This window comes from Polaromonas sp. 39-63-25, from assembly GCF_002278925.1.
Classification (GTDB): domain Bacteria; phylum Pseudomonadota; class Gammaproteobacteria; order Burkholderiales; family Burkholderiaceae_C; genus Polaromonas.
On record NZ_NCJH01000008.1, the window covers coordinates 1 to 55,416 of the forward strand.

The window sequence follows — 55,416 nt, forward strand, 5'->3', positions numbered from 1 at the left end:
GCTGGCCGCCGTGATCTCGGCCATGATGTCGGTCACACGTTTGACGCTGTCGACAATCTCGTCCATGGTCTTGCCGGCCTCGGCCACCTGGCTGCTGCCTTCTTCGACCTTGCTCACCGAGTCATCGATCAGAGTCTTGATCTCTTTGGCCGCTGCCGCACTTCTCTGGGCCAGGTTTCTGACTTCAGCAGCCACCACCGCAAAGCCTCTGCCCTGTTCCCCGGCCCGGGCCGCTTCGACGGCGGCATTGAGGGCCAGGATATTGGTCTGGAAGGCGATGCCGTCGATCACGCCGATGATGTCGACGATCTTGCGGGAGGAGGCGTTGATGGCGCCCATGGTGCCCACCACTTCGGCGACCACGCTGCCGCCCTTGACGGCCACGCTGGAGGCGGTCACCGCCAGCTGGTTGGCCTGGCGGGCGTTGTCGGCGTTCTGTTTGACGGTGGACGTCAGCTCTTCCATGGACGCTGCGGTTTCTTCGAGCGAGCTGGCCTGCTCTTCGGTGCGGGACGACAGGTCGTGGTTGCCGGCGGCGATCTGGCTGGATGCTGTGGCGATGGTGTCGGTGCCGCTGCGGACTTCGCCGACCACCCGGGCCAGGCTGTTGCACATCTGTTTCATGGCAAACAACAGGCTGGATTCGTCACCTGCGCGGGTCTGCACATCCATGGTCAGGTCGCCGGCAGCGATGCTGCTTGCAATCGCCACCGCGTAGTCGGGTTCACCACCGAGTTGTTTCATCACATCGCGGATCAGCCAGAAGGTGATGCCGACACCCAGCAGAATGGCCACGCCCGCCATGACCACACTGATGAGCAGCATCTGCTGTGTGAACCGGCGCAGTTCTGCTTCGGTGCTTTTGGCGGCCTCGGTTTTGGCCTTGATGAACTCCTGCAGACGCGCGCGCATGTCCCGCCAGACGGGTGTTTCTGCGGTGTTCAGCAGGCTCCTGGCAGCATTCGTATCACTCTGGGCGAGCTCGGCAATCTGCTTCTGGAGCAGCGCCTGCTTGTCACGCAGTTCGCCAACCTTCTGCAGAGTTTTCAATGTACCGCCATCCCCTTTTGAAAGGGATATCGCCGCCTCGTAAGAGGTTTTGAATTCGTCGCTGGCCGCGTCCAGATTTGCCTGGGCCTTTTTATTCGCCGGGTCGAGCACGATATTGCGCAAGGCCTGCCCCATCTGCAAGCCCTGGGCGTACAGATTGCCCCCGGCTTGAAGCAAGGCCTGGTCTTGCTGGAGAAAATTCTCGAACTGGCTTTTCGCGTTCTGCATGCCCACCAGCGCCACACCAATGGCCAAAGTGAAACAGGCGCAAACCAGCGCCATCACGGAAATCATCTTGGTTCGGAGTTTCATGGTGCACTTCCCTTTTTTCTAATTTCACAGAAAGAGCTGTGGCGGTTCGGCGGTGGCCGATGCCGTTTAAATGGTTCAATCCATCCAGGCGGGATGCGCAGGACTTCAAACACTTCGCATTCACCGGCCCCCGCGGCTGGGCGCGAAAACCAGCCGATGCGCTGGAAGCTCCTGCTGAGGCCTTGTCGGAGCCTCTTATTGAATAACGGCAAGTCGCACCAAAAACTTGAGGTCCAGCCTAGGAGGGGCTGATTTGTGGGAAGGCTGGACGGGGGCGGAGGGCGACGTGATCGTCAGCTACACCTGCTCACGGTGAACGCCAACAGCCACGCCCTGATGAGCCGAGGCCAGCAGCCCGGCAACGAAAAACGCATGGTGGCGATATTGAACGAGGGCGCGTCTGATGCCTGGCTCAGCGCCCGGCCCGAGAAGGCCCGGGAGTTCATGCGGGCTTATCCGGCGAATTGGTTGACGGCCAACCCGGTTGAAAAAAGTCGCTGATTGGCGGTTCGGGCCCGAATTACCCGGTTGCAGGTGCTCGTTCAGTCTTGAAGAAGTGCTGTCCCTGAAACTCGGCATTGTCAGCCACGCCCGTATCGCGCGCTTTAGCCTTGCATATTTCAACCAGCATCGGTTTGATAGCGGACGACATCATGTCGTTGAAATTAGCCAGTCACTTTATTCTTGAGCTGAAAGAATTGACTGCAGTTCAAGCCCAGCCTGTCCTTCTGTCGACAGAAAACGAGATATAGACTCAATATTTAAGAACTGTAAGGCAGGCAAAGAATGAGCGATTCTTCTGGTTCTAATTTCACGACTTGTCTGGATGATCTGCTTGAATGGAATTGCTAACCAAGCGTGTTCAGGCTGGAATGTAAATGCGTTCGTAGCATCCGTGAGATACACATCAAGCTGTGTAGATATTTCAGAAAGGTTGGAAAGCTTAAATGTTGGCTTTATGTGACTTGGGAAATCGGGGTCCGAAAAAAGCGCAAGTCTGTAGTGCACCAAATTTCTTGTCTCCATCATCCATTCGTATGGAGTCTTGTTATCGACTGAGTTGCTAAGCAACGGGTCCCCGCCACGGTATAGATCTTCATATAAATGTAATGTAGCGTCGTGATCATTTCTGTAGCGGTTACCAGCGAGTCGGATTGCGGTTCTATTGGCACTAGTTAGATCAATCCGGTACCAGCTCTGATTACGAACCATACCTTGACGTTTGGCGCATAAGTTGGCTCTCGAACTGTAAAAAAGACTGTAGTAAAGCTTAACTAGTCCCCAATTAATATGACCATTGGCGATGTCATGAACGCCGCCGCAGAATGACACCAAGGCCTTCGTGAAAAGACTAATTGCATCAACAGCTATTGCGGCTTGAGCTTCTGCTAACTGTGGGGTCCCTAGTGTGAATGCGTTCAGTTGAGTTTTGAAATTCGTCCACTGAGTAAGATTTGTACAGCCCAGCTCCTTCTCAACCCATGTCTGGAATTGCAGGCGATCAGAACTCATATTCCTCTTGTGAAGGCGTCTTATCTTTCAAGTAACTTTCCAAATGGTCTTTTGCAACTCTGCGGGCTGATTTTCCATCTAGCTGTTTGACATCTTCCATCAACAAGAGACCTGTGACGTCAAGTCGAATCGATTCACGCATTTTTTCCGTTGAGAAATTTTTCGAACTTGCACACGCAGGCAACAGCGTTCCTGTTAAGAAGTCTATTGCGCCGGAAAAGGCCGAAGCTCGCAGGAAGGGATTCTTTCCCTTGTTTTCCCACAAACCTTCGTCGTCGTAAAAAGACTTTATCGCGATAAAAAAATTGAGTAACGTAGATTTTTGGTACTGAAGACTTTTGAGGTTGACTTTGGTAAATGCTCCGTCCGGACCTAAATGTGGCTTGAGCGCGGACACAATAGTCGATAGATCGATTGCCGCGGCGCCTTTTGATAGGCCGGGAAATTTAATTAATTGGTAGTACGGAGATTCGGGGTTCTCATGAAGCTCCGTTGCCAGATCACTTGCTCGATTAATTAAGTGATTCGGATCTGTGTCTACTTCTCCAAATAGGTCATAAATCAGACTTTTCGGAACAGGCTTTTGTTCGGTGTTGATGTTTAAAAATATGGAGGCGGCTTCAGCGGTTGTCAGGCCAAGCGCTAACGAAACCAAGATTTCTCTCTCACCAACCGTGGGGTCCTGCATCATTGCGCGCTCCAGTCCAGCAAGCCTGTGCTGACCGTCTATAACTTGGGCAGATCGGGCAATAAGCGGCAATTCGATTTGGCGTTGAGCCTTTTGAATTTTTGGCTTGTCCGTGCTATTGGTCCAATTAAGAATAAAGGTGTTGAAAAAGCCATTGTTTTTAAGCACGAAATCGCGAATTGCGTTGACACGCCGAGTTACCAGTAACCTTTGTACCGCACCCTCTTCCTCCTGAACCCCTCGGGCTGCGACGTAGTGCATGAAGACCGCATCTTTGACCTTCATGGCAAATGTGTAGACCACAATTCCTTGAAATTTTGAAATGAGGCATGGGTACTGTCGCGTCTTCACGGCCATTTTTAGTCCTATGTTTTTAACTGCGTCGCTGTTTGCGTGCATTGCGCATTTTATTTACCCCAAGAGTCTTTCATACCCGCCACCCGATTAAATACGGCTTTACCCGCAGCGTGATCCTTCAAGTCAGTGACAAAGTACCCGTGCCGCTCAAACTGAAAACGCTGGCCGGCTTCAACATTCGCCAGTGAAGGCTCCACATAAGCCGTCACCACGCTCAGGCTGTCCGGGTTCAGGTTTTCCAGAAAGTCCTTGCCGTCCGCCTCGGGGTGGGCCTGGGTAAACAGGCGGTCGTACAGCCGTACTTCGGCCTGCACGGCGTCGTTGACGCCGACCCAGGTGATCACGCCCTTGACCTTGACGCTGTCGGAGCCGGGGGTGCCGCTTTTGGTGTCGGGGATCAGTTTGGCTTGCACTTCGGTGATGTTGCCCGCCGCGTCTTTGGTCGCACCCACACATTCGATGACGTGGCCGTATTTCAGGCGCACCTTGCTGGCCGCGATGGCCTGGCCGCTGGCGTTGGTGTGGGCGGGGAACAGGCGGAAGAAACCTTTGGGTGGCGTTTCTTCGTAGTCGGTGCGTTCAATCCACACTTCCTTGCCGATCCTGAACTCGCGCGTACCCATGTCGGGGTGGTGCGGGTGCACGGGGGCGCTGCAGTCGTCCAATTTACCGGCGCCCATGACCTCGTCCCAGTTGGTCAGCACCAGCTTGACGGGGTCGAGCACGGCCATGGCGCGCGGGGCGCTCGGGTCCAGCGTGTCGCGCAGGCAGCCTTCCAGCGTGCTGTAGTCAATCCAGCTGTCGCTTTTGGTCACGCCTATGCGTTCGGCAAACAATTGAATCGCTTCGGGTGTGTAGCCGCGCCGGCGCAGGCCGACGATGGTGGGCATGCGCGGGTCGTCCCAGCCGGTCACGCGGTTTTCGTTGACGAGTTGGGCGAGCTTGCGTTTGCTGGTCAGCACATAGGTCAGGTTGAGCCGCGCAAACTCGTGCTGGTGCGGCAGCAGGAAGAGGTTGGGGCGTTCGCCGTCGAGCGCGTGTTCGAGCAGCGGCGTGAACTGCGCGAGTTCTTTTTTGAGCAGCGCAAAAAACGCGGGCAGGTCGTGCAGCACGGCGTCGGGGTTGTGTTCCCAGCGCACAAACATGGCGCGCATCTGCGCCTCGGCCTCGCTGGCAAACAGCTTGTCGGCGTGGTTGTGGCAGTGCAGGGCAAATTCCTTGCCGGCTTCCAGGCCCTGGCCTTCGATTTTTTCAACCAGCTCGCGCGCTTGTGCAAACTGCGGCGCGCGCAGGATGGGAACGATGCGCTCCAGCGTCCAGTCGTAAAACGGGCGCTGGTCTTCAAACTCCAGCGTGCAGATGCTGTGGGTGATGTTCTCGAGCGCGTCCTCGATCGGGTGCGCAAACGAGTACATCGGGTAAATGCACCACTGGTCGCCGGTGTTGTGGTGCGTGGCGCGGCGAATTCGGTAAATCGCCGGGTCGCGCATGTTGATGTTGGGGCTGGCCATGTCGATTTTGGCGCGCAACACGGCGGCGCCGTCGGCGAGTTTGCCGCCCTTCATCTCGCGAAAACGCGCCAGATTCTCGGCCGGTGTGCGTTTGCGGAAAGGGCTGTCCACCCCGGGCTTGACGAAATCACCGCGGTTGGCGCGCATATCGTCGGCGCTTTGTTCGTCCACATAGGCGTGGCCGGTTTCGATCAGGTATTCCGCGGCGCGGTACATGAAGTCGAAGTAGTCGCTGGCCTGGAACAGGTGGGCGGTCGCGACGCCGTTGACCGGGGCATTCCAGTCAAAACCCAGCCATTTCACGGCATCGATGATGCTGTTGACGTATTCGGTGTCTTCTTTTTCGGGGTTGGTGTCGTCAAAACGCAGGTGGCACACGCCGCCGTAGTCGCGTGCCAGGCCGAAGTTCAGGCAGATGCTTTTGGCATGGCCCACATGCAGGTAGCCGTTGGGCTCGGGCGGAAAGCGGGTGCGGATGCGTGCGGTGTCGGGCTGGCCGTCGGCGTGGTGGGTGGCGTCGCCGGGGCTGCCGCCCCATTTGCGGCCGGAATAGGTGCCGGCGGCCAGGTCATGCTCGATGATCTGGCGCAGGAAATTGCTGGGTTTGTGGGTTTCTTTGTCTGCAGGGGCGTTCATGTGGTCGATTCTAGGGTGTTGCCACTGGACAACCCAGTTGGGGCGTTACTTTTGGCTACGCTCTTCACTGTGCGTGCGGTAGGCCGTTACCTGGCCGCTGCGTTTAATACCTACATGGGCTTTTTCTGCCCAGTACCAAGGAGAAAGCAATGCTCAAGACAACCGTTCAAGCCGCCCCTTCCCGCAAGCCGGTGCTGATGGCCGGCGCCGCTGCCGCCCTGGCCATTGCGGCGATGGGGTTTGCCGGCGGTGCCCATGCCCGCAGCGACGTCCAGTTTTCCGTTGGTGTGGTGCTTCCGGGCGCGCAGATCGGCGTGACCAATGCCTACCCGGTGTATGCGCAGCCGGTTTACGTGCAGCCCCCGCCTGTCTATATGCAGCCCCGTCCTGTGTATGTGCAGCCGGCGCCGGTGTATTACCAGCCGCGCCCGGTCTACGTGCAGCCCGCCCCGGTGTATTACGGTCGCCCCCATGGCTGGCACAAGCGGCATGGCCGTCATGGCCGCGACGACGACCGACGTGGTGGTTATCGCCAGGGTGGCTACTACGTGCAAAACCAGCCTTCAGGCTATTACGGCCGCTGAGTCCGCCGCTTGCCACCATAAAAAAAGCCCGCAGGCTCAGGTCTGCGGGCTTTTTTGTGGGCGCCGTGGGCTCGCGCTGAAGGAGGCGTTTCAGGAGCCCTTGGCGCGCCAGAAAACGTAGTCGGCCTCGTAAGGCACGGTCATGCGCATGCCCAGCTGCGCCGATGTGCAGGGGGTGCTCGATATCCAGCCGCCCACCGTGTGCAGTCGCTGGACGTAGGTGATGTTGTGCAGCACCCCGGGCACGCCGGAAGACTTGGCGTTGTAACGCTGTAGCGGCAGGTTGTTGCTGCCGTTGGGCACCTCGGAAAATTCGCGGGCCATGACGCTGGAGCCATCCCTGTGGACCCAGCTCGCGCGTGCCCCCGGCTTGTGCATGATGGCGGCGCCGTAGGTGTCGGTCAGGTCCACGCTGGCGTTTCTCATCAGCCACTCGTATTCATACGGGGCGCGTCTGACGGCCTGGCATTCGTACAGCAGCCTGCCGTTGCTGGTGGCTTCCAGCACGGCTTGATACCCCTCGGGCACCCGAACGGCCTCGGGCAGGTCTTGCTGGGTGTTGTAGTGCTGCAGCGGCCGGTAGCCGCAGCCTCCCAGCAAGGCGGCACTGCCAATAAGCACAAACAGGCTGAGGCTGCGCGACACGCGGCCAACGGGGAAATTGCGGCGGGAGGGTGTTTTCACGAAGATTCCGGAGTGTGAGCTTGTTCTAGTACACCCCATGTTTATGGGGGGTGCTGTACGGGAAAACCCCCGCGTTTCAGCGCAATCTGTCCTGTCCGGGACCGGCGCAGGGTGCTTTTCAGCCCAGGGTGCTGCAGGAAATGTCATACGCGGCCAGGGTTTTGAGTTTGGAGCCCTGGCCGGGCACGGCGTTGTTGCAGCTTTTCAGGGTCTTGCTGAAGCCGCCCGGTTTGGCTTGCAGGCTGTAACTCACACGGCTGAAGCCAGGCGCATCCAGGGCGAGGGTGGGGCGCATGGCCACGGCGGTGCTGCCGCGGTTTTCCTGGGCCAGGGTGGTTTGGGGGGCCGGCGTCAGTTCCCACGCCTGGGTTCCGTCGGCGCGAGCCACGCGCTGGTACAGCAGGTGGTCGTCGCCCGTCAGTGGAAGGGCTTGCGCGGCATCAGGCAGGGGAGCGAGCACCACCGGCTGGTCATAGGCGCCAAAGCCGCGGGGAGAGGAGACCGGTCCTGAAAAAACCGCGATCATGGCCGCCGTGCCGGTGACCACCAGCAAGGTCAGGCCGATGGCCAGGCTGATCGCGCGAAACAGATGGTGCGTGTTTCTCATTTCAGGTTACTCCTTGCTGATCATCAGACCGCAGATTCGGGCCGGGTGCTGTAGGAAGCCGCCCCTTGCGTGAGACGGCGCACAGCGCGGCGTGGAACCACGGTCTCCCATGCATTGCAGCTTTCCCGGCGGGCTGGTGGGGAGGCGTCTCATGGGAGGTCTGGTTCATTATTGGGTGGGGCTGAGGACCAGTTTCAGCTGCAACAGGTGTAAGCGTCTGTAGGACGCTGCGCCCAGGCCCTGCGGGCCAAAAACGCGATTTGCCGCATGCACCAAAAAAGCCTGCAGACCACCACTCACGCGATGGCCTGCAGGCTGTCAAAGCCGGCCCCCGCCAGACGCGGAAACCGGTCGCTCACCATTTCGGCTAACTTCCCAAAAAAACGGCAAGTGCGGGGCTTACATGGCCTTGTAGAAGATGTAGTCGGCCTGGTACTTGACGATCTGCCTGGTGCCCAGGTTGCCGGCGGTGCAAGGTGTGGCCGGTGCCACGCCGCCCACGGTGGCCACGCGCTGGATGTAGGTGACGCCCTGCATGGCACCGCTGCCCGTGGCGGGGTTGCCCTTGACGAGCTGCAGCGGGATGTTGCCGGCCATGTTGGGCGCGACGGCGAGCTGCGTGGCAGTCAGTTTGGAGCCGTCCATGGCCTCCCAGGTGGCGGGCGGGCCGTAGTACTTGCCGACCTGTTTGCCGCCGCGGTCCATCAGTTTGGCGTCGGGACCGACAAACACCCATTCGAACTGGCCGACCATGTCTTTCCTGGCGCTGCACTGGTAGCTGATGTCGCCCATGCCCACGGTTTCGAGGGCTACCCGGTTGCCGGCGGGCACCTGCACGGCGGCGGGCAGGCTGGCCTGCGAGTAGGTCGGCATCATAGTGTTCATGCTGCCGCAGGCGGCAACAAGGGAGACGGCGGCGGTGGCGATGGCGGTACGGATCATCATGAGGGGCACTCCTGGTAGTGAGCTGGCGGGCGCCAGTTGCTGGTTGTGGATGTCGCGGGGTCAACGCACCGGACGGCCGCAATGAATGAAGCCGGCCGTTCGATGGCGTCTGCCGGGAATACGTGGCCGGCGCGGGTGTGGATTCAGCGCGGGCAGGTCGGGCGTGAAAAAACACCCGCCGGGCTGTGCGGGGCGAGAGGCGGACGGGTGGTGCTGGCGGGCGCGGTGCCCTATTGCCCGAAGCGCGGGCCGATTTTCAGGAACTCGAATTCCAGCGCGCTGCTGGTGCGCCCCAGCGCGGTATTGCGGTGGGGAAAACGGCCGTAGCGGGCAACGATGTCGCGGTGCTTGACAGCAAAGTCCAGCGAGCCCTGGGCGCTGGCGCGGTGCGCCTCGGGCACGGCCGCCAACAGGGCGCTGAAGCGGCGCACGCCTTCTTCCTGCAGGGCCAGGTTTTCGGCATGGGTGAGCGGCATGTACAGAAAGACACGGCCTATCCAGGGCAGGGCCTCGTCGATGCCTTCCGCGAGCGCATCGCTGACCAGCCGCTGGGCCTGCTCGTCCCCGGCAAAGGCCTGGCCCTTGCCGCGAAAGATATGGCGCGGAAACTGGTCGAGCAGGATCACCAGCGCCAGCCGGCTCAGCGGCTGCGCCTCCCAGCCGGCGAGACCGCCGGCCAGCGCCTGTTCGACCAGCTTGCCAAAGGTCTGGCGGATTTCCTCGTCGAGTTCGGGCCCGCCATTGAACCAGCGCTTGCCCATGTCCTGGCTGGGCCAGCCCAGCTTGAGGCCATCGCCGAACCAGAAATCGAGGACCAGCTCGGGCGAGGTGGAAATCGGAAGCGGCGAGGAAGACGTGGAGGACGTTGAAGAGGGCATGGGCGGCAGGTACGGGGCGGGCAGGGACGGGGTGTTTACATCGCCCTGAACTGCTGACTGTACATGCGGCTGACTGATAGTTTTTCCGTCCTGCCGCGCAGGCTCAAGGAGAGTTTGCCGGTCTCGTCGCGGCTGACTGCTTCGATCGCGCCGGCCTGCACCACGGTGCCGCGGTGGATCTGCCAGAAGTTTTGCGTGTCCAGCTGCGGCAACAGGTCTTTCAGCGGTGTGCGTATCAGGTACTCGTGATCGGCGGTGAGCACCCGCACGTATTTGTCGGCCGCTTCAAAATAAACCACCTCGCCCACCGGCACCATGCGGATGGTCGTGCCCACGCTGATTTGCAGCACCTTCAGCGGGCCGCTCTCGGGCCCGGGCGCCCGGGTGGCGGCCAGCAGCTGGCGCAACTGGTCCAGGGTCGTGTCCAGGGGTGCTCCTGAATTCATAGCTGCTTGCGCCCGTGTGGAAAGGGCTTGTTGCACTTTTGATACTGTTTTCTGCAGGCGCCCGGCTTGCACGGGCTTGAGCAGGTAGTCCACCGCCTGCGCTTCAAAGGCCTGCACCGCGTACTGGTCGTAGGCGGTGACAAACACCAGCGCGGGAAACGGCGTGTCCTGCGGCCAGTCGTCGGCCAGTTCGGCCGCGGCCTCCAGGCCGCCCAGGCCGGGCATGCGGATGTCGAAAAACAGCACCTCCGGCAGCAGCTGCAGCGACTGCGCCACGGCCGAGGCGCCGTCACCCACCGTGGCCAGCACGCGCAGCGCGGGCCAGGCGCGTGCCAGTTCGGCCTGCAGGGCCTGGGCCAGCAGCGGTTCGTCTTCGGCGATCAGGGCCGTGGCCGGGTGGTCGGGGTGGTTGTTCATGGTTTGAAGGGAAATCGGACGCTGGCCCTTGTACCGCCTGCGTCAGCAGCTACCAATTCGATAGCAATTTCGGCGCCGTAGGTGCTGGCCAGCCGCTCGCGCACCTGGGCCATGCCGAAACCCGCGTGGTCTTTGTCGGCACCCGACAGGCCGACGCCGGTGTCCAGCACCTCCAGCACCAGCGCCGCGCCCTCGCGCCGGGCGCGGACGGTGATGCGACCGCCTTCGACCTTGGGCTCCAGCCCGTGCTTGATGCTGTTTTCCACCAGCGGCTGCAGCAGCAGCGTGGGCACGGGATGCTGCGCCAGTTCGGCGGGCAGCTCCAGCGTGTAGGACAGGCGTGGCCCCATGCGGATGGCCATGAGCTCGAGGTAGTCGCGCAGGCGGTCGAACTCGGCCTGCAGCGTGTGGGTGGGTGACAGCGAGGCGCCGAGTGTGGCGCGCAGGTAGTCAATCATGTGGTCGAGCATGACCTGGGCGCGCGGCGGGTCGGTGGCAATCAGCGCGCGCAGGTTGGCCAGGGTGTTGAACAGCATGTGCGGCTCGAGCTGCGTTTCCAGCAGCTTGAGGCGGGCCTCGCTGGCGTGCTGGCGCGCCTCGTCCATCTTGCGGATGAGGTAGGCGCTTTTGCTGATGGAGTAGAAGTAAAAGCTGCCGGCAATGCCGGCCAGCGCGGTGATCAGGATGGAGTTGCGCAACTGGGTTGGGTCCTGGTGGCCGGCGCCGGGCGCGTACCAGCCGTAATAGTCACACAGCCGGTCGGCGATGGTCGTGCCCAGCAGGTAGCCCAGCACGATGCTGGCTGTCACAAGCACCAGGCCGGTCCAGCCCTTGGGCCACCCGGTCTCCCGGCTGGAAGGGAACAGGTGGCGGCCGATGTCGATGCCGGCCCAGGTGATGCCCGCAATCAGCAGCGAATACACCAGCGGCGGGCCCCAGGGCCGCTCCGGCATGAAGGCGTACTGGATGGTGGCGATCACCAGCGCGAAGGCCGTTACCTGCAGCAGGTGCCGCAGCTTGGAGGTCCAGTCGATGTTCATCGCTGCGGGCCGTCGCCGTGCTGGCGCTGAAGGCGTTCACGCTCCTTCTGCACCATCTGCTCGCGCAGGCCGCTGCCATTGCCCAGCACGAACACCGACACGCCATGCAGTGCCAGCCCCAGGCCCCAGCCCAGCACCGGGAACCATGACCAGGGCCGGCTGCCCAGGCCGTAGGTCGACATGGCGAAGATCACCGCGTTGATCAGCAGGTAGAGGGCAGCGTGGACATACCAGCCCAGCTTGGCGCCCGCGCGCTTGTGGGCCAGGCGTTCGATGTCTTCGGGCAGGGGCGGGGTATGCATCATGGGAAGGCGTGAAAAAAACATTCTAGGGCAGGGCAGGCTTCAGGTGCGGCAGGCCTCGATGATGGCCGGCCAGGCGCGCGGGTCCAGCGTCAGGCCCATGTGGTTGACGCCGGGCACGAGGGTGACCGGCACACGCTGGCCGGCCGCGGCAAACACCCCGGCGAACTGTTCGGCGCGAAAGAGCTCGTCGTCGTTGCCCACCACGATGCGCAGCGCAGTGCGGATGCCGCGGATGTCGGCCAGGTAGTCGTCATGCGGGCCGAAACTGGTGGCGAGGGTGAAGGAGTACGAGGGCGTGAGCAGGGGCCGGGCCGCGTCGTTCAGGCCGAAGTTCAGCACCGGCAGCTCATTCCAGGCGGTCAGGTCGGCGCGATTGAGAACATGCAGCGCGACCAGGCGGGGCAGGCCCACCGACACCCAGCCGCCGTTGCCCGGCCGGGCGGTGGGGGCGTCGTGGCGCAGGTAGGGCGAGAGCAGCACGTAGCGGTCAAACAGGGCCTGCCGCGCGCTGCCGGCAAAACGCAGCACAAAGCCGCCGCCGGAGGAAAAACCCAGCAGGGTGCTGGGGCCTGCATGCGGCACGGCACGCATGAAGTCTTCCACGTCGTCCTCGAGCTGGCCCACGTAGGCGGCCTGACCGCGCGGGCCCGAGTCGCCGTGGCCGCGCATGTCGAGTGCGGCCACATTGAAGCCGGCCGCAGCCAGCGCCTGGGCCAGCGGGTGCATGGAGCGTCCGCGCGCCGACGAGCCATGCACCAGCACGATGCGGCATTTTTCCAGGCTCCCAGGGGCGGCAGGGTAGTCGAGCCAGGCCAGGGACGTGCCGTCGCGGGCCACATAAGACCGTGCCGGCGGCACGGCGCTGAAGTCCACCTTCGCAAAGGGTTCGTTGATGCTGGCCAGCGGCGCGATGGGTGCCGGCCCGCCGAAGGCAACCGCGGCGGCGAGTGCCGTGAACAGCAGGACCACGGCGGCGAAGGCGGCGAAAGTGATGGATCGGGTCATGGCAGCAGGTGGTGGCGGAAAAAGGCGGTGATCTTCTGATCGACCTCGGGCAGCTGGCTGCGGTCGAAGCCCGGCGGGTCGCCCCGCCAAAGCGCGCAGGTTGGCTGGTATTTTTTCATGGTGTGCTGACTGTCATTGCGTGCTGCCGGTTCACCAGGGATCGCGCTGAAGCGACAGGCGTTCACGTTCCCGCTGTACCAGGCGTTCGTGCAGGCCGGCGCCGCCGGTGAGCAGGAACACCACGGCGCCATGCACGGCCAGGCCGATGCCCCAGCCAAAGGCCGGGAACACCGCCCAGTGGCGGCCGCTCAGCGCCGACAGGGCAAACAGCACGAGGTTGACGGCGATAAAAACGCTGGCGTGGATGTACCAGCCCATTTTGGCGCTGGCGCGCTTGCGGGCCAGGCGTTCGATGTTTTTGTCTTGCGGGGTATGTGGGGTGTGCGGGTTCATGGTGAGTTCCTTCGTTCAGGCGTGGACGGTGGTCATGGCGGGAGCGGCGGGTTGGCGCGCCAGCCGCAGCAGGCGGGCCGTGCGGCCGGCAAAGATGCCGCTGAAAATGCCGTACAGCGCGGCGATGGCCAGGGTGAGCCCGGTGTTGGTCGTCAGGGTCGGGTTGATCACCAGACCCACACCCACCATGTACTTGGTCAGGAAGATGCCCATGATCAGCGCCATTGGGACCCAGCTGCCCGGCAGCTGGAACTGGCGCCTGGCGGGGTCGTAGGCCGCGTCGGCCGGCAGCGGCATTTGCGTAACGACGAGCAGCAGCAGGATCGCGGCGGCCAGCCAGCTGCCCAGCACGGCGGGCGAGGCGCCGAAGGCCGAGAAGACGCCATACAGCGAGAGGGCGCCCAGCCCCAGGGGCAGCAGGGTGACGCGGGCCAGGCCCACGGTGCGGCGGCGGGTCTGGCTCCAGCCGAGCACCAGCAGGGCGGCCAGCAGGCCCCAGACCCACAGCGGCGTGTTCGTCAGGATCTGCCCGATCAGTGGTGTTCCCTGAGGTGGTTGGTACTGGGGTGAAATCAGCCCCAGCCACTGGCCGAACACCAGGTTGCCGAGGTAGCGGCCGGGCAGCAGGGTGAAAGCACCGGCCACGCCGCAGGCCCCGATGTACAGGCGCTTCATGGTCTTGCGGTGGCCGGTGATGTTGCCCCTGGCCAGGAACCAGAAGGCCAGCGCGAGCATGCCGTACGTCACCGGAATCAGGATGTGGATGGGGGTGTAGCCGTTGATGTTGGGCAGCCGGAAATCGCGGATGAAGATGGCCGAGGTGGCAGCCACCAGCATCAAGGTGACCCAGGCGTAGCCGGCCGCGCGGTGCAGCCGTGGGCGCGGGGCGCGGGCCCGGCGCGCCCACAGGGCGACGGGCCCGATCGCGGTGGCGCCGAGAACGGCGCTCAGGTGGATGGCGATGGTGGGTGACATGTCCATGGTGTTCTCCGGTCAACAAGGTCAAAACAAGATGGAACGGACTTTGCCGGGACGGCCGCAGTGGCGCGAGGGCCTTGCGACGAAATGCAGGAGAAGCGGTGCGAGTTGCAGCCAGCGAACGCGAAAAGCGCCGGCCCGGCGCCTGCCGCGCCCCCGGGGGCAGCGGGCCGGCAGCGATAATCAGCCCATATTTTTGGAGAGCGCGTGGACATCACATTGCTGATCAAGGCTGCCGTCATGGGCATCGTCGAGGGGCTGACCGAGTTTTTGCCCATTTCTTCTACCGGCCACCTGATTCTTGCCGGCGCCCTGCTGGGTTTTGACGACGAGAAGGCCAAGGTGTTTGACATCGCGATCCAGACCGGCGCCATTTTTGCCGTCATCCTGGTGTACTGGCAAAAACTGCGCGACACCCTGGTGGCGCTGCCCACGGACAGGCAGGCGCAGCAGTTTGCACTCAATGTCCTGATCGCTTTTGTGCCGGCGGTGTTGCTGGGCCTGCTGTTTGGCAAGGCCATCAAGGCCCACCTGTTCACGCCGGTGGTGGTGGCGAGCACCTTCATCATTGGCGGCTTCGTCATTTTGTGGGCCGAGCGGCGGCAAAAAATGAATCCGGCCACGGCACGCATCCACGAGGTCGAAGCCATGACCATGATGGATGCGCTCAAGGTGGGCCTGGTGCAGTGCCTGGCCATGGTGCCCGGCACCAGCCGCAGCGGCGCCACCATCATCGGCGGCATGCTGCTGGGCCTGTCACGCAAGGCGGCGACGGATTTTTCGTTTTACCTGGCGATTCCGACGCTGATCGGCGCCGGTGCCTACAGCCTGTACAAGGACCGCGCCCTGCTGTCAGCGGCGGACCTGCCGCTGTTTGGCGTGGGGCTGCTGTTTGCTTTTGTCAGCGCCTGGCTGTGCATTCGCTGGCTGCTGCGTTACATCGCCACCCACAGTTTTGTGCCCTTTGCCTGGTACCGCATCGTCTTCGGTGTGGTGGTGCTGGTGACGGCGCAGATGGGCTGGGTCACCTGGGCGGCATGAAGGGCGTGCGCGGCTGAGCGTTCACGCCGCGCCGCTCAATCCATCAGGTTGCGCAGGGCCGCTTCGATGGCCGCCGCCGTGGCCACGGGTTTTTCCATCGGGAACAGGTGGCTCCCGTCGAGCATCATGATGCGGCCTTTGGTGACCTTTTCGGTCATGGCCATGCCCACCTGTTTCATCTCGGCCGACTGGCGCCCGCCGATGAAGGCCACCGGGCACTTGAGCGGATGGCGCTTGAGCAGGCCCTCGAGGTTGTCGGGCAGGGTGTTGTAGATGGCGGTTTCCACATCGCGGTCAAAACTCAGCAGGCGCTGGCCGCCGGCATCGTGTGTGCCGTGTTCGATGTAGTCCAGCAGCACCTGTTCATCCCAGCGTGCAAAGGCTTTTTTGGTGCGGAAATGGGCCAGCACCTCGGCCTGGCCCAGCCACTCGTGCCGGCGCTTGCGGCTGATGGCGCCGGGTGAAATCGAGCCAACCAGCTGCGCACGTTTGGCCACGCTCAGCGCGGCGGCACGCCAGCCGCCCAGGATGGGCGAGTCGATCAGCAGCACACCACGCACCGGCAGGCCGCCGAGCACGGGATTGCGCGCGGCGCACATCAGGCTCAGGAAGCCGCCCAGCGAGTGGCCGACCAGAAAGGCCGCCTGGCCGGTTTTTTCGACCTGCTCGCTGGTGAAGTCGGCGAGCTGCTGCACCAGGTTGGGCCAGTTGCTGGTGACCGGGTAACGCGGGTCGTGGCCGAATTTTTCAATCGCCTTGACCTGGAAGCCGCGCGCGCGCAGCCCCTGGAACAACACGCCGTAGGTGCTTGCGGGAAAGCTGTTGCCGTGGGAGAAAATGATGAGGGGTTTGGTGGAGGCGGGCACGTCAGATCAGCTTTTCTTCGGGCGAGGTGATTTTTTTCAGCGGCTGGTTGCGTGTCAGCGGCGTCAACAGCGGCACCTGGGTTTCGCCGCCGGTCCACATCGGGTCCTCGATGCTGTCGAAAACTTCGCGCAGCTTTTTGCCCCAGTTGTCGTGCAGCATGCGGAAGTAGGGGTTCTCGTGGTCGATGCAGACCACCTTGTCGCTTTGCAGCGAGTTGACTTCATAAACCACCATGTCCAGCGGCAGACCGACGGACAGGTTGGACTTGAGGGTGGAGTCCATCGAGACCAGCGCGCATTTGGCGGCTTCGTCCAGCGGTGTTTCGGGGGTGATCACGCGGTCGAGCACCGGTTTGCCGTATTTGGATTCGCCGACCTGGAAGTAGGGCGTCTCCGGCGTGGCTTCGATGAAGTTGCCGGCCGAATAGAGCTGGAACAGGCGCATGCCTTCACCGCGGATCTGGCCGCCGAAGATCAGCGAGACATTGAACTCGACACCGGCATGTTTGAGGTCGTCGGCATCGCGCTCGTGCACGCGGCGGATGGCCGCACCCAGCACACGCGCCGCGTCGAACATGCTTTTGGCGTTCCAGATGGTGATGGGCGGGCCGCCTTCCGGGTCCTTGAGCTGCTCGATCTGCAGGATCTCGCGCACTGACTGCGAGATCGACAGGTTGCCGGCCGACAGCAGCACCATGAAACGGTCTTCCGGCTTTTCGTAAATGATCATCTTGCGGAAGGTGCTGATCTGGTCCAACCCGGCGTTGGTGCGGGAGTCGGAAAGAAACACCAGGCCGGCGTTGAGTTTGATGGCGACGCAGTAGGTCATGGGGGGCAATCGTTGGGGGTGGGACGGCTCAGGCAGCCGCTATTTTTTTCAGTTGGTACAGCGCGTCCAGCGCCTCGCGCGGGCTCAGCGCATCAGGGTCGATGCCGTGCAGGGCTTTTTCCACGGCACTGGGTTCGGCGGCGGGCTGCTCGGGCGGCGCGGCAAACAGGTCGACCTGGGCGCGGCTGGCGGTTTGCTGGGTTTCCAGCGCATCGAGCGCATGGCGCGCGTGGTTGACCACGGCCGCCGGCACACCGGCGAGTTTGGCCACCGCGATACCGTAACTCTTGCTGGCCGGACCGGGCTCGATGTGATGCAGAAAAACGATGCTGGCACCGGACTCGACCGCGCTGACGTGCACATTGACCGCCGCATGGTGGCGCGCCGGGAATTCGGTCAGTTCGAAATAATGGGTTGCAAACAGCGTGAAGGCCTGGGTCTTGTTGTGCAGGTGGGCGGCAATGCCGCCGGCCAGCGCCAGGCCGTCGAAGGTGGATGTGCCGCGGCCGATCTCGTCCATCAGCACCAGCGAGTGCGGCGTGGCGGCGTGCAGGATCTGCGCCGCCTCGGTCATCTCCAGCATGAAGGTGGACTGCGCGTTGGCCACGTCGTCGGCCGCGCCGATGCGGGTGTGGATGGCGTCGATCGGCCCCAGGCGGCAGGCGCTGGCCGGCACGAAGGAGCCCACGCTGGCCAGCAGCACGATGATGGCCACCTGGCGCATGTAGGTGGACTTGCCGCCCATGTTGGGGCCGGTGATGATCTGCATGCGGCTCTTGCCGCTCAGGCTGCAGTCGTTGGCGATGAAGGAGCCGCCGCTGGTTTCCGCCAGCCGCGCCTCGACCACCGGATGCCGTCCCTGGCTGATGTCTATGCAGGGCTCTTTCACGAACACCGGGGCGGTCCAGTTCAGCGTGAGTGAACGTTCGGCCAGCGCGCACAGGGCGTCCAGGCTGGCCAGCGCGCGCGCCAGGCGGCTCAGCACCGGCACAAACGCCTGCAGTTCATCGAGCAACTGCTCGTACAGCCATTTTTCGCGGGCCAGCGCACGCTCCTGCGCCGACAGGGCCTTGTCCTCGAAGGCCTTGAGTTCGGGTGTGATGTAACGCTCGGCGTTTTTCAGCGTCTGGCGGCGGCGGTAGTCGTCGGGCACCTTGTCGAGCTGGCCCTGGGTGACCTCGATGTAAAAGCCGTGCACCTTGTTGAACTGCACACGCAGGTTGGCGATGCCGGTGCGGGCCTTCTCGCGGCCTTCGAGGTCGAGCAGGAAGTCGTCGCAGTTGGTCTGGATCGCGCGCAGCTCGTCGAGGTCGGCGTCGCAGCCGTGGTTGATCACGCCGCCGTCGCGAATCAGCGCGGCGGGTTCGTCGAGCACATAACGCTGCAGCAGGGCGGCGCAGACAGGCGGCGCCTGCAGGTCCGCGAAAATAGTGGTCAAAAGTGCCGATAGCCCCTGCTGGCCGGGCGCCAGCAGCTCTGTTTTTTGTAGCGTATCGCGCAGGGCAATGAGCTCGCGCGGGCGCACCTGGCGCAGCGCGATGCGCGCGGTGATGCGTTCAACGTCGCTGCTGCCCTTGAGGCGGGCGCGCAGTGTCTGCTGCAGGCCGGCGCGCAGGGCGGTGATGGCTTCGAGCCGCGCGGCCGCCTGGCTGCGGTCGCGCCGCGGGCTCAGCAGCCAGCTTTTGAGCGCGCGGCTGCCCATGCCGGTGGTGCAGGTGTCGAGCAGTGAAAACAGCGTGGGCGAGTCCTCGCCGCGCAGGGTCTGGGTCAGCTCCAGGTTGCGCCGGGTGGTCTGGGGCAGTTCGATCAGCTCGCCCGAACGCACCACCTGCAGGCTGTGCACATGGGACAGCGCGCGGCCCTGGGTGTGTTCGGCATAACCGAGCAGCGCCGACGCCGCTGCGTGGGCCTCGGGCAGGGCCTCGGCGTTCCACGAGGCCAGCGAGGCCACCTGCAGCTGCGCCAGCAGCCGGCGCGCGCCCAGCGCGCTGTCGAACTGCCAGGCCGGGCGGGCGCTGACGGCACAGCGCTGGATTTTCAGGCGCTGCTCGAAGGCGGGCGTGACATCGACGTTGTAGAGCAGTTCGCTGGGCGCGATGCGGGCGATCCAGGCCTCAAGCTCGTCGCTGGCGCAGTGCGCCAGGTGGATTTCACCCTGCGTGACGCTGAGCCAGGCCAGGCCGCAGGTGTTGCGGCTGCCCTGGTGCACCGCCAGCAGGATGGATTCGGTCTTGTCGGCGAGCAGCTCGGTGTCGGTCAGGGTGCCGGGCGTGACCACCCGCACCACCTTGCGCTCGACCGGGCCCTTGGCGGTGGCCACGTCGCCGACCTGCTCGCAGATCGCCACCGACTCGCCCAGCTTGATCAGTTTGGCGAGGTAACCCTCCAGCGAGTGGAAGGGCACGCCGGCCATGACGACTGGTTCACCGGCCGACTGGCCGCGCCGGGTCAGCGTGATGTCGAGCAAGCGCGCGGCTTTTTCGGCGTCGGCATAAAACAATTCGTAAAAGTCACCCATGCGGTACAGCAGCAGGGTGTCTGGGTAGTCCGCCTTCAGGCCCAGGTACTGGGTCATCATTGGAGTATGGGTCTTAACGGCGTCGGTCATTGGCTCAAGTCTATCAACACCCGATGAGTCGTCTCTGCCGAAAAGGGCAGCGGTGCCGATGGCGGCAAGATTGGCGTGGGCCCCTCGAGCCCGGAAAGCACAGCGTCCACGATGGAACGAGCTGGTGGCCTGGCGTCCCCAGTTCAGTGGCCTTGATGAATGAACTGCACCAAAGCGGGGTATTCCTTGTGCACCGTGACGGTGCGTCGAGCTGGCGATTCGCCTTTTTCGGATTTGTTGATCGACTCGAGGTCTGTAACACGGCGGATCCCGTCGAATGATTCATGGAGGCCTTGCCTCCTGAGGAGCGTGGTGTTGGACGGGTTCGGGTTTCCTCTGGTGTTGAGTGAGAACTATATCTGGCATAAACCATGCTCATGCAAATTCAAGTGACTTGAACTGTATTCAAAGTGCTCTCAATCAGAATCCTGTTACTTGATTTGAACCATCCCTCCACCCGAAAGGAAACGACCATGCGTAGGCGAAACACAATATTGGCAGGAACGGCGCTGCTGACATCCATGAGTCTGGCTCTTCTGGCCAGTCCAGTCATGGCTAAAGAGGTGGTGAAAATCGCCTTTGTCGGTCCGTTGACCGGTGGGGTCTCCAATATGGGTCTGGGGGGGCGCAATTCTGCAGAATTGGCGGTACGCCTGCGCAATCAGGACCCGAAGTCCAAATACACCTATGAATTGGTGGCGCAGGACGACGAGTGCAAACCCAACGTGGGTGTGCAGGTGGCGACCAAGGTAGCCGCAGACAAAACTATCGTGGCGGGCGTCACGCACTATTGCTCCGCAGTCGCCATGGCCACGGCTGGCGTGTACAACCGTTTTGGCATGCCCGCTGTGGTGTGGGGTGCGGTTTTGCCAGAGGTCACCTACGGCAACAACTTCAAGGAGGTTCACCGTGTCAACGGCACGATGATCAATCAGAACGAGATTGCCTACAAGTTCATGGCCGGACTGGGGTACAAAAAATGGGCCATTATTCATGACACAACGGACTACGGCAAAGGGCACAACAAATACTTCAGCGAGTTCCTGAAAAAAGGTGGTGGTACGGTCCTGGGCACTTTCGGTGTGACGGCTGACCAACAGGACTTCACCACCGAACTGACCAAGATTCGTGAGTTGAATCCGGACGTCATTTACTTCGGCGGACTGACACCGCTCGGCGTACGGATTCGGACCCAGATGGAAAAGCTGGGCATCAAGGCTCAACTCCAGGGCACCTCCGGGATCAAGTCTGACGCCTATATTCAAGGTGCAGGCAAGGAACTGGCTGAAGGCACGCTTTCGTTTATCGAAGGGGCGCCATGGGAGAAGCTGCCGGGCGGGTTGTTCTTCACCAGCAAATACGCGCAGCAAAAATACAGTGAATCGGCAGAGGCTTATGGTCCCTTTGCGTTTGCCGCCGCCAATCTGATCATGGATGCGGTGGAGAAAGTCGGTCCGGATCGCAAAAAAGTGCGTGACACCCTGAACAGTACCAAGGATGTGGACACCATCATTGGCAAGGTGACCTTTGACGATCATCGCCAGAACATCGTTCCGCTCATCACCAAGTACGTGGTGGAAAACGGTGCATGGGTGGTTTGGGAAGACAGCAGCTACGGCAAAGGCAAGCGCAAGCTGGCCGGTCTGTAATTCCCTGGATACCCTCCTGCACGCCATCGGCGGCGCGGGAGGGTAATCTTCAATCGTTTCAGGAAACCTGATGAGTGAAGTTAGTCAATACATCTTCAACGGCCTGATGCTGGGCGTTATTTACGCCATGGTCGCTGTTGGCTTTACCCTGTTTTTCGGGGTTCTGGACGTTGTCAAGTTCTCGCACGGGGAGACCTTGATGGTGGGGGCCTTCGCCGGGCTCACCGCGTTCATCGTGATGATGAAAATCGGCGTGGCTTCTCCGGCACTACAGCTGCTCGCGGTGATTGTTTTTGCGGTCGCCGTGACTGGTTTGCTGGGAGCCGGCATCGCCAAGTTCCTGATCCTGCCGCTGCGTCATGCGCCACCGCTCAACACGCTGCTGGCGACGCTGATGCTCGGCACCGTGATGCGCGAGGCGGTTCGTCTGTTCTATCCTGACGGATCCAACCCAAAACCGTTTCCTGCATTGCTGCCTACCTCCATGGTTGAGCTGGGCGGGCTTTCATTGCGAATTGACAACCTCATTTTGCTGGCCAGCGGCCTGCTCGCCATTGCAGGGGTACACCTCCTCATCACGCGCACCAAACTCGGCATGGCGATTCGTGCCGTGGCGCAAGACGGGGAGACCGCTCGCTTGATGGGCATCAACTTCGAGGCGGTGGTGCTGATCACCTTTGCACTGGGGTCTGGCCTGGCTGCGCTCGCCGGCGTGATGAATGGCCTGTACTACAACGAAGTCAACTTCAATGTCGGCTTGCTGCTGGGGGTCATCGGGTTTGCCGCGGCCATTCTGGGGGGGCTGGGCAATATCTATGGCGCCATCATTGGCGGATTTCTTTTTGCTGCCTTGCAGGTGATTGGCAGCGCCATGTTGCCCGCACTGATTCCCGATATTCCAAGCTCTTACAAGGATGTTTTTGCCTTCGCCGTCGTCATCATTTTTATGGCCTGGAAGCCGACTGGTCTGATCGCCGAAAAGTCGAGCGAACGCGTTTAGTACCATGAAAACACAAGAATCCATGACCCCCGCGAAATCTGCCGTGATGCTCAGCATCGCGGCGCTGGTCCTGACCGTCTATGCATGGTTGTTCCTGCATGCAGAGAGCCAAATCGGCATTGCCATTTTGCTGGTTGCCGCGATCCTGGCAGTGATGTTGAGTCGCCGATTCGGCGTGACGTTGCTGGTCGAGGAGTCGGCCGCGCGGCGCCCGGGCTTGTCCCGATGGTTGGCAGTTGGCTGTGGCCTGGCCCTGATTGCGGCTTTCCACAGCTCACACTTCGTGTTGCTGATGCTGTGCGGCGTGTTGCTGTACGCCACGGCCTGTCTCGGTTTGACGGTGCAGTTCGGCTACGCGGGCGTGGCCAACTTTGCAGGTGCCGCATTTTTCGGCATTGGCAGTTACGCCACGGCCGTACTTGCTTCCCACACCGCCATTCCCCACGTCCTCGTCATCTTGATCTCTGGCTTGAGTGCCGCCCTTATCGGTTCGCTGCTGATCTTGCCGGTGTTGCGAACACGTGGTCACTATGCGGCGCTGGTCACCATCGCATTCGGCATCCTGTTCAAGACCTTCATCGAGGTCAACGATGTGCTGGGTGGGCCACAAGGCCTGCAGGTGCCCGGCATGAAATTGCTCGGCTTGTCGTTGAACGAGGGTTTCAGCCTGTTCGGCCTGGAGATCTCGTTTTATGTGACTTACGCATTACTCAGTCTTTCCATGTTCTCGGGCGTCTATGCCCTGGTCAATGCACTGGAGCGCTCCTGGGTCGGCCTGAGCATGGACGTGTTGCGAACCGATGAAACGGCGGCATCAACTTTCGGCCTGCACATCGTTCGCTGGAAGATCATCGCCTTCACCATGGGCAACTTTTTCGCGGGTATCGCCGGCGCTCTTTACGGGATGGTCATTGCATTTGTCGCGCCCAACAACTTCACTTTTGGTGATTCGCTGCTGATGCTCTCGATTGTCATTCTGGGTGGCCTGGGCAATATTGCCGGCCTGATCCCGGCCGCGGTGATTGTGTTGATTCTTCCTGAAAAACTTCAATTCATTCAGGAGTACCGCTTCCTGTTGTATGCAGCGCTGGTGATTGTGATTCTGCTGTTCCGGCCGCAGGGGCTGCTGCCGCGCAAGACACGGATATTTTTCGCCAGGAAGGATTCATGATGGCCGGCCAGTCCCTGATCTCGGTTGACAAGCTGACCATGCGTTTTGGCGGCCTGACGGCGCTCGATGAGCTGTCCATGACTGTGCAGGAGGGAGAAATACTCGGCCTGCTGGGTCCGAACGGCTCCGGCAAGACCACCTTCTTCAATGTGTTGACCGGGCTGTACAAAGCCAGCAGCGGCAGCATTTTCCTTGACGGTGAAAACATCATTGGCAAGACGCCGCAGGAGGTGTATCGCAGCGGCGTCGCCCGTACGTTCCAGCGTTCCCGCCTTTCACTGTCCCTCACGGTTTTCGACAATATTGTCATTGGCGACTATCAGCACATGCAGCATGGCCTGATCTTCAATCTGTTGCGGCGCAAGGCGTTTCGGGCCGAGTACGAAGCTTACGTCGAGAAAGTGACGGCCTTGCTGGAGATCTTCAGCCCTCCTCTGGTCGGGCGGCTGTTCGAGCCGGTCGATAGCTTCACGATGATCGACCGCCGCCGCATCGAGGTTTGTCGCGCGCTGCTGAGCGGGCCGCGCCTGTTGCTTCTGGACGAGCCCTCCGCAGGCATGACGCATGATGAAACAGACGAGTTGATGCAGGATATTTTGCAGGTACGTGGAAAGCTTGACAGGCTGTCTGTCGTCCTGATCGAGCATGAAATGAACGTAATCGAAAGAATCACTGACCGCTGCGTCGTCCTGAACTACGGCAAGAAAATCGCCGAAGGACGTTATGCCGAGATCACGGCCGATCCGCATGTGCAGACCGCTTACCTCGGAGAAGCTGCATGAGCAAGCTCAGTGTCAAGAATCTCACCACCGGCTATGACAAGGTCAATGTCCTGCATGATGTGTCGATCGAGGTGGAGCCGGGCAAGATCACCTGCATCCTGGGGTCAAACGGGGCAGGAAAGAGCACGCTGATCCGTTCGATTCTCGGCCTCACGCCTCCCCGTCAGGGAGAAATCTGGTGGGATGGGCGCAACCTGGCGGGTGAAAAAACGCACAAAATCATTGCCAGCGGCATTGCCTGCATTCCCGAAGGCCGCAAGGTCTTTCCGCGCATGACCGTCGGGGAGAACCTGGCACTCGGCGCTTTTCTGGAATCCTCCCCTGCCCGGATTCGGGAGCGGCTGGCGCGGGTCTACGAGATATTCCCGCGTCTGAAGGAACGGTCGGTGCAGCTTGCCGGCACCATGTCGGGCGGCGAGCAGGCCATGGTGTCGATTGGTCGCGGCCTGATGGCCGAACCCAAGTTGCTGCTGATTGATGAACCATCGCTGGGTTTGTCGCCTTTGTATGTGAAAGAAAACTTCAAGGTGATCCAGCAGATCAATGATCTCGGGGTGACGGTTCTTCTGGTGGAGCAGAACGCCCGTCAAACGCTGGCGATCGCGCACCATGGATATGTTCTTTCGCAGGGCAAGGTCGTTGCCTCGGGTACGGCGCAGGCGCTGTCCGAGAATGACGAAGTGCGTTCTGCCTATTTCGGCTGAGCAGGTCACATGCATGACATTCTGACGCTGTCTGCACGGGACCTGGCCGCCAGGGTTTCGCGCAGGGAATTGACGGCCGAAGCCGTGACGCGGGCCTACATCGAACAGATTCAGTCTTGCGAACCATCGGTCAAGGCATGGCAGTTCTTTGATGCAGACATGGCACTGCAAAGTGCGTGTGCACTGGACCGCCACGGCCATAGCAGCAGTGCCCTGCTGCGAGGTGTCCCGGTCGGGGTGAAAGACCTGATGGATACCGTGGACATGCCAACCGCCTATGGTTCGCCTATTTATGCGGGGCATCGTCCCAAGTTCGATGCCGCATGCGTGGCCGCCTGCCGGGATGCCGGGATGGTGGTGCTGGGCAAGACCGTCACCACCGAGTTCGCAACCTTTCAGCCTGGCGTGACATGCAATCCCCGCGCGCCGGCAGACGCGCCCCGCACGCCGGGCGGATCTTCCAGCGGTTCCGCCGCGGCGGTGGCTGCGAACATGGTGCCACTGGCATTCGGGACCCAGACGGCCGGTTCCATCGTGAGGCCCGCGGCCTACTGTGGCGTGATTGGCTACAAGCCCACCCATGGGACATTGCCGCTGGCCGGTGTCAAGCCGCTCGCGCCCAGTCTCGACACGGTCGGCGCGTTCGCACGCTCGGTGGATGATGCCGCGTTTTTTGTTGGCGCATTGACCCGGGTCAACCTGGATCCGCAGCGGCAATCGGCCCTTCGCGTGGGCATTTGCCATACCCCCCATTGGGATCTCGCCTCGGACGATGCACGCCGTGTGCTTGAACATTCGGCACGCCAGTTTGAAAAGGCGGGTGCACATGTCCATGACCTTGTGTTGCCGGCTTCGTGCGATGCGTTGACGCAGGTGCAAATTCAGATCATGGCTTATGAAGCCGCAGCAGCGTTTGCGCCGGAGCACCAGCGGCAAGCGGAAAAGTTCAGCCCGGCCTTTGCGCAACTCCTGGCATTGGGACAGTCGCTGAACGGGGCCGACTTCGCTGCCGCGCAGTTGCTGGCGATGGCTGCGCGACGGGCGCTGGACGCCGTCTTCGAGTCGGTCGATGTGCTTCTTGCCCCCAGCGCCGAAGGCGAGGCGCCTGCAGGGTTGGGCGCCACGGGTAATCCCATCTTCAACCGTCTCTGGACGCTGTTGGGGAACCCCTGTGTGCATGTGCCTGCAGGGACGGGAGCGCACGGCATGCCGGTAGGCGTCACGGTCATTGGCCCGCGATGGGCGGATGCGCTGACATTGAGCGCAGCGCATACGCTGGAGCTCAGTCTGGGTTGAACATGGACAAAGAGTTGAATGTGACCAAGCCGGAACAACGAGACCAGACGACGGCCTGCGAGCGCGCGCAGGACCATGTGCAACATGATCGCCTGCAATCGGTCATTGCCGAGCTTGCGGCCTTTGGCGGGCGGTCGGACGGCGGTGTTTCTCGCGAGACCCTGACCGACAGTGATCTCCAGGCGCGCCGTTATTTGATCGATCTGGCCCGTTCGCGCGGGTGCTCGGTAATGATCGATGACTGCGCCAACCTGTTTTTTCGTCGTCCGGGAACATCCGATTTGCCGCCGGTTCTGACCGGAAGCCATGCCGATACCCAGCCCGTCGGCGGCAAGCTGGACGGGGCCTATGGCGTGCTTGCAGGCCTGGAAGTGATTGCTGCGTTGAACGATGCGGGCATCGAGACCCTGCGGGCTGTCGAGGTCGTTGCGTGGACCAACGAAGAGGGGTGCCGCTTTGGTCCAGGTGCCATGGGCTCCAGTGCTTTTGTCGACCCGAGTTGTCTGCCCACCTATCGAAAATCTGTCGACGCCCAGGGTGTGAGTTTTGGGGAGGCGTTGGACCTGGCCCTGCGGGCTGTACCGGATGTTCCCCGTCGGCCAATGGCTGAACCGATGTCTGCTTGCGTGGAACTGCATATCGAGCAAGGCCCCGTGCTCGAGCGTGCCCTTGTGCCGCTGGGCGTCGTCACAGGCATCCAGAGCGTACGCTGGTATCGCGTCCTGGTGACTGGCGCTGCCGGCCATGCGGGCACCATGCCCATGGGCGAGCGCGCCGATGCCATGGCCGCTGCCGTCGGGCTGGCGCAGCAGCTGTATGCCTATCAGGCGGTGGCGGTTGGGGGTAAATTGCGGCTGACGCTGGGCCGATGGCAGGTGAGCCCCAATTCCATCAACACGATTCCCGGTGCCGTGGAGTTCACGGTCGATGTTCGCTGTGTCGATGAGCAGGTGTTGGTTCAGTTCGAGGTGGCCTTGAAGGAGATCACCCAAGCCTATTCCTGGGCAGGAGAGATTGAATTCGAATCCCTTTTTTCACGTCCCCCGACGCATTTCCCTGCCGCGATGCTGGAACTGATTGAGCAGGCCTGCACGCGCGCTTGCAGCAACGCTTCGCTGGCTGCGCCGTTGCGGCTGACGTCCGGCGCCTTTCATGACGCCATGTACCTCGCGGAGCATTGCCCGACGGCGATGATTTTTGTTCCGAGCAAGGGGGGGGTCAGTCATAATGCTGCGGAGGAAACCGCACCTCAGGAGTTGTTTCTGGGCGTTCAGGCGCTGGCTTATGCAGTGACATCGCTGGCCAATGCCTGACCTCCGGTGAAAACAAGTGGAAATGCTCATGAAATCAAATCCTGTTGCTGTGCCGAAACCGGACGACAGTGTCGTCAAACCCCCCTCCATGCTGGGCGTCCGGTTGAGGCATGCGCGCCTGGTTGCCGGTTTGACCATGACGCAGGTGGCTCAGAAATCGCAATGTTCGGAAAGCCTGATCTCAAAAATAGAAAACGGGCAGGCCTCTCCTTCGCTGGCCATGCTGCATCGAATTGCGGTCACGCTCGACACAAACATCGCCGTGTTGACGACGGAAGAAGCGCCCGGGGAGGGGCCAGTCCGGCCCAATGGCGAGCGCCCCGTGATCAGAGCCGGTGGAATTTCCCTGGAGCGCATCACGCTTCCCAAGCGGGGGGGGCTGTTGCAGGCCAATATTCACATCGTTGCGCCAGGCGAGGCGAGCGACGGCTTGATAGAACATGTCGGGGAAGAGGTTGGCTTTGTTCTGGAGGGCACGCTTGAGCTGGTACTGGGGAGCGAGCGGCACCTGATCCAGGCGGGGGACGCGTTTTATTTTTCCAGCCAGACGCCTCACGGGTATCGCAATGTTGGCAAGGTCGTTGCAAGAATTTTTTGGGTGAATACGCCAGCGACTTTCTAGTCAGGACATGGCCAAACGCCGGTGCGGCGCAGCATTGCTTTGTCGAACGTTGTCCACCGTCGTGATGTCGAGCAGGCGAGCGCCTTTTCGGCGTCTGCCTGAAACAAACAATTCGTAAAAGTCGCCCATGCGGTACAGCCGCATGGGTGTCGGGGTAGTCCACCTTCAGGCCCAGGGACTGGGTCATCATGGGCGTGTGTTTTCCGGCGCCGGCGGTGGCCGGATCCGGGATGTCGGAAATCGCCGCGAGGCGGACCTTTCCGACCTTTCCCGGAGGGCGTTGGCCATTGCGCCGGGCTTGTAAATCCCGAAAGATCAGACATTTCACTACAAACAGGGCGCTTGCCCCGACGTAGACTCAGGGACTGCAAACCTGACCTCCGCGATCAGCCCATTTTTGGGTCGCTCTGGCAGGGCTTGCTGGAAGCTCGACAACGCCCACGAAGGAAAAACCATGACCGAGCTGAATTCACCAGCCGCCCCGGCTCCCGCCGCCCCGGGCGAGTGCGATGTGCTGGTCATTGGCGGCGGTCCGGCGGGTTCCACGGCGGGAGCGCTGCTGACCCAGCGGGGCTACAAGGTGGTGGTGCTGGAGAAAGAACACCATCCGCGCTTTCACATTGGCGAGTCGCTGCTGCCGGCCAACCTCCCGCTGTTTGAAAAACTCGGGGTGGCGGACGCCGTCCGGGCCATCGGCATCGAGAAATGGGGCGCCGAGTTTGTGTCGCCCTGGCACGACAACAAGAGCCAGACCTTCATGTTCGGCGACGCCTGGGACAAGTCCATGCCGTTTTCCTACCAGGTGCGGCGCTCAGAGCTTGACGAGATCCTGATACGCAATGCCGCCAAAGCCGGCGCCGAGGTGATTGAAGGCTGCCGGGTGCGCGAGGTGGCTTTCGCGGCCGACCGCAGCGGCGCCACGGTGCATGCGCAGCATGAGGACGGCCGCCTGCAGGACTGGCGCGCCCGCTTTGTGGTGGACGCCTCGGGCCGCGACACCCTGCTGGGCAAGCAGTTCGACATCAAGCGCCGCAACCCCAAACACAACAGCTCGGCCCTGTATGCGCACTTCACCGGCGCCACGCGGCATCCGGGGCAGGACGAAGGCAACATCACGATTTTCTGGTTCGACCACGGCTGGTTCTGGTTCATTCCACTGGCCGACGGCGCCACCAGCATAGGTGCGGTGGTCTGGCCGTATTACCTCAAGAGCCGCAGCAAACCCGTGAAGGAATTTTTCCTCGATACGATCGCCCTGTGTCCGGCGCTCGAGGAGCGCCTGGCCCACGCCACGCTGTCGTCCGATGTCGAGGCGACCGGCAACTTTTCCTACACCTGCGAACGCACGTATGGCCCCAACTACGTGATGATCGGTGACGCGTTCACCTTCATCGACCCGGTGTTTTCGTCGGGTGTCATGCTGGCCATGCAGGGCGGTTTTGTCGCTGCCGACACGGTTGACACCTGTCTGCGCGAACCGCCGAAAGCTGCTGCCGCGCTGGCGCATTTCGACCGCCAGGTGCGCAAGGGGCCGAAAGAGTTTTCGTGGTTCATCTACCGCGTGACGAACCCGACCATGCGCGACATGTTCATGGGGCCGCGCAATGTGTGGCGCGTGAAGGAGGCCCTGCTGTCCATGCTGGCGGGCGACATTTTCGGCAAGACGCCGATCTGGGGTTCGCTGGCGGTGCTCAAGGCGATTTTCTATATTTCCTCGGCCCTGAACTACAAACGCACCTTGCAGGCGATCCGCATGCGCAAGGCCAATATCCAGGTGGTCGAGGACGCGGCGCCTGCGGCGCGCTGACCGCCGTTAGACACGGATGCCATGAAACACGAGTCGAATGCCCTCATGAACGAGCCGCTGGCGCTGTCGTCGTCCCGCCGTGCCCTGCATGAAACCGCCAGGCTGCACCTGGGTTACCTGGCGTTGGGCCTGATCAGCCTGCTTGTCACGCTGCTGGCCTTTCCGATGCGCGCGTTGCTGCCGCGTGTGATGAGCAAACGGCTGGGACGCAAGCTGGTGACCGTGGCAACGCGGCGCTACCTGCGGTTTCTGATGTTGATCGGGGCCTGCCGCTTCGACCTCTCGGAACTGGACGGCTTGCAGGGCGAAGCGCCCATGGTCATCGCGCCCAACCACCCGTCGCTGCTCGATGCGGTGATGATTCTGTCGCGCCTGCCCGGTGCGGGCTGCATCATGAAGGCCGAACTCGTCAACAGTGTTTTTTACGGCGCGGGTGCGCGGCTGGCCGGCTACATCCGCAACACGCCGCTGCGCACCATGGTGCAGCTGGCGGTGGACGATCTGCACCAGGGCAGCCATCTGCTGCTGTTTCCCGAAGGTACACGCACCACGCGGTTTCCCGTGGGCCCCTTGCAGGGGACGACCGGGCTGATAGCCAAAAGTGCGGGGGTGCCAGTGCAGACGGTGTTTATTGAAACCAGCTCCGGTTTCCTGGGCAAAGGCTGGCCTTTGCTGCGAGCCCCTAAAATGCCCATCACTTACCGGGTCCGTCTCGGCAAGCGTTTTGATCCGCCGCAGCACACGGCGCGTTTCGTCAGCGAGCTCGAGCAGTATTTCCAGACCGAGCTGGCGCACGCGCAGTTGCCCGGTTTCCCCGTTTCACCGCCGGCCTGAGCATCGTGGCCTGGCGCCCCTTGTCCAGGCTCCCACACGATGACTGTTTCTGCTCCCGGCGCGTCCCGTACCCATCTGGTCCTGATACCCAGCTACAACCCCGGCCCCAAGGTCTATGAAACCGTGCGCGCGGCGCGCGCTCAGTGGACGCCGGTCTGGGTCGTGGTGGACGGCAGCACCGACGACAGTGCTGCCGGCCTGCAGGCCATGGCGGCGCAGGATGAGGGCTTGCGCGTGATCGTGCTGCCGCACAACGTGGGCAAGGGCGCGGCGGTGCTGCACGGGCTGGACCTGGCGACGGCGCAGGGTTTCACGCATGTGCTGACCATGGACTCCGACGGCCAGCACCCGGCCCACCTGATTCCGCCATTCATGGCCGCGTCGAGCGCGCAACCCGAGGTCATGGTGCTGGGCATGCCGGTGTTTGCGGCCGACGCGCCGCGCCTGCGTGTCAATGGCCGCAAGGTTTCCAATGGCTGGGCCAACCTGGAAACGCTGTGGGCCGGCATCGGCGACTCGCTGTTCGGTTTTCGCATTTACCCGATCGCGCCGCTGCGCCGCGTCATGCACGGCCAGCGCTGGATGCGGCGCTTTGACTTTGACCCCGAGGCGGTGGTGCGCATGTGCTGGCTGGGCGTCAAGCCCGTCAACCTACCGGCCACCGTCAAATACTTCCGGCCCGACGAAGGCGGCGTGTCTCACTTCAATTACCTGCGCGATAACCTGCTGCTGAGTTGGATGCACTCGCGCCTGTTTTTCGGTTTTGTGCTGCGCCTGCCGGTGCTGCTGGCACGGCGCTGGTCCGGTCGCGCTTGAGTGGCAGCGCTCAGGGCGTCCGCTTCTCTGCGACAGGCCGTGAACCGACGGGACTGCAACTAGGGTTTGATTGCCTGATACTCGGAAAACACGCCAACTTCCACGTGTTGTTTGACCTGCACCAGCCCGGCAGCGCCCAGTGTAGCCATGACTTGTTCCGGCGGGACGCAGGCTTCTATGCTGTCCCAGTAGTAACGCCAGATCGTTGCGGTCTCTTTTTGCCGGGAAACAAACCGTGTCAGCAACGGTATCACGCTGCGCATATAGGTCTTGAGGACCCACTGTCCCAGACCACTTTTGGCCTGGGTGATTTCGAGGATGCACAGGCGGCCGCCGGGTTTCAATACCCGTTGAAATTCTGCAAACGCCACCCCCAGATCGCTGATGTGGCGAAGGGCGTAACCCATGCTCAGGAAATCAAAGTGATTGTCCGGGAAGGGCAATGATTCGGCCCGGCCCTCCATCAGCACCATGGTCCTGGGTAGCTTGCTGGCCGCCAGCATGCCGGGGCTTGGATCAATCCCGGTGACCAGGGCCGGGTCGCCGGCCAGAAGACAGGCCTGCGCCGCCACCAGGCCGGTTCCCACACCCACGTCGAGCACCCGCATGCCCGCTTTCAGGCCGCCGCGAACGAGGGCCTGGCGCCGATACCGCGAACCGGTACCCCAGGCCAGCATGGCCTCGATACGGTCGTAGTCGGCAGCGGTGTTGTCAAAAATCCGGCGTAAATAGGCTTGCCTGTCCTGCTCGGTCTTGTAGTAGTCGGTCAACGGTACGTGGGGCGCATGCACCACGTTGGCCTGTTCGGAAGTGTTCATGAATCTGACCTTTAAACCTGAAACGGCAGTAGGACGCGCCCGTGGGCCGCCGTGGGTGTGCGTTGGCAAGGTGCGACGATGAGGCAGGTCGATGCCTGCCGGAAAGTGCAACACGGCCAGCGCTGCACCGGAGTGGTTTTTTTATCAGGCGGGAGTCCCGACCCTGAAAAAACCCCTGCATCCCGGATCAGCCAGTTTCAAGTGATTTTTTTTGTCCGTCAATCAGACAAGAGCCGCTTTTCAGGTCAGATCATGCCGCCATTGATGGAAATGACCTGGCCGCTGATGTAGGCCGCACGTTCCGAGGCCAGAAAGCCGACGAGGTCGGCGACTTCCTCGGCTTTGCCGGCACGTTTCATCGGCACCATGCGGTCGATGACGTCCTTGCTGAAGGCGCCCTGGGTCATGGCGGTGTCTATGATGCCGGGGGCCACGGCGTTGACCGTGATGCCGCGGCTCGCCACTTCCAGCGCCAGTGACTTGGTGGCCGCATGCAGGGCACCCTTGGCGGCCGAGTAGTTGACCTGCCCCCGGTTGCCGGCCACAGCCGCGACTGACGTGATGGTGATGATGCGGCCCCAGCGGGTGCGGATCATGGGCATGGTCAACGGCTGGGTGACGTGGAAAAAACCATTGAGCGAGACATCCAGCACGCGCTGCCACTGGGCCAGCTGCATGCCGGGAAACACCGCATCGTCATGGATGCCGGCGTTGTTGACCAGCACCTGGATGGGGCCGTCCTCAAGCAGGGTTTCCAGGGCCCGGGCGGTGGCCGCGGCGTCGGTCACATCGAAAGCCACGGCCTGGGCCTGGCCGCCCTGGGCCACGATGTCGGCGGCGACCGCCTGCGCCGTGGCCAGGTGGCTGTTGGCGTGGACGATGACGGCAAAGCCATCGGCCGCCAGGCGCCGGCTGATGGCTGAGCCCAGGCCGCCGCTGCCGCCGGTGACCAGTGCGCGTTTGAGGGGGGGGGTCATGGGGGACTCGCTGCCGCTGCGGGCGGTGGGGTGGAGGGGGGCAGCGCCAGCGCCGATGCATCGAGCACCACCACGGCGCGGCCGCTGAGCAGGGGCTGGTCGCCGGCCTGCACGGCAAAGCTGTAGAGCACGGTGTTGTCGTCGCCGGTCAGCCGGTCGGCGCGGATGCTCAGGTCGCCTGCGACCGTGTCCAGCCGTTCGACGAACAGCGTGACGCTGCGCATGCTGGCCAGGTAGCCGGCGCGCGGCGGCGTGTTGGCAGTGTTCGCGCCGGCCAGGGCTTGGGCCACCAGTGTGCCGTGCACGGCCATGGCCTGCGCGGCGTACTCCACGCCGCAGGCCGCACCGAGCCGGCCATGGGCCCGCAACGGATGGTCGGGCGCGTGGTGGCTGCTCGCCTGGCAGATGATGTGCTGGGTGTCCCAGGTGCTGACGCTGTCCAGCAGGCACATGGCGCCCTGATGGGGGATGCGGCGCGCGATGTCCTCGTGTCGCAGCGTGGCGGGAGGATGCGCGGCGCTCAGCATGGACTCACCTGCACGGCCAGCTGCAGACCATCGAGGTAGTCAAGCACGATCTCACCTGCCTCCTGCGTGGCCACACTGCGCAGCAGCGGCAGGCAGCGGGCCGCGGGAATGCTGGCGCGCAGCTGCTCCAGCGCGCTGCCGGTCATGGCGGTTGCGCTGGCGCCTGTGAGGCAGGTGGCTGGGGCCAGGGTCCACTTGGCCAGGCTGCACTCGCTGGGTTGCGGGGCCAGCACCAAGGCCACGCCGAAGGAGTCCGGCAGGGGTCGCACGCTATGCAGCGGTTCGGGGTAGTCGGTGTCATAGGCGACCAGCAGGACGGCCGTCTGATCGACCACCGCCTGCGTCATCGCTTCAAGCAGGCCGGCTGCAAAACTGCCATCGTGGGCGCACAGCACGGAGGATGTCGCCATGGAGCCGCTGGAGATGCTCCAGTAGCCGGAAGAAGCGTTGTGCACCGAGTTGTGAAAACGCGTGGGCGAGATCAGCCTGTCGCCCGATGCCAGTGCCTTGCAGATTTCATGGCAATTGATGGCGTCGCCGCTCGACGATGAAAACACCGAGGGCAGCCTGGCTGTGGACAGGCCCGAGGCAGTCACGGCTTCCTGGCCGACGGCCAGCGAGACCTTGACCACGGCGCCCGCACGCCGGCGTTCGGCCGGGGGCAGGGCCATGGGCAGCGGCAGCACGCAGCGCGCCGCCTCGTAAGGAGCGCCGCCGGCCAGCTGTTCGCGGCCCGGCGCCCAGCCCGACAGGCCCGGGCCCAGCAGGCCGATGCCTTCGACATAAACCGTGAGGGACGTTGCAGCGGATGCAGGATGTGTCATCGTCGTCTTACCCGGCACGGCCAAAAATCAGGCTGCAGTTGGTGCCGCCGAAACCAAAGGAATTGCTCAGCACGCGGCGGACGGCCTGCTCGCGGTTGTGCAGCAGGTAGTTCAGGGGCAGGGCCGGGTCCAGTTGCCGTGTGTTCAGGCCAGCTGGCAACAGGCCGTGCTGCAGGACGAGCGCGCAGATCACCGCCTCCAGCCCACCCGCCGCACCCAGGGTGTGGCCGGTGGCGCCCTTGGTGGAACTGCAGGGCGTGGCTGATCCGAACAGCGCCGCCACCGCCCTGGTTTCGGCCGCGTCGTTGCTCGGCGTGGCCGTGCCATGCAGGTTGATGTAGTCGATGTCCGCTGCGTCCAGCCCGGCCGTGGCCAGGGCGTCCTGCATGGCCATGCGCGCGCCCAGGCCCTCGGGGTGGGGCGAGGACATGTGGTGGGCGTCGCTGGATTCGCCGATACCCAGCAGCAGCACGGCGTCCTTGTTCAGATGCTCCGGCACAGGTTCGAGCAGCGCGAAGGCGGCCGCTTCGCCGATGGAAATGCCGTCGCGTTCGACATCGAATGGCCGGCAGGCCCGGGTGGAAGTCAGGCCCAGGGAATTGAAGCCATACAGCGTCGTCAGGCACAACGAATCGACGCCACCGACCACCGCTGCGTCGATCAGTCCGGCCGCCATCATGCGACGCGCCGAAGCAAACACCTTGGCGCTGGACGAACACGCGGACGAAACCACCACCGCCGGACCGGCCAGGGCCAGGACATGGCGCGTGAAATCGGCCACGGAGAACGTGTTGTGCGTGGTCCGGTAGGAAAAATCGGGAGGAAAGGCGCCCGTGGACGGATCAAGCCGGCGGTAGGCCAGCTCGGTTTGCAAAATGCCCGAGGTGCTGGTGCCGATGAAGACGCCGATGCGCTGCGCGCCGTACTTCTGGCTGGCGGCTGCGACGGCTTCGGCAAAACCGTCCTGCATCAGGCCCAGCAGCGCGAGGCGGTTGTTGCGGCAGTCGAACGCTGCCAGTGCGTCGGGAAGCGTCACGGCATCCACCCCCGTCACTTCGCCGACAAAGGTGGGCAGATCGACCGTGTCAAACGCGCAGGGCACAAGGCCGCCACGCTGCTCGCGCAAGGCGCTGAGGGTTTGCTGGAGGCCGCGACCGATGCTGCTGGTCGCGGTGAAATGGGAGAGCCAGAGCGGGTTCAGAAGAAATCTAGCCGATCTAAAAGTAAAGTCATGTTAGCAAATCCAGTGGGCGTTTTTTGCGGTGATGGGTTGTCAGGCAGCGAGGTAGGGGCGATGCTGGTCGGCCCGGGTACGCACCACGTGGCGCAGGGACAACCAGGCGGTGACGGTCCCCAGCAGGAGCCCGGCCCACATGTCCACGGCCACATGCTGGCGTGTGGCCACCGTGGAGTAAACGATGCCGACGCCCCACAGTGCATTGGCCAGGCAGGCCCACGGCGGCGCGCCAAAACGGCGCAGCAGGTGATGCATCCAGAAGCCCGAAAAAGCGGCGGTGGCGACATGCAGGGACGGGCAGGCGTTGCCCGCTGCGTCCATGTTCTTCAGGAAGTCCACGCCCGGGTACAGACTCCAGTCGATGTCAGCCGCCGGAACAATCGTGGGCCAGAAATAGAAAATGATCAATCCGGTCAGGCAGGTGCCGGCCATGGCCAGGCTGTACAGATAGAGTTCGCGCCGGCTCGCCAGGAACGCCGGTGGCAACGACACATACACCCACAGGGACACATACAGCGACAGGGCCATGGGTTCAAAGCCGATCAAGCGGTCCAGCCATGTGACCGGCATCACCGTGACGGGATAGGCCGGGTTGTTGAGCACATGGAAATAGGCGGCAAAAAACACCGCGATGAACAGCGGGATACCTATGCTTTTGAGGACCACGTCCCGGGGCACAAGCCGTGCGGCCTGGCGGTACCAGGGCAGGGCCTCAGGGCTGACCGGGGGCGCGCTCATGCCAGGGCCTCGGGCAGGGTCACCGGCTTGAGGCGGGCCGCCGCAGCCGAGGTCAGCACGGTGGGCAGGACTTCGAGAATCACCGGGATGCCGCCTGGCGTACGCGCGGCATTGCCGTCGTGCAGCAGCACGATGGCGCCGGCCTTCAGGCCGTGCAGCAGCTTGCCGGTGACGCGCTGCGCATCGCCGACCCGGGTGTCGAAACCACGGACCGACCAGCTGGCCAGCCGCAGTCCCATGCGAGTGAGTACCGGGTCCAGAAAAGGATTGCGCAGGCCGGCGGGCGCGCGGAAAAAGAGCGGTCGCCGGCCGGTGATTGCGCTCAGCGTGTCCTGCGCGGCCTGCAGCTCCCGCGCCATGCCGCGCGGCCCCATGACGGAAAAGTGGTGGCGATGGTGCTGGCTGTGGTTTTCAACCGCGTGGCCGCGGCGAACGATTTCCCGGCACAGCTCCGGGTAACGCGCGGCCTTTTCACCAATGCAAAAAAACGTGGCCCGGGCGGCGTAGCGGTCCAGCAGGTCCAGCACCTGCGGCGTGACCTGCGGGTCGGGTCCGTCGTCGATGGTCAGGGCAATTTCGTTCCTGGCCATCGCGGCGGCGGGCAGCCGCGACCAGTTCGGGCCCAGCCAGTGGCTGCGCGGCCACAGGCCGACGCCGGCCACCAGCGCGTGGTTGGCGACGACGGCGGCCAGTGCCCAGGGCCACAGCGTGGGGGCGGCAACAGCAACGCCCAGCGCCAACCCGTGCAACGCGAGGGAGGCGCGCAGCAGCGGCCTGGCGTGCCAGCGCGGCTCAGGCTTGGGGCTCACGGGGTTGCCTCGCAAAAATTGCTGCATACATCAGCGCCAGGATGACACCGGGTGCCACTGTGGCGCCCATCGCCTGCAGGATGGAAATTTTGGAAAACGCCAACAGGCCAAAACCTGCGACGGTGGTGAGATTGGCCAGCGCCATCGAAGCCAGGGTGCGGTGTGAGATGGGCGTGAGCGGGTCGGGCCGGTCGAAAAACAGGGCGTAGTTCGAACCCACCGCCACCACCAGCAGCAAGCCCACCAGATGCAGGATGATCAGCGGCTGGCCGGCCAGGGCCAGGCCTGCCGTGACGGTGATGACCGAGGCGACCAGGGGCGCGATGACGCGCAGGACACGCATGGGCGAGCGGAACACCACCAGCAGCAGCACGACGATGGAGAGCAGCCCGCCCAGCGACAGCAGCGTGGCTTCGCGCAGGTAGCCGGCGTACAGGCGGTCGGATTCGGCTTTCATGTCCACAAACAGCACATCCGGCGAGTTGCTGCCCAGGGCTGCACGAATCCGGTCGGCCTGGATGCCCGCGCCTTCCGGCGCCCGAAGCGGCAGCAGCGCGGTCCAGCCGCCACGCGATGTCTGCAGCAGCAGCGCATCGACCGCCATGGCTAGGGAGGTCTGTTCGAGGTCGGACGCCTGCAGCAAGGGCCGGCTGCGGCTGGTTTCCACGTCGGCCAGAAAGGGCGTGAACACTTGGGCGCGCACCGGCAGGCCCTGCACCGCCTGCGCCAGGCGCGGCTGCAACACCTCCGCCGGCGGCAGGCTGGCCTGGCGCGCACGCTGCGTCGCCATGCCGGGAAGGTAGCGGCTAGGGCTTTCAAACCCGGCGAGTTCGCCCTGGTCCACCTGCGTCTGCAGCAATGCGGACACCTGTTCGGCGGACACCAGCACCGATTCCCGGCTGCTGCCGGAGATGACCACGACGTAACGCACATCAGGGGCGCCCATGTCGGCGCGCAGGCTTTCGTCGAGTGCGATGTCGGCTTGCGACACCGGGCTCAGCGAGGAGATTTTTTCGTTGAGCAGCGTGTCGCGGTGGGTCGCGAGGACGGCGCAGGCGGCCAGCAGCAGCAAGGCCGCCGGCCAGCGCAGCGCTGCGGCGCGCTGCGTCAGCCGGCTGAGCACGCGGCCGATGGCCGAGATGTCGTGGATGCGGAACTGCGCCGGCAACAGGTGTGGCAGGACAAAACGCGTCATGACCGCGGCGGCCACCAGTCCGGCAATGGCGTACAGGCCCAGCTGCGCCAAGCCCGGAAAGCCCGACAGCAGCAGCGAGGCAAAGCCGAAGATCGAGGTCAGCACGCCCAGCCGGATCGTCGGCCAGAAGCGCTTGACCCAGCTGTCCTGTCCGGCGTCCGCCTGTTCGGATTGCACGAACAGATAGATGGAATAGTCCACCGCCTCGCCGATCAGTGCGGTGCCGAAGCCCAGCGTGATGCCGTGCACCGCGCCAAAGCCCAGGCTGACGGCGGCCACGCCTGCCAGCACGCCGCTGAGGACCGGCAGGAAACCCAGCGCCAGCGCGGTCGCCGAGCGGTACACCAGCAGCAGCAGCGTGGCAATGATCACCACGCTGATCAGCGAGAGGCGGCTGACCTGGCTTTTGATGGCTTCGCGCGAGGTGACCGAAAAGACGCCGGGCCCGGTCATCACCAGCTTCGCGGCGGTGCTGTCCTGGCGTGCCGTGTCGAAGGCCTGGCGGATGGCGGCCATGGCGCTTTGCTGGGCGTCGGTGTCGGACCCGTCGGCGCGTGTCTGCATCAGCAGCAGGGCGCGCGCACCGTCGCGCGAGGCCCAGGCGCCGTCGATCAGGCGCGGCTGCGTGCCGGCGTCGAGCTGCCCGAGCAATTGCACCATTTCGCCGGTCGGATCGCGCGGCAGCAGGGACTTGACCATCAGCCCGGCCGGCGAGGCCAGCAGGTCTATGCTGTCGGCCAGGGCTGCGTGCAGGCCGTCGGCGCTGAAGCGGTCGGGTGTGACAAGCGGGCTGAGCAGGTAGCGGTTGTTGAACAGGTAAGTCCGGTCGCGCTCCTTGTTGACCGGCTCTCCGTTGTTGACGGCGACAAAAGCCGGGTCGGCGCGCAGGGTGCGGGCGACCTCTTTGGACAGGCGGGCGCGGGCTGGCCCGTCCTCCCCCTCGATGCCGACCAGGATCAGGCGCGAGGCCAGGCCGTCCTTGAGCTGGTCCATCAGCAGCTGCTGTTCGGCCGTCGGGTTGCGCGGCATGAAGGCCGACAGGTCGGTGGTGATCTGGGTGCGGCTGATGATGGCGCCGCAGGCCAGCAAAAAGGCCAGCCACAACCAGACCGGCAGAAGCCGACGCTGGAGAAACCGGCTCATTTCGCGGCCAGCTTGTCGATCACCATGACCGAGCGGTCCTTGTCGGTCTGCTCGATTTCAATGGTCCTGACGTCGGCTTGGCTGCCGGCGATGCGGACGCGCTGCACCACTTCCAGCATTTTTGTCTCGATGGGGCGCAGGGTCAGCGTCCAGCGCTCCTCGGAACCTTCGAGGTCGAGGTTGTAGACGCGCCGCAGGGCGACCATGTCGCCGGCCAGGGTGCCGCGTATGCTTTCGGTGAAGGCCACCAGTTCCGGGTAGTCCTGCAGGCGCAGCACCATGCGGCGCTTGCCGCGTTCGACGGTGAGGCTGCCGCCTTCGATCAGCAGCGACTCCGGCCGGGGCTTGAGTGTGCGTTTTTCCAGCCGGTCGGGCGCGGTGTAGAGCAGTTCGCCGGACGACTCCACGGGGGCCTCGAGCAGGGCGATGTATTTCTTTTCGACAAAGCTGGCGCGGCCGGACTTGTTTTTTGCCAAGCCCTGCATCAGCTGGGTCACATCCCAGGCGGCGAAGGCGGGGCTGCCACTGAGGGCCAGCAGCAGGCCGGCGCCGGCCAGCCAGGTTTTTCGTGAAGGGGTGGTCAGGCGGGGTACATCAGTCATGGGGTGGGACCGGGTTGGGGCGCAGCTGCCGGTTTGCCGGCCTGCCAGAAATTGAAAAAATTGAACCAGTTGTAGGGCGCCGCGCGGGAGTGCTGCTCCAGCAACTCGGCGTAACGCACCATCGCGGCCTGCACCGCCGCTTCGCGCCCGCCTGCAGGAATGGTGGAAAAATCGGCCAGCGTTTCAAAATGGATATCGTAGCGATTGCCGCCGCCATACAGGCCGACCATGAACAGCACCGGCCGCCGCAGGATGGCCGCCATGCGAAACGGTCCCACGGGAAGCTCGGCCGGCTCGCCGAGAAAGGGCACCGGTCGCGTGGTGTCCCGGTTCAGGCAGCGGTCGGCCAGCATGCCGACCACGCTGCCGGCCTCGATCAGTTCATGGACGCGCAACATCGAATCCGCGTGCCCCAGTGCCACGATGTCCTGCTGCGCCGCCGGGTTGATGGCGCTCAGGGCGGCATTGATCTTGCGGGCGTTTTCCTCGTACATCACCATGGCCACGCGCAGGCCCGGTTGCCGCCGGCCGACCGCGCGCAACACCTCGAAACTGCCCACATGCGCGCCCATCAGAAACACGCCTTTGCGGTCCGCGGTCAATTCGGCCACGAGGTGTTCCTGGTGGATGCGGATGTCGAAAAGGTTGAAGCGGTCGTTGATCAGATAGACCCGGTCATGGATGACGGAGGCGAAGCTGAAAAAATGCCGGAACACATGGCGCCAGCCGGCCCGTGCTCCTGCCGGCAGTGCCAGCGCGCGGCGCAGGTAGTCGCGTGATGCGCGGCGGGCGGACGCGTTGGCCACCAGAAAATAGGCGGCAATGCCGTACAGCACGCAGCGGCCCGCGCTGCGCCCCAGGCGCAGGGAAATCCAGGTCATCACGCGCAGCATCAGCATGTTGCTGCGCTCCGGGCGATCCCGCCAGGCGGCCTGGCGACCCGCGCTGGACGGACCTGTGGGCGCCTGGCTCATGGGGCACTTTCGAAGATAAAGGTGCCGGTGGCGACCTGCCGGCCATCGCCGGAAATGTCAAAACGGGTGTGGCCCGCAGGGGTCGGCGCGCAGGAAATCGTCAGTGTCTCCCCCGGCAGCACCGGGCTGAGGAATTTGGCCGAGGCGATCTGGCAGCGCAGCGCCAGGTCCCGGTCGTCCCCTGCGCCCATGCGCGCCTGTCCGGCGGCGTGCAGGGCGGCATCGAGCAGCAGCACGCCCGGCACCATGGGCCTGCCCGGGAAGTGGCCGGCAAAAGCGGGGTGGTCGGCGGCAAAACAGACCGTGGTGGCTTCACTCTGCACGGGACGGGCCTTCCTGGGCGGCGGGACTCTGGTGGAAGCGGGCCAGCGCCTCGAGGACATCGCGCGGCAGCTTGCCGGTGGCGTTGCGCGGCAGGGCGTCGAGCAGGACCAGCGGGCGCGGCAGGAAGATGCTGTCTATCCGTTCCTTCAGCGCGGCCTGCACGGCGGCTGCCGTCATGTCGGGGGCCACGACAAACGCCACCAGCCGCACCACGGCTTCGTGGCCGCTGTCGTCAGGCATGAAAAACGCGCCGTCGAGCACGCCGGGAATGCTGTTGAGATGATGGTTCAGGTAGGCCAGTGAGTTGCGCTTGCCGGCGATATTGACCAGGTCCTCGAGGCGACCGTGCAACAGAAAATGGCGGTTGTCGATGGCCTGCAGCACATCGTTGAGCGGCACCACCTGTTCGACATGGCCGCCGCAGGCCCACATGCGGTCATCGTGCGGTGTCAGGGTTACCAGGGGAAAAAGCTCCCACTCGGCGGTTTGCGCGGTTCGCCGCGATGCGATCTGGCCGGTTTCGGTGGAACCGTAAATCTCGAACAGCGGGGCGTCAAAACGGGCTTCGCAACTTTGCGCGAGCTGCGGGGCCATGGGTGCCGTGGCCGACACCACGAGGTCCAGCGCGGGCAGGTCGATGGCCGAGGCCAGCAGCACGCGCAGATGCACGGGGGTGCTGACCAGCATGCGCGGGCGCGTGACGGACTTGACGGCGCTGACGATGTCGGCCGGGTAAAACGGCTGGCCGGCGTGTAATGCGCCGCCGCTTTGCATGGGCAGCAGGACGGTGGATTCGAAGCCGAACATGTGCTGGGGCGGGACCGTGCCGACGATGGTGCAGGGCGCGGCTTCGTCCAGGCCCAGCCGCAGCGCCTCACCGCGGGCGCTGCGCACCAGCGAGCCCCATGTCTTGCGGTGTGGCAGCGGCATGCCGGTCGAACCCGAGGTGAATACGTCGGCGACTGCCTGTTCGCCGGGGAGCAGGGGGATGTCGCAAGGGGCTTCAGGATCCGTGTGGGACGGTCCGTGGGCAAACGCATCCTGGTAGGCAAAACCGGGCAGTTCGATCGCGTGGGGGGCATCGGCCAGGCAGAACACATCGGGCGCCAGGCTGCGCAGCTGGCGCATCATTTCCGGGGTGTGGGTGGGGGGCAGCAGGCTGATCTTCTGTGTCAGCAAGGCGGCACCGAGGCCGACCGCGAAATGGTAGCGGTCGCTGCAGGCGTTGAGCATGTGTTTGCCCGGCGGCAGCGATGCGGCCAGCTGTTTCACATCGCCCAGGTACTGGCGGACCGTGATGATCTCCCCATAGCGCCAGGCCAGGATGTCGTCACCACAGGTGTGGCTGATGAGCGCGTAGGTGGTCATGGGCTGGGATGAAGGGCTGGGAGCTTGGGCGGGCAAAGGTAGTGCAGGAGCGCGGCGGGCCGTCAGGACGAGGGCGGCAGCCCGCCCGCGCTGGCCTGGCGGTAGGCGCGAATTGCCTCCAGCGGACCGGCCCGGTCGGACGGAGCCAGCAGCAACAGGCGCGCCGCGTATTCGGCGGAAAACATCACGACCAGCAGCGGCAGGTTCAGCAGGTTGGCAAAAGCCGACCAGACGCTGACCGGCGCGAGCCAGAACAGCAGCAGCGACAGCGTGGTCATGACGGTGAAATACAGGGTCCAGGCCCAGGTCACCTGCCGGGTGTAGCGGGCCAGGGCGGGCGACAGGCTGCCGTGGATGATGGCGGCAAAACGCGAGACCATGGGCTGCTGGCCGGCGCGCAGGGTACGCGCGAAGGCCAGGCCCAGCAGCGCCTGTATGCCGGCATGCTGCAGCAGAAACACCCAGTTGTAGTGCAACACGAGCCAGCCGCTCACCGCATACAGCAGGGTGCAGCCGGCCAGGCACAGCATCAGCATCCAGGGCCGCTGCGGCGAGCGCCAGGCCAGCACGAGGGCCAGCGCGATCAGCGGCGCGATCGCCACCGCTGCGTCCAGCAGGTCGGGGTGGGGGTCGGCTGACGCAAGATGCGCCAGCACCGGGTAGGCGGCGCAGACGGCGGCAATGGCTGCCCAGCGGACGCCGCGCAGCACTTTTGCCGTCAAGCCAGGTTTCACTTCGTTCTTTGCTGCGCGATGTGGTCGCTCAGGCTGCGCAGCGACTGGAAGATGGCGGTGTTGTCCTCGTGGTCTGCGCGCAGCTGCAGGCCATAACGCTTGGACAGGACCAGCGCGATTTCCAGGATATCGATCGAGTCGAGCCCCAGGCCCTCGCCATACAGCGGCTCATCGGGCAGGATGTCCGCGGCAGCGGTTTCCAGATTCAGGGAAGTGACCACCAGTTCGGCCACTTCACGCATCAGCGCAGCATCGGCTGCAGGCGCGGCAGAGGGTTGGAGGGAGGAGTCTGGCATCGTGGTTGTAGGCATGGATTTTCAGGGTGTCGGGGCGTTGCGCCGGTGCTGCCAACCCCCGGGGTTCAGTGATGTTTTGATGGTAACTGACATTGTTTTTTACGCGCTGCATGGCTGTAGGTGGCCGCCCCTGGAGTGTGTCAGACCGAAACGAAACAAGACGTAAAAAATGCCCCCGAAAACCCGATGGCAGCCGGCCTTGGTCTAGCCGGCCTCGCTGTCACCGGATTTGACGGCCCGCGGGGCGCGGGGCACCGACAGGGTTTGGGCCGGGGTGGGCGCGGCGGTCTCGGCAGGCAGGGCGGCATCAAGCACGGCCTGGCGCACGCTGGCCTTGTCGCCGGCGCCTGCAAATTTGCTGTACTTGCCAAGCGTGGTCACCAGCTGGCCGTAAATGCGCGGGTTGCCGGCCACACATTCGCCGTGGTCCATGAAGTCGGATTCGCCGGTGAAGTTGCCAATCAGGCCACCGGCCTCGGTGACCAGCAGCGAGCCGGCCGCCACGTCCCAGGGCTGCAGGCCGCTTTCAAAAAAGCCGTCGCTGAAACCGGCGGCCACATAGGCCAGGTCCAGGGCGGCTGCGCCCGGGCGGCGCACGCCGGCGCACTGGCTCATGACTTCGCCGAGCGCGTTGAGGTAGGTCTTGAGCTTGTCGCCGGGACGGTAAGGGAAACCGGTGGAGATCAGGCATTCCTGCAGGCGCGTGCGTTTGGCCACCCGGATGCGGCGGTCGTTGACGTAGGCGCCGCGGCCCTTGCTGGCGCTGTAGATGTCGTTGCGGGTGGGGTCGTACACCACCGCCTGCTCGACCTTGCCGCGCACGGTCAGGGCAATGCTCACGCAGTAAAACGGGAAACCGTGGATGAAGTTGGTGGTGCCGTCCAGCGGATCGATGACCCAGACGAATTCGGAATCCCTGGCGCCGTGTTCGCTGCCCGACTCTTCGGCCAGGATGCCGTGGCCGGGGTAGGCAGTCAGCAGCGTCTCGATGATGATCGCTTCGGCCGCATGGTCGACCTCGGTGACGAAGTCGTTGGTCTGCTTGGCCGAGACACGAACCGCCTCCACATCAAGCGCAGCACGGTTGATGATGGCGCCGGCGGCGCGTGCAGCCTTGACGGCCACATTGAGCATGGGGTGGAGATTGCTGGACATATAGGGCTAAGAAAGAGCGGAAGGGCTGCGGCCCGGTAACCGGGGCAGGCGACAATAACGCCATTTTACCGGCTCGGGCCGGTTACCCGGCTTTTTATCCATGAAAACGCGCTTTATCCTGATCAACACCAGCCACGCCGGCAACGTCGGCGCCACCGCCCGGGCCATGAAAGTCATGGGCTTCGGCGACCTGGTGCTGGTGGCGCCGCGCTGGGACAATGTGCTCAGGCGCGAGGAAACCATACAGCGTTCGAGCGGGGCGCTGGACGTGCTGAAGAACGCCCGCATCGTCGCAACGCTGGACGAGGCGCTGGACGGCATGACCCATTTGTGCGCCACGGCCATGACGCCGCGCGACTTCGGGCCGCCCACGCGTGCGCCGCGCGAGCACTTCGCGGCCCTGCTGGGCGGCGCCGGAATGCTATCAAATCAGGAGCTGACTGCGCCCGTCGATAAGGCGTTGGAGGCCGATTTGGCTTCAAAACCCGAAGGCGTGGCCTTTTTGTTCGGCTCCGAGCGTTTTGGCATGCAGAACGAGGACGTCTACCGCTGCCATGTGGCGCTGAGCATTCCGACCGATCCGAAGTTCGGCTCGCTCAACCTGGCGGCGGCAGTGCAGCTGATTGCCTACGACTGGCGCGAGGCGCTGGGCGGTTTTGGCGTGCAGGCGGCCACGCCGGAACCCCGGCTGGCCGATGCCGCCGCCGTGGCCGGCATGCTCGGGCACTGGGAGCAGGCGCTGGCCGACATCGGCTTTCTGGACCCGGCCTCACCCAAAAAACTGATGCCACGGCTGAACCAGCTGTTCAACCGCGCGCAGCTGAGCCCCGAGGAGATTCACATCCTGCGCGGCGTGGCCAAGGCCATGAGCCAGAAAGCCCACGAAGCTGGCGCCAGCCTGGGTGCGCCAGCAGAGTCAGCCGCCAAGCCATAAACTCGCAGCATGTTCTCCAGACTCCGCTCCGACATCCAGTGCATTCTTGAGCGCGACCCGGCCGCGCGCAGCGGCTGGGAAGTGCTGACCTGTTACCCCGGCCTGCACGCGATTATTTTTCACCGGGGCGCACACTGGTGCTGGACCCACGAGCTCAAATGGCTGGGGCGCTTCATCTCGCAGATCGCGCGCTGGCTGACCGGCATCGAGATTCACCCCGGGGCCATCATCGGCGAGCGCGTGTTTTTCGACCATGCCATGGGTGTGGTGGTCGGCGAAACCGCCGAAATCGGTGACGGTTGCACGATTTACCAGGGCGTGACCCTGGGCGGCACCTCGCTCTACAAGGGCGAGAAGCGCCACCCGACCCTGGGCAAAAACGTGGTGGTGAGCGCCGGCGCCAAGGTGCTGGGCGGTTTTCTGGTCGGCGACGGCGCCAAGATCGGCAGCAACGCGGTGGTGATCAAGCCGGTGCCGGCCGGCGCCACCGCGGTCGGTATTCCCGCGCGCATCATCCCGTCCAAAACCGGGGAGAGTGCGGATGTGACGACGGCCCAGAACAAGTTCGCGGCTTACGGCATCACGCTCGATGACGACCCGGTGTCCCAGGCCATGAAGGGTCTGATCGACAATGCTTCCTCGCAGGAGCACCAGATTGCGCTGCTCTGGCAGGCGATCGAGAAGCTCTCCGACAACGGGAAGGCGCACCGGGACTGCGTGCCGGACGATGCGGCTTTGCAGGAGACCTTTGAGGCTGAGAAGCTCAATCAGTTGATGGGGAAGTAAGAGGCAGACAGTCATGTTTGCACGTGAGTGCAGCACATGCGGCCAGATGAGGCTCCCTTCTCTCGCCCATCGGGGCGAGGGAAGGGCGGGGGGTTGGGAGTGGGGAGTTACGCCTACTGTCCGGGACAAGCCGCAGAAGCAGCGCAATGCAAATAGTGCTATTAAGTTGATAGCTGCCTGCGCCTGCCAGACGGGAGCTGAAGGCTAATTTGATGCTAAATCAGGCGGAAGTCGCCCGAATCGCCGACTTGGGGCGGAAGGCCTTGCAGACCGCCTCGTCGGTTTCCAGGTAAGGTCCGCCAATCAGGTCGACGCAATACGGCACGGCAGCAAAAATACCGGCGACTGCCTGCGAGCCGTCGGCATTTTTCAGGCCTTCGAGTGTTTCGGCAATCGCCTTGGGCTGGCCGGGCAGGTTCAGGATCAGGCTCTGGCCGCGGATCACGGCGACCTGGCGCGACAGGATGGCGGTGGGCACGAATTTCAGGCTGATCTGGCGCATCTGCTCGCCAAACCCCGGCATTTCCTTGTGGCCGACTGCCAGCGTCGCTTCGGGCGTCACGTCGCGCAGCGCCGGGCCGGTGCCGCCGGTGGTCAGCACCAGCGAGCAGCCGGCATCGACCAGCTCGATCAGGGTGGCGCTGATTCCCGCCTGCTCGTCGGGAATCAGGCGCTCCGCAAATTCGATCGGGTTGTGCAGCGCGCGGCCCAGCCACTCTTTCAGCGCGGGCAGGCCCTTGTCTTCATAGACGCCGCTGGACGCCCGGTCGCTGACCGAGACGATGCCGATCTTCACTGCATCGTGGGCCATGGTCAAGGCGCCTCCGGCGCCAGCGTCTGCCGCACCAGCTGGAAGATCTCGCGGTAGGACTTGCCGTGGCGAGGCGCTTCGCCCGGTTTTTCGGGCTTGGCGTCCTTGCGGGCCTGGCGCACCAGGGCGCGCAGCTGCTGCGAATCGGTGTCCGGGTGTTCTGCCAGCCAGTCGCCCAGCGCGTCGTCGGAGGCGATCAGCTTGTCGCGCCACTGCTCGGCCAGGTGCAGCGCCAGCGTGAGCTGGGCGGAGCCGTTTTTCTGCTCGTCAATCGCCGCGCGAATCGGCTCGGTGTCCAGCGGGCGCATCAGCTTGCCGATGAACTGCATCTGGCGCCGTTTGCCCTCGAAATTGGTGATTTTTTTGGCCTGGACGATGGCGTCGAGCAGTTTTTCGGGCAGGTCCAGCCTCGCCATCAGGTCGGCGCGCAGGGTGAGCAGGGCTTCGCCGAGGGCCTGTTTTTCGTCGGCTTCGGCCTTGAGCTGGGTCTTGCTGGGCGGGCCCACTTCTTCCAGGGCAATTTCTTCGGGTTTCACGAAGCGGCCGTGGGACCAGTAGCCCTTGATAGCCTTGGGAGTCTTGTTGTTCATAGCAGTCAGTATCATAGCTACCCATATGACCCTCAAGACTTCCAAGACATCCTCCGGCGCCAAACAGGCGGTCCGGCCTTCTTCCCAACCGGAAAAGGGCTTCAGTTACCACCGCGATTTTTTCGAGGACCTGGTGGACAGCGCCCTCGCGCACGCCAAGAAAATCGGTGCCACCGATGCCGCCGCCGAAGCTTCCGAAGGCTGCGGCCTGAGTGTCAGCGTGCGCAAGGGTGAACTTGAAAATGTCGAGCGCAACCGCGACAAGTCGCTGGGCATCACGGTCTATGTGGGCCAGAAACGCGGCAACGCCTCGACCAGCGATTTTTCAAAGGCAGCGATCGAGCAGACCGTGAAGGCGGCCTACGACATCGCGCGTTTCACCGCCGAAGACAAGACCTCCGGCCTGCCGGCCGACCGCGACATCGCGCGTGTGCACCCTGAGCTGGACCTGTTCCACCCCTGGGCCATCGACTCGGAAGGCGCGGCGCAACTGGCCCTGCAATGCGAGGCGGCCGCCCTGGGCACCAGCAAACGCATCACCAATAGCGAAGGCGCGGGTGTGTCGGCCCAGCAAAGCCATTTTTTCAGCGCGCATACACGCGGTTTCCGCGGTGGTTATGCCAGCTCGCGCCACAGCATCTCCGTCGCGCCTATCGCGGGCAAGGGCAGCCAGATGCAGCGTGATGCCTGGTACAGCTCCATGCGCGACGCCAGCGAACTGGCCAGCCCCGAGGCCGTGGGCCGTTACGCCGCCGAACGCGCGCTGGCGCGCCTGAACAGCCGCAAGATCAAGACCGTGCAGTGCCCGGTGCTGTTCGAGTCGCCGCTGGCCGCCGGTCTGCTGGGCGGTTTTGTGCAGGCCGTCAGCGGCGGCGCGCTGTACCGCAAAAGCACGTTTTTGCTGAACAGCCTGGGCAAGCCGGCGTTTCCTGCGCACATCGACATCAGCGAAGACCCGCACCTGCGCAAGGGCAAGGGTAGCGCGCCGTTTGACGAAGAAGGTGTGAAAACGCGCGCACGCCAGGTGGTCGAGGCCGGCATCGTGCGCGGCTACTTTTTAAGCACGTATTCGGCGCGCAAGCTCGGCATGCGTACCACCGGCAATGCCGGCGGATCACACAACCTGGTGCTGAGCAGCCGCCAGACGAAAGCCGGCGACGACCTCGACGCCATGCTGAAGAAGCTGGGAACCGGCCTGTTCGTGACCGAGCTGATGGGCCAGGGCGTGAACTACGTGACCGGCGACTACTCGCGCGGCGCCTCGGGTTTCTGGGTCGAGAAAGGGCAGCTTGCCTTTCCGGTGGAAGAAATCACGATTGCCGGCAACCTCAAGGACATGCTGATGGGCATCCAGGCGGTGGGCGCCGATGTCTACAACTACGGTGCCAAGAGTGTGGGCTCCATCCTCATTAACCGGATGAAGATCGCCGGGAGTTAAAGCCCCCACGGTTGCTCACTGCGTGTAGCGCCCTGCCCCCCGAGGGGGCCGCTGCGCCTGCGGGCCGGCAGAGCCGGACCCGCGGCCCCTGCTTGATTGAAGACGGCTACCGCGAACTGTCGCTGTGCTTAGCCTGCCAACGCGGCCTTGACGGCGGCGGAGACCTGGCCCATGTCAGCCTTGCCGGCGAGTTTGGCTTTCACTGCACCCATGACCTTGCCCATGTCGCCGGGGCCGCTGGCGCCCAGTTCAGTGACGATGGCTTTGACCTCGGCGGCGACTTCCTCTGCGCTCAGGCGCGCGGGCAGGTAGGCCTGCAGCACCACCAGTTCGGCGGCTTCCTTGTCGGCCAGGTCCTTGCGCTCGGCTTTCTGGAAGGCCTCGATCGAGTCCTTGCGCTGCTTGATCAGCTTGTCGACGATGGCGACCACGGCGGCATCGTCGAGCACCACGCGCTCGTCCACCTCTTTCTGCTTGAGGGCTGCCAGCAGCAGGCGGATGGTGCCTAGGCGCTCGCTGTCCTTGGCGCGCATGGCGGTTTTCATGTCTTCGGTGATCTGGTCTTTGAGGGACATGGCGGTCTCCACGAAACGGGTTGAAAGGTCAAAAAGGCGTCAGAAACACAAAAGCCCGCAGAGCGTCCTCGTGCGGGCTTTTTTGCCGGAGGGCGTGTACTGCTTAGTACAGCTTCTTGGGCAACTGCATGGAGCGGATGCGTTTGTAGTTGCGCTTGACAGCGGCAGCTTTTTTACGCTTGCGCTCGGCGGTGGGCTTTTCGTAGAACTCGCGCGCGCGCAGGTCGGTCAGCAGACCGAGTTTTTCGATGGTGCGCTTGAAACGGCGCAGAGCCACGTCGAAGGGCTCATTGTCTTTTACACGAATAGTCGTCATTGATGAAGTGATCCAAAATTTTGCGCCCTTAGTGATCTGATCAGAATCAGGCCGGACGCGGGTTTGCTAGCAAAGCCTTAGATTATAGCGGGATTTCAAGGCAAGTCCTTGAAACACCGATGGGCGGCGCACCCGTACGGGTCAGTTTTTTGCCACCGCCCCCGAATTGTCTGCCAGAGCCATCGCGCAGGCGTGGGCACTCGCCCAAGCCCACTGGAAATTGTAACCACCGAGCCAGCCGGTGACGTCGACCACTTCGCCGATGAAATACAGGCCGGATTGCTTCGATTCCAGGGTCTGGGACGACAAATCCCGGGTGTCCACGCCGCCAAGCGTCACTTCGGCTTTTTTGTAGCCTTCGGTGCCGGTCGGGGTCAGCTGCCAGTCGGCCAGCCGGTCGGCCAGCGTCGTCAGGGCCTTGTCGGTGGCCTCGCTGACGGGTTTTTGCCAGGCCGGGTCGCGGCTGACCCAGGCGTCGGCCAGGCGGGCGGGCACCAGCGCCGCCAGCTCATTGGCGATCAGCTTTTTCGAGCTGGCCTTGGCGCGCAGCAGCAGGGTGGGCAGGTCCACGCCGGGCGCGAGGTTGATGCGCACCGGCTGGCCCTCGCGCCAGAAGCTGGAGATCTGCAGCACCGCCGGCCCGCTCAGGCCGCGGTGGGTGAACAGCAGGTCTTCGGCGAAAACCACGGCTTTTTTTCGTTGTTTCGGGGTCGCGTCGGCCGCGCCGGTTTCGATCTGCACCGGCAGCGCCAGCCCGGCCAGCTGGGCGTAGGGCGCCCAGGCTTCGCCATCAAAAGTAAGTGGGACCAAGCCGGCACGCGGTTCTACCAAACGCAGGCCGAATTGTTTGGCAATTCGGTAACCGAAGTCGGTGGCCCCGATTTTGGGGATGGACAGGCCGCCGGTGGCGATGACGACCTGCGGTGCTTCGATGGGGCCCCGGTCGCTCTCGATTTTGTAGCTGCCTGTGCCCGCCTGTTCAGGGGCGGTGATGCTTTTGATGCTGCAAGGCTGCCAGCGCGTGACGCCGCCGGCGTCGCACTCGGCCAGCAGCATCTGGATGATGTCTTCGGCCGAGCGGTCGCAAAACAGCTGGCCCTTGTGTTTTTCGTGGAAGGCGATGCCGTGGCGCTGCAGCAGGGCGATGAAGTCCTGCGGCGTGTAGCGCGACAGCGCCGAACGGCAGAAGTGCGGGTTCTCGCTGAGGAAGTTCGCCGGTGTGGTGTCGCGGTTGGTGAAGTTGCAGCGGCCGCCGCCCGAGATGCGGATTTTCTCCGCGACCTTCTCGCTGTGGTCCACCAGCAGCACCTTGAGGCCGCGCTGGCCGGCGATGCCGGCGCAGAACAGCCCGGCGGCGCCAGCGCCCACCACCACCACGTCAAATTTATGGGTCAAACAGGCCTCCAGCCCAATAGGGGCGGGCGCGAGAAGCTATGAAAGATATAGCGGTCCGGCCCGACCGGGACACAGGAGTGTAGCCGGGCCTACCCGGCGCCCGTGGCGCTCAGGCGGCGCGGAACTGTGCCGGAGCGGACTGCGGAAATTCGCCCGCGGCCGCCACGCCGCTGATCACATCGCCGACGACGATGACCGACGGGCTGGCCAGGCCGGACTCGGCGATTGCGCAGGACATTTCGCCCAGCGTGGTGGTGATGTGGCGCTGCGTTGGTAGCGAGGCGTTCTGGATCACGGCCACCGGCGTGCTCGCTGGCAGGCCGGTCAGCAGTTCGTCCTGGATGCGCCCGGCGCCGCTGACACCCATGTAGATCACCAGCGTGAGTTTGGCCTTGTACGCCGTGTCGGCCAGTGCGCGCCAGTCCGTGCCTTCGTCGCCCGGCTTGGCGTGGCCGGTGACGAACACCACGCCGTGTGCATGCTGGCGGTGCGTGAGCGGCACACCCAGCGAAGTCACTGCGGCCAGGCCGGCGGTGATGCCGTTGACGACATGGACCTCGATGCCGGCGGCCTGCAGGTGTTCGACCTCTTCGCCGCCGCGGCCGAAGATGAAGGGGTCGCCGCCCTTGAGGCGCACGACGTTTTCACCTTCGCGCGCGGCCATGATCATCAGTTTTTCGATGAACTCCTGCGGCGTGGATTTGCAGCCGCCGCGTTTGCCGACATGCACGATGCGTGCACCGGGCCTGGCATAAGCCACGATCTCGTCGCTGACCAGGTCGTCGACCAGCAGCACGGTGGCGGCCTGGATCGCCTTGAGCGCCTTGAGCGTGAGCAGTTCCGGGTCGCCCGGGCCCGCGCCGACCAGGGTGCACCGGCCGTTGGAAGAGAGCTTGTTGTTGTTGTTGCTTGTCATAGTTGCAATGTCAGTTGCAAGATATGTTCCACCTGCCGCGCTATCGATGCCGGCACGGCGTGGGAGCCCGACATCACGGCGCGGATATAGGCGGCGGTGCTGTCACTGTCGATGGCAGCGGGCAGGTCCGGCACGCTTGCCAGGGTGCCCGGCTGCGCTTCCTGCAACAGGGTGCGCTTCCCGCCCACAAAGGCTTCCATCTGCGGCGTGCGGCGAGCATCGGCGACGACCTCGCCCTCGGTGCCACGCAGCAGCAGGGCGTTGGCCGCGATCAGCTCGAAAGTCTGGCCCATGGAGATCGCGTATTCGGGATGGGTGTAGCTGCTGACCACCAGCGCCTTGCCCAGGCAGGGGTTCATGATCTTGACCAGGCTGTGGGCCGGGTTGCGCAGGCCGACGGCACGCCGCACATCGAGCAGGCGTTTGAGCCCCGGGCACAGCAGCTCGGTGGGGGCAAACACCACCTCGCCATCTGCTATTTTTTTAATAGCGGTCAGCGCAGGTATGTCAAGGGCTGCAAGCACATTTGACGTGAAAACCCGGCTGGATTCGGTGGCCGTGCCGTGCACCAGCACCGGCAGGCCTTCGCGCGCCAGCAGCAACGCCAGCAGCGGCGTCAGCACCGGCAGCTTGCGCGCGCCGTTGTAGCTCGGCAGCACCACGACGGGCCGGTCGCTTGCCGGAAAACGCAACATGCGTTGGTAAGTCGCGTCCAGGAAACCGGCCATCTCTTCCGGTGTTTCGCCCTTGATGCGCATGGCCAGGCAAAAGCCGCCCACCTCGAGGTCGGTCACCGTGCCGTCCAGCACCTGGCCGAACAGATCGGCCGCCTGCTCACGCGTGAGCGGCCTGGCGCCGTCTTTGCCGCGGCCTATGACCTTGATGTACTGAGCGATGGACATGCGTGATTGTCGGTGAAGGCAGATAACTTCCCGTTATGAGCTTAAGCCGGTGTTTGTCAGGCGAGCACCTTGATCGGGATCACGGTGCGGCCGCCGGTGGCGGCCCGGGCCTGGGCAGTGGTCCGGATGATGCGTTTGATCTCGGGCACGCAGGAGCCGCAGTTGGTACCGCATTTGAGCTTGTCCTGCAGCACCAGCAGCCGTTCGTCGTCGCTGGCCAGGTAGCCGGCGCCGCCGACCGCGTGGGTGATGTCCGTCAGGCAGGCCCCGATCTCGGCATCGGTGACGCTGAAACAGGTGCATACCGGTTTGCCGCGCGACTGCAGGGCCACCGGGGCCTTCGCGCCCGGCAGCAGCAGCAGGCGGCCATAACTTTGCGCCGGCAGTTCATCCTGCAGCAGGGTCTTGATCCAGGCTTGGGCGCTCACATCGCCGGCCAGCACGAAGCCCGCCAGTTCGGCCTGCTCGCCATGGCGCACCAGCCGTGCGGTGCGGTGCTGGCCCTTCTTCCTGTCGGCATAACGCAGGACATCCGTCCCGCCCAAACCGAGAATGCCCTCGATCTTTTCCAGCACGCCGGCCGGCGGCGCCTCGAAAGCCGCCGCGCGAAAAAGCACGCCATTGCGCTGCCGGCCCGCTTCGCCCAGCGGCACCTGGTTGGCAAACGGCACGCAGCTGCTGAAGGCAAAGGCCGCCATCAGTGGTTTGAGCTGTTCGCGCGCCGCCAGCACTTCGTCATCGGGCAGCCAGGCCATGGCCAGCAGCGACCAGGGCAGTTCGGCCTTGAGGATCTTGACCGCCGCGTGTTTGAGTTCGGGCTGCTTGGAGCTCGGGCAATAGACCGAGGTGGTCAGCGCGTTGATGCCGGCCAGCGGTTCGCCGCTGCTCGACAGGCCGCTCAGGTACTCGCTGCCCCAGTGCATGGCCATGAAGGCTTGGCTCACCGCCACTTCGGGTGAAGCCTGCAGCGGCACCACGATGGAGCCGCGCCTGGACGTGACGTACACCAGGTCGCCGTCTTTGAGCAGGCGGCGCGCCATGTCCTGCGCGTTCATCTGGACGGACGGCTCGGCCACATGGCCGAACAGGCGGCCCAGCGTGCCGGTGCGGCTCATGCCGTGCCACTGGTCGCGCAGGCGGCCGGTGGTCAGCGAGAAGGGGTAACGGGATTCGCGCGGTTCGGCCACCGGCTTGTAGACCGTGTTGACGAAACGCGCCTTGCCGTCGTCGGTCGGGAAAATGCCGTCTTCGTACAGCCGCGCCTTGCCGGTGGTTTCACCTTCGGG

General features: G+C 63.7%; 57 protein-coding genes and 2 pseudogenes (1 of these 59 only partly in view). 17 read left to right on the forward strand and 42 right to left on the reverse strand.

Annotated features, from left to right (window positions below; translation table 11 throughout):
• The coding region (locus B7X65_RS11650; RefSeq protein WP_293594471.1) for a methyl-accepting chemotaxis protein at positions 1-1,362 on the reverse strand (1,362 nt) is incomplete at its 3' end.
• Positions 1,363-1,600: 238 nt separating this feature from the next.
• Here B7X65_RS11650 and B7X65_RS11655 point away from each other — a divergent pair.
• Positions 1,601-1,863 (forward strand): annotated as a pseudogene (locus tag B7X65_RS11655) (SOS response-associated peptidase family protein); the annotation flags it as partial.
• A 177-nt stretch (positions 1,864-2,040) separates the two neighbouring features.
• Here B7X65_RS11655 and B7X65_RS11660 read toward each other — a convergent pair.
• The 3 genes from B7X65_RS11660 to B7X65_RS11670 are packed head-to-tail and all read right to left on the reverse strand — an operon-like array spanning position 2,041 to position 6,066.
• The gene (locus B7X65_RS11660; RefSeq protein WP_293594472.1) at positions 2,041-2,874 is read right to left on the reverse strand and encodes a hypothetical protein; all 834 of its coding nucleotides are present in this window, start codon (positions 2,872-2,874) and stop codon (positions 2,041-2,043) included.
• Positions 2,864-3,919, reverse strand: coding sequence for a DGQHR domain-containing protein (locus B7X65_RS11665; RefSeq protein WP_293594473.1), 1,056 nt, complete (start codon positions 3,917-3,919; stop codon positions 2,864-2,866). Before B7X65_RS11665 ends, B7X65_RS11660 begins: the two co-directional genes overlap by 11 nt.
• A gap of 50 nt (positions 3,920-3,969) precedes the next feature.
• Complete coding sequence (locus tag B7X65_RS11670; protein WP_293594474.1) at positions 3,970-6,066, reverse strand: glutamine--tRNA ligase; 2,097 nt, start codon at positions 6,064-6,066, stop codon at positions 3,970-3,972.
• 149 nt (positions 6,067-6,215) lie between these two features.
• Here B7X65_RS11670 and B7X65_RS11675 point away from each other — a divergent pair, with 149 nt between their 5' ends.
• Entirely contained in the window at positions 6,216-6,650 is a 435-nt protein-coding gene (locus tag B7X65_RS11675) for a hypothetical protein (RefSeq protein WP_293594475.1), read from the forward strand.
• A gap of 90 nt (positions 6,651-6,740) precedes the next feature.
• Here the strand turns inward: B7X65_RS11675 and B7X65_RS11680 are convergent, their stop codons facing one another.
• The 12 genes and pseudogenes from B7X65_RS11680 to B7X65_RS11730 form a co-directional block, all read right to left on the reverse strand.
• Positions 6,741-7,334, reverse strand: a complete 594-nt coding sequence (locus B7X65_RS11680; protein WP_293594476.1) for a DUF3455 domain-containing protein — start codon at positions 7,332-7,334, stop codon at positions 6,741-6,743.
• 118 nt (positions 7,335-7,452) lie between these two features.
• Entirely contained in the window at positions 7,453-7,941 is a 489-nt protein-coding gene (locus tag B7X65_RS11685; protein WP_293594477.1) for a hypothetical protein, read from the reverse strand.
• Positions 7,942-8,340: 399 nt separating this feature from the next.
• A complete protein-coding gene (locus B7X65_RS11690) occupies positions 8,341-8,886 on the reverse strand; it encodes a DUF3455 domain-containing protein (protein WP_293594478.1) in 546 nt (181 codons plus the stop codon).
• Between the two features lie 230 nt (positions 8,887-9,116).
• Complete coding sequence (locus tag B7X65_RS11695; RefSeq protein WP_293594479.1) at positions 9,117-9,764, reverse strand: DUF924 family protein; 648 nt, start codon at positions 9,762-9,764, stop codon at positions 9,117-9,119.
• 35 nt (positions 9,765-9,799) lie between these two features.
• Positions 9,800-10,627, reverse strand: a complete 828-nt coding sequence (locus tag B7X65_RS11700) for a LytTR family DNA-binding domain-containing protein (RefSeq protein ID WP_293594480.1) — start codon at positions 10,625-10,627, stop codon at positions 9,800-9,802.
• Positions 10,624-11,667, reverse strand: a complete 1,044-nt coding sequence (locus B7X65_RS11705) for a histidine kinase (RefSeq protein ID WP_293594481.1) — start codon at positions 11,665-11,667, stop codon at positions 10,624-10,626. The genes B7X65_RS11700 and B7X65_RS11705 overlap by 4 nt, the downstream gene beginning before the upstream one ends.
• Positions 11,664-11,969 carry a 2TM domain-containing protein gene (locus B7X65_RS11710; RefSeq protein ID WP_293594482.1) on the reverse strand — a complete coding sequence of 102 codons (306 nt, stop codon included), beginning with the start codon at positions 11,967-11,969 and terminating at the stop codon, positions 11,664-11,666. The genes B7X65_RS11705 and B7X65_RS11710 overlap by 4 nt, the downstream gene beginning before the upstream one ends.
• 42 nt (positions 11,970-12,011) lie before the next feature.
• The gene (locus B7X65_RS11715; protein WP_293594483.1) at positions 12,012-12,977 is read right to left on the reverse strand and encodes an alpha/beta fold hydrolase; all 966 of its coding nucleotides are present in this window, start codon (positions 12,975-12,977) and stop codon (positions 12,012-12,014) included.
• Positions 12,974-13,096 carry a hypothetical protein gene (locus B7X65_RS11720; RefSeq protein ID WP_293594484.1) on the reverse strand — a complete coding sequence of 41 codons (123 nt, stop codon included), beginning with the start codon at positions 13,094-13,096 and terminating at the stop codon, positions 12,974-12,976. Before B7X65_RS11720 ends, B7X65_RS11715 begins: the two co-directional genes overlap by 4 nt.
• Positions 13,097-13,127: 31 nt before the next feature.
• Positions 13,128-13,430, reverse strand: coding sequence for a 2TM domain-containing protein (locus tag B7X65_RS11725; RefSeq protein ID WP_293594485.1), 303 nt, complete (start codon positions 13,428-13,430; stop codon positions 13,128-13,130).
• 15 nt (positions 13,431-13,445) lie between these two features.
• A complete protein-coding gene (locus tag B7X65_RS23900; protein WP_324487477.1) occupies positions 13,446-14,027 on the reverse strand; it encodes a DUF6622 family protein in 582 nt (193 codons plus the stop codon).
• A pseudogene (locus tag B7X65_RS11730) lies at positions 14,004-14,411 on the reverse strand (DUF2306 domain-containing protein); the annotation flags it as partial. The gene B7X65_RS23900 and the pseudogene B7X65_RS11730, both read right to left, overlap by 24 nt.
• A 204-nt stretch (positions 14,412-14,615) precedes the next feature.
• Between B7X65_RS11730 and B7X65_RS11735 the strand changes: the two are divergent.
• A complete protein-coding gene (locus tag B7X65_RS11735; RefSeq protein ID WP_293594486.1) occupies positions 14,616-15,449 on the forward strand; it encodes an undecaprenyl-diphosphate phosphatase in 834 nt (277 codons plus the stop codon).
• Between the two features lie 35 nt (positions 15,450-15,484).
• On the opposite strand, the gene B7X65_RS11740 is transcribed toward B7X65_RS11735, so the two are convergent.
• The 3 genes from B7X65_RS11740 to mutS are packed head-to-tail and all read right to left on the reverse strand — an operon-like array spanning position 15,485 to position 19,752.
• The gene (locus B7X65_RS11740; protein WP_293594487.1) at positions 15,485-16,315 is read right to left on the reverse strand and encodes an alpha/beta hydrolase; all 831 of its coding nucleotides are present in this window, start codon (positions 16,313-16,315) and stop codon (positions 15,485-15,487) included.
• 1 nt (position 16,316) lies between these two features.
• Complete coding sequence (locus tag B7X65_RS11745; protein ID WP_293594488.1) at positions 16,317-17,144, reverse strand: proteasome-type protease; 828 nt, start codon at positions 17,142-17,144, stop codon at positions 16,317-16,319.
• A gap of 28 nt (positions 17,145-17,172) precedes the next feature.
• Positions 17,173-19,752: a DNA mismatch repair protein MutS gene (gene mutS / locus B7X65_RS11750; protein WP_293594489.1), complete on the reverse strand. Its 2,580-nt coding sequence runs from the start codon at positions 19,750-19,752 to the stop codon at positions 17,173-17,175.
• 473 nt (positions 19,753-20,225) lie between these two features.
• Here mutS and B7X65_RS11755 point away from each other — a divergent pair, with 473 nt between their 5' ends.
• The 11 genes from B7X65_RS11755 (at position 20,226) to B7X65_RS11805 (ending at position 31,746) form a co-directional block, all read left to right on the forward strand.
• On the forward strand, positions 20,226-21,401 hold the full coding sequence (locus tag B7X65_RS11755) for a branched-chain amino acid ABC transporter substrate-binding protein (RefSeq protein ID WP_293594490.1): 1,176 nt from the start codon (positions 20,226-20,228) through the stop codon (positions 21,399-21,401).
• A 70-nt stretch (positions 21,402-21,471) separates the two neighbouring features.
• A complete protein-coding gene (locus tag B7X65_RS11760) occupies positions 21,472-22,401 on the forward strand; it encodes a branched-chain amino acid ABC transporter permease (RefSeq protein WP_293594491.1) in 930 nt (309 codons plus the stop codon).
• Between the two features lie 22 nt (positions 22,402-22,423).
• Complete coding sequence (locus B7X65_RS11765; RefSeq protein WP_293594492.1) at positions 22,424-23,572, forward strand: branched-chain amino acid ABC transporter permease; 1,149 nt, start codon at positions 22,424-22,426, stop codon at positions 23,570-23,572.
• Positions 23,572-24,354 (forward strand): ATP-binding cassette domain-containing protein, encoded by a 783-nt coding sequence (locus B7X65_RS11770; RefSeq protein ID WP_293594643.1) that lies wholly within the window; start codon positions 23,572-23,574, stop codon positions 24,352-24,354. Before B7X65_RS11765 ends, B7X65_RS11770 begins: the two co-directional genes overlap by 1 nt.
• Entirely contained in the window at positions 24,351-25,058 is a 708-nt protein-coding gene (locus B7X65_RS11775; protein WP_293594493.1) for an ABC transporter ATP-binding protein, read from the forward strand. Before B7X65_RS11770 ends, B7X65_RS11775 begins: the two co-directional genes overlap by 4 nt.
• 9 nt (positions 25,059-25,067) lie before the next feature.
• Positions 25,068-26,354: an amidase gene (locus B7X65_RS11780; protein WP_293594494.1), complete on the forward strand. Its 1,287-nt coding sequence runs from the start codon at positions 25,068-25,070 to the stop codon at positions 26,352-26,354.
• A 2-nt stretch (positions 26,355-26,356) separates the two neighbouring features.
• The gene (locus tag B7X65_RS11785) at positions 26,357-27,667 is read left to right on the forward strand and encodes a M20 family metallo-hydrolase (RefSeq protein WP_293594495.1); all 1,311 of its coding nucleotides are present in this window, start codon (positions 26,357-26,359) and stop codon (positions 27,665-27,667) included.
• Positions 27,668-27,695: 28 nt separating this feature from the next.
• Positions 27,696-28,289, forward strand: coding sequence for an XRE family transcriptional regulator (locus tag B7X65_RS11790; protein WP_293594496.1), 594 nt, complete (start codon positions 27,696-27,698; stop codon positions 28,287-28,289).
• Between the two features lie 454 nt (positions 28,290-28,743).
• Complete coding sequence (locus B7X65_RS11795) at positions 28,744-30,096, forward strand: NAD(P)/FAD-dependent oxidoreductase (protein WP_293594497.1); 1,353 nt, start codon at positions 28,744-28,746, stop codon at positions 30,094-30,096.
• A gap of 21 nt (positions 30,097-30,117) precedes the next feature.
• Positions 30,118-30,930, forward strand: a complete 813-nt coding sequence (locus tag B7X65_RS11800; RefSeq protein ID WP_293594498.1) for a lysophospholipid acyltransferase family protein — start codon at positions 30,118-30,120, stop codon at positions 30,928-30,930.
• A 39-nt stretch (positions 30,931-30,969) separates the two neighbouring features.
• Positions 30,970-31,746 (forward strand): glycosyltransferase family 2 protein, encoded by a 777-nt coding sequence (locus B7X65_RS11805; protein ID WP_293594499.1) that lies wholly within the window; start codon positions 30,970-30,972, stop codon positions 31,744-31,746.
• 59 nt (positions 31,747-31,805) lie between these two features.
• Here the strand turns inward: B7X65_RS11805 and B7X65_RS11810 are convergent, their stop codons facing one another.
• The 15 genes from B7X65_RS11810 to B7X65_RS11880 all read right to left on the reverse strand — a co-directional run bounded on the left by B7X65_RS11810 (position 31,806) and on the right by B7X65_RS11880 (position 45,467).
• Positions 31,806-32,564 (reverse strand): class I SAM-dependent methyltransferase, encoded by a 759-nt coding sequence (locus B7X65_RS11810; protein WP_293594500.1) that lies wholly within the window; start codon positions 32,562-32,564, stop codon positions 31,806-31,808.
• Between the two features lie 245 nt (positions 32,565-32,809).
• Complete coding sequence (fabG, locus tag B7X65_RS11815; RefSeq protein ID WP_293594501.1) at positions 32,810-33,541, reverse strand: 3-oxoacyl-ACP reductase FabG; 732 nt, start codon at positions 33,539-33,541, stop codon at positions 32,810-32,812.
• Positions 33,538-34,068 carry a 3-hydroxylacyl-ACP dehydratase gene (locus tag B7X65_RS11820; protein ID WP_293594502.1) on the reverse strand — a complete coding sequence of 177 codons (531 nt, stop codon included), beginning with the start codon at positions 34,066-34,068 and terminating at the stop codon, positions 33,538-33,540. Before B7X65_RS11820 ends, fabG begins: the two co-directional genes overlap by 4 nt.
• On the reverse strand, positions 34,062-34,892 hold the full coding sequence (locus tag B7X65_RS11825) for a beta-ketoacyl synthase chain length factor (protein WP_293594503.1): 831 nt from the start codon (positions 34,890-34,892) through the stop codon (positions 34,062-34,064). Before B7X65_RS11825 ends, B7X65_RS11820 begins: the two co-directional genes overlap by 7 nt.
• A gap of 7 nt (positions 34,893-34,899) precedes the next feature.
• Positions 34,900-36,093: a beta-ketoacyl-[acyl-carrier-protein] synthase family protein gene (locus B7X65_RS11830; RefSeq protein WP_293594644.1), complete on the reverse strand. Its 1,194-nt coding sequence runs from the start codon at positions 36,091-36,093 to the stop codon at positions 34,900-34,902.
• Positions 36,094-36,165: 72 nt separating this feature from the next.
• On the reverse strand, positions 36,166-36,867 hold the full coding sequence (locus tag B7X65_RS11835) for a phosphatase PAP2 family protein (protein WP_293594504.1): 702 nt from the start codon (positions 36,865-36,867) through the stop codon (positions 36,166-36,168).
• Positions 36,864-37,676 carry a polysaccharide deacetylase family protein gene (locus tag B7X65_RS11840; RefSeq protein WP_293594505.1) on the reverse strand — a complete coding sequence of 271 codons (813 nt, stop codon included), beginning with the start codon at positions 37,674-37,676 and terminating at the stop codon, positions 36,864-36,866. Before B7X65_RS11840 ends, B7X65_RS11835 begins: the two co-directional genes overlap by 4 nt.
• A complete protein-coding gene (locus tag B7X65_RS11845; RefSeq protein WP_293594506.1) occupies positions 37,660-40,014 on the reverse strand; it encodes an MMPL family transporter in 2,355 nt (784 codons plus the stop codon). The genes B7X65_RS11840 and B7X65_RS11845 overlap by 17 nt, the downstream gene beginning before the upstream one ends.
• A complete protein-coding gene (locus tag B7X65_RS11850) occupies positions 40,011-40,616 on the reverse strand; it encodes a LolA-related protein (protein ID WP_293594507.1) in 606 nt (201 codons plus the stop codon). Before B7X65_RS11850 ends, B7X65_RS11845 begins: the two co-directional genes overlap by 4 nt.
• Positions 40,613-41,590: an acyl-CoA synthetase gene (locus B7X65_RS11855; protein WP_293594508.1), complete on the reverse strand. Its 978-nt coding sequence runs from the start codon at positions 41,588-41,590 to the stop codon at positions 40,613-40,615. The genes B7X65_RS11850 and B7X65_RS11855 overlap by 4 nt, the downstream gene beginning before the upstream one ends.
• Entirely contained in the window at positions 41,587-41,913 is a 327-nt protein-coding gene (locus B7X65_RS11860; protein WP_293594509.1) for a 3-hydroxyacyl-ACP dehydratase, read from the reverse strand. The genes B7X65_RS11855 and B7X65_RS11860 overlap by 4 nt, the downstream gene beginning before the upstream one ends.
• A complete protein-coding gene (locus B7X65_RS11865) occupies positions 41,903-43,282 on the reverse strand; it encodes an AMP-binding protein (RefSeq protein ID WP_293594510.1) in 1,380 nt (459 codons plus the stop codon). Before B7X65_RS11865 ends, B7X65_RS11860 begins: the two co-directional genes overlap by 11 nt.
• Positions 43,283-43,344: 62 nt before the next feature.
• On the reverse strand, positions 43,345-44,004 hold the full coding sequence (locus B7X65_RS11870) for a hypothetical protein (RefSeq protein ID WP_293594511.1): 660 nt from the start codon (positions 44,002-44,004) through the stop codon (positions 43,345-43,347).
• A gap of 8 nt (positions 44,005-44,012) precedes the next feature.
• Entirely contained in the window at positions 44,013-44,312 is a 300-nt protein-coding gene (locus B7X65_RS11875) for a phosphopantetheine-binding protein (RefSeq protein WP_293594645.1), read from the reverse strand.
• Positions 44,313-44,516: 204 nt separating this feature from the next.
• Entirely contained in the window at positions 44,517-45,467 is a 951-nt protein-coding gene (locus B7X65_RS11880; RefSeq protein WP_293594512.1) for an inositol monophosphatase family protein, read from the reverse strand.
• A 100-nt stretch (positions 45,468-45,567) separates the two neighbouring features.
• Here B7X65_RS11880 and B7X65_RS11885 point away from each other — a divergent pair, with 100 nt between their 5' ends.
• Complete coding sequence (locus B7X65_RS11885; protein WP_293594513.1) at positions 45,568-46,401, forward strand: RNA methyltransferase; 834 nt, start codon at positions 45,568-45,570, stop codon at positions 46,399-46,401.
• A gap of 9 nt (positions 46,402-46,410) precedes the next feature.
• A complete protein-coding gene (gene cysE, locus B7X65_RS11890; RefSeq protein WP_293594514.1) occupies positions 46,411-47,187 on the forward strand; it encodes a serine O-acetyltransferase in 777 nt (258 codons plus the stop codon).
• Between the two features lie 220 nt (positions 47,188-47,407).
• On the opposite strand, the gene mog is transcribed toward cysE, so the two are convergent.
• Entirely contained in the window at positions 47,408-47,998 is a 591-nt protein-coding gene (mog, locus tag B7X65_RS11895) for a molybdopterin adenylyltransferase (protein ID WP_293594515.1), read from the reverse strand.
• A 2-nt stretch (positions 47,999-48,000) separates the two neighbouring features.
• Positions 48,001-48,588: a ribosome biogenesis factor YjgA gene (gene yjgA, locus B7X65_RS11900; protein ID WP_293594516.1), complete on the reverse strand. Its 588-nt coding sequence runs from the start codon at positions 48,586-48,588 to the stop codon at positions 48,001-48,003.
• Between the two features lie 25 nt (positions 48,589-48,613).
• On the opposite strand from yjgA, the gene pmbA reads away from it, so the two are divergent.
• Positions 48,614-50,026 (forward strand): metalloprotease PmbA, encoded by a 1,413-nt coding sequence (gene pmbA, locus B7X65_RS11905; protein WP_293594517.1) that lies wholly within the window; start codon positions 48,614-48,616, stop codon positions 50,024-50,026.
• A gap of 128 nt (positions 50,027-50,154) precedes the next feature.
• Here the strand turns inward: pmbA and B7X65_RS11910 are convergent, their stop codons facing one another.
• The 6 genes from B7X65_RS11910 to B7X65_RS11935 form a co-directional block, all read right to left on the reverse strand.
• Positions 50,155-50,601, reverse strand: coding sequence for a GatB/YqeY domain-containing protein (locus tag B7X65_RS11910; RefSeq protein ID WP_096666012.1), 447 nt, complete (start codon positions 50,599-50,601; stop codon positions 50,155-50,157).
• A gap of 103 nt (positions 50,602-50,704) precedes the next feature.
• Positions 50,705-50,917 carry a 30S ribosomal protein S21 gene (gene rpsU / locus B7X65_RS11915; RefSeq protein ID WP_007872347.1) on the reverse strand — a complete coding sequence of 71 codons (213 nt, stop codon included), beginning with the start codon at positions 50,915-50,917 and terminating at the stop codon, positions 50,705-50,707.
• A 141-nt stretch (positions 50,918-51,058) separates the two neighbouring features.
• A complete protein-coding gene (locus B7X65_RS11920; RefSeq protein WP_293594518.1) occupies positions 51,059-52,312 on the reverse strand; it encodes an NAD(P)/FAD-dependent oxidoreductase in 1,254 nt (417 codons plus the stop codon).
• 109 nt (positions 52,313-52,421) lie between these two features.
• Positions 52,422-53,228, reverse strand: coding sequence for a uroporphyrinogen-III C-methyltransferase (cobA, locus tag B7X65_RS11925; protein WP_293594519.1), 807 nt, complete (start codon positions 53,226-53,228; stop codon positions 52,422-52,424).
• On the reverse strand, positions 53,225-54,130 hold the full coding sequence (gene ybiB, locus B7X65_RS11930) for a DNA-binding protein YbiB (protein WP_293594520.1): 906 nt from the start codon (positions 54,128-54,130) through the stop codon (positions 53,225-53,227). The genes cobA and ybiB overlap by 4 nt, the downstream gene beginning before the upstream one ends.
• Before the next feature lie 56 nt (positions 54,131-54,186).
• Positions 54,187-55,416, reverse strand: partial view of a nitrate reductase gene (locus B7X65_RS11935; protein ID WP_293594521.1) — the 3' end only. The gene runs 1,656 nt beyond the window's last position; the window shows 1,230 of its 2,886 coding nt (coding positions 1,657-2,886); its start codon lies off the right edge, out of view; it ends in the stop codon at positions 54,187-54,189.

Excerpts from the sequence above, each read along its gene's own strand:
- mog (WP_293594515.1), bottom strand. The coding sequence starts at position 47,998 with ATGGCCCACGATGCAGTGAAGATCGGCATCGTCTCGGTCAGCGACCGG.
- B7X65_RS11745 (WP_293594488.1), bottom strand. The coding sequence starts at position 17,144 with ATGACCTACTGCGTCGCCATCAAACTCAACGCCGGCCTGGTGTTTCTT.
- B7X65_RS11725 (WP_293594485.1), bottom strand. The coding sequence starts at position 13,430 with ATGAACCCGCACACCCCACATACCCCGCAAGACAAAAACATCGAACGC.
- B7X65_RS11755 (WP_293594490.1), top strand. The coding sequence starts at position 20,226 with ATGCGTAGGCGAAACACAATATTGGCAGGAACGGCGCTGCTGACATCC.
- B7X65_RS11805 (WP_293594499.1), top strand. The coding sequence starts at position 30,970 with ATGACTGTTTCTGCTCCCGGCGCGTCCCGTACCCATCTGGTCCTGATA.
- B7X65_RS11810 (WP_293594500.1), bottom strand. The coding sequence starts at position 32,564 with ATGAACACTTCCGAACAGGCCAACGTGGTGCATGCGCCCCACGTACCG.
- B7X65_RS11855 (WP_293594508.1), bottom strand. The coding sequence starts at position 41,590 with ATGAGCCAGGCGCCCACAGGTCCGTCCAGCGCGGGTCGCCAGGCCGCC.
- rpsU (WP_007872347.1), bottom strand. The coding sequence starts at position 50,917 with ATGACGACTATTCGTGTAAAAGACAATGAGCCCTTCGACGTGGCTCTG.
- B7X65_RS11685 (WP_293594477.1), bottom strand. The coding sequence starts at position 7,941 with ATGAGAAACACGCACCATCTGTTTCGCGCGATCAGCCTGGCCATCGGC.
- yjgA (WP_293594516.1), bottom strand. The coding sequence starts at position 48,588 with ATGAACAACAAGACTCCCAAGGCTATCAAGGGCTACTGGTCCCACGGC.
- B7X65_RS11760 (WP_293594491.1), top strand. The coding sequence starts at position 21,472 with ATGAGTGAAGTTAGTCAATACATCTTCAACGGCCTGATGCTGGGCGTT.
- B7X65_RS11675 (WP_293594475.1), top strand. The coding sequence starts at position 6,216 with ATGCTCAAGACAACCGTTCAAGCCGCCCCTTCCCGCAAGCCGGTGCTG.
- B7X65_RS11665 (WP_293594473.1), bottom strand. The coding sequence starts at position 3,919 with ATGGCCGTGAAGACGCGACAGTACCCATGCCTCATTTCAAAATTTCAA.
- B7X65_RS11820 (WP_293594502.1), bottom strand. The coding sequence starts at position 34,068 with ATGCTGAGCGCCGCGCATCCTCCCGCCACGCTGCGACACGAGGACATC.
- pmbA (WP_293594517.1), top strand. The coding sequence starts at position 48,614 with ATGACCCTCAAGACTTCCAAGACATCCTCCGGCGCCAAACAGGCGGTC.
- B7X65_RS11910 (WP_096666012.1), bottom strand. The coding sequence starts at position 50,601 with ATGTCCCTCAAAGACCAGATCACCGAAGACATGAAAACCGCCATGCGC.
- B7X65_RS11800 (WP_293594498.1), top strand. The coding sequence starts at position 30,118 with ATGAAACACGAGTCGAATGCCCTCATGAACGAGCCGCTGGCGCTGTCG.
- B7X65_RS11850 (WP_293594507.1), bottom strand. The coding sequence starts at position 40,616 with ATGACTGATGTACCCCGCCTGACCACCCCTTCACGAAAAACCTGGCTG.
- cysE (WP_293594514.1), top strand. The coding sequence starts at position 46,411 with ATGTTCTCCAGACTCCGCTCCGACATCCAGTGCATTCTTGAGCGCGAC.
- B7X65_RS11660 (WP_293594472.1), bottom strand. The coding sequence starts at position 2,874 with ATGAGTTCTGATCGCCTGCAATTCCAGACATGGGTTGAGAAGGAGCTG.
- B7X65_RS11720 (WP_293594484.1), bottom strand. The coding sequence starts at position 13,096 with ATGAAAAAATACCAGCCAACCTGCGCGCTTTGGCGGGGCGACCCGCCG.
- B7X65_RS11670 (WP_293594474.1), bottom strand. The coding sequence starts at position 6,066 with ATGAACGCCCCTGCAGACAAAGAAACCCACAAACCCAGCAATTTCCTG.
- ybiB (WP_293594520.1), bottom strand. The coding sequence starts at position 54,130 with ATGTCCATCGCTCAGTACATCAAGGTCATAGGCCGCGGCAAAGACGGC.
- B7X65_RS11790 (WP_293594496.1), top strand. The coding sequence starts at position 27,696 with ATGAAATCAAATCCTGTTGCTGTGCCGAAACCGGACGACAGTGTCGTC.
- B7X65_RS11695 (WP_293594479.1), bottom strand. The coding sequence starts at position 9,764 with ATGCCCTCTTCAACGTCCTCCACGTCTTCCTCGCCGCTTCCGATTTCC.
- B7X65_RS11780 (WP_293594494.1), top strand. The coding sequence starts at position 25,068 with ATGCATGACATTCTGACGCTGTCTGCACGGGACCTGGCCGCCAGGGTT.
- B7X65_RS11705 (WP_293594481.1), bottom strand. The coding sequence starts at position 11,667 with ATGAACATCGACTGGACCTCCAAGCTGCGGCACCTGCTGCAGGTAACG.
- B7X65_RS11825 (WP_293594503.1), bottom strand. The coding sequence starts at position 34,892 with ATGACACATCCTGCATCCGCTGCAACGTCCCTCACGGTTTATGTCGAA.
- B7X65_RS11875 (WP_293594645.1), bottom strand. The coding sequence starts at position 44,312 with ATGCCAGACTCCTCCCTCCAACCCTCTGCCGCGCCTGCAGCCGATGCT.
- B7X65_RS11785 (WP_293594495.1), top strand. The coding sequence starts at position 26,357 with ATGGACAAAGAGTTGAATGTGACCAAGCCGGAACAACGAGACCAGACG.
- B7X65_RS11715 (WP_293594483.1), bottom strand. The coding sequence starts at position 12,977 with ATGACCCGATCCATCACTTTCGCCGCCTTCGCCGCCGTGGTCCTGCTG.
- B7X65_RS11885 (WP_293594513.1), top strand. The coding sequence starts at position 45,568 with ATGAAAACGCGCTTTATCCTGATCAACACCAGCCACGCCGGCAACGTC.
- B7X65_RS11795 (WP_293594497.1), top strand. The coding sequence starts at position 28,744 with ATGACCGAGCTGAATTCACCAGCCGCCCCGGCTCCCGCCGCCCCGGGC.
- B7X65_RS11700 (WP_293594480.1), bottom strand. The coding sequence starts at position 10,627 with ATGAACAACCACCCCGACCACCCGGCCACGGCCCTGATCGCCGAAGAC.
- B7X65_RS11775 (WP_293594493.1), top strand. The coding sequence starts at position 24,351 with ATGAGCAAGCTCAGTGTCAAGAATCTCACCACCGGCTATGACAAGGTC.
- B7X65_RS11835 (WP_293594504.1), bottom strand. The coding sequence starts at position 36,867 with ATGAGCGCGCCCCCGGTCAGCCCTGAGGCCCTGCCCTGGTACCGCCAG.
- B7X65_RS11710 (WP_293594482.1), bottom strand. The coding sequence starts at position 11,969 with ATGCATACCCCGCCCCTGCCCGAAGACATCGAACGCCTGGCCCACAAG.
- B7X65_RS11865 (WP_293594510.1), bottom strand. The coding sequence starts at position 43,282 with ATGACCACCTACGCGCTCATCAGCCACACCTGTGGTGACGACATCCTG.
- B7X65_RS11845 (WP_293594506.1), bottom strand. The coding sequence starts at position 40,014 with ATGAGCCGGTTTCTCCAGCGTCGGCTTCTGCCGGTCTGGTTGTGGCTG.
- mutS (WP_293594489.1), bottom strand. The coding sequence starts at position 19,752 with ATGACCGACGCCGTTAAGACCCATACTCCAATGATGACCCAGTACCTG.
- B7X65_RS11770 (WP_293594643.1), top strand. The coding sequence starts at position 23,572 with ATGGCCGGCCAGTCCCTGATCTCGGTTGACAAGCTGACCATGCGTTTT.
- B7X65_RS11880 (WP_293594512.1), bottom strand. The coding sequence starts at position 45,467 with ATGTCCAGCAATCTCCACCCCATGCTCAATGTGGCCGTCAAGGCTGCA.
- cobA (WP_293594519.1), bottom strand. The coding sequence starts at position 53,228 with ATGACAAGCAACAACAACAACAAGCTCTCTTCCAACGGCCGGTGCACC.
- B7X65_RS11765 (WP_293594492.1), top strand. The coding sequence starts at position 22,424 with ATGACCCCCGCGAAATCTGCCGTGATGCTCAGCATCGCGGCGCTGGTC.
- B7X65_RS11690 (WP_293594478.1), bottom strand. The coding sequence starts at position 8,886 with ATGATGATCCGTACCGCCATCGCCACCGCCGCCGTCTCCCTTGTTGCC.
- fabG (WP_293594501.1), bottom strand. The coding sequence starts at position 33,541 with ATGACCCCCCCCCTCAAACGCGCACTGGTCACCGGCGGCAGCGGCGGC.